This is a genomic window from Kribbella sp. VKM Ac-2566 (genome assembly GCF_004366005.1).
GTDB classification, from domain to species: Bacteria; Actinomycetota; Actinomycetes; order Propionibacteriales; family Kribbellaceae; genus Kribbella; species Kribbella pratensis.
Genome location: NZ_SODT01000009.1, coordinates 1,246,073 through 1,302,871 on the forward strand (window position 1 = coordinate 1,246,073; position 56,799 = coordinate 1,302,871).

General features: G+C 68.9%; 54 protein-coding genes (2 of these 54 only partly in view). 28 read left to right on the top strand and 26 right to left on the bottom strand.

Features of this window, described 5'->3' with window-relative positions:
- The 4 genes in view from EV647_RS17460 to EV647_RS17475 are tightly spaced (each overlapping or abutting the next) and all read right to left on the bottom strand, a layout consistent with a single transcriptional unit that may run on beyond the window.
- Positions 1–316, bottom strand: the start of a protein-coding gene (locus EV647_RS17460; RefSeq protein ID WP_134003944.1) for a 3-oxoacyl-ACP reductase. The gene continues 461 nt to the left of window position 1, outside the view; the window shows 316 of its 777 coding nt (coding positions 1–316); it begins with the start codon at positions 314–316; its stop codon lies off the left edge, out of view.
- Positions 317–1,663, bottom strand: a complete 1,347-nt coding sequence (locus tag EV647_RS17465; RefSeq protein WP_134003946.1) for an aldehyde dehydrogenase — start codon at positions 1,661–1,663, stop codon at positions 317–319.
- The gene (locus EV647_RS17470) at positions 1,660–2,367 is read right to left on the bottom strand and encodes a gamma-glutamyl-gamma-aminobutyrate hydrolase family protein (protein ID WP_134003948.1); all 708 of its coding nucleotides are present in this window, start codon (positions 2,365–2,367) and stop codon (positions 1,660–1,662) included. The genes EV647_RS17465 and EV647_RS17470 overlap by 4 nt, the downstream gene beginning before the upstream one ends.
- The gene (locus EV647_RS17475) at positions 2,348–3,733 is read right to left on the bottom strand and encodes a glutamine synthetase family protein (protein WP_202876193.1); all 1,386 of its coding nucleotides are present in this window, start codon (positions 3,731–3,733) and stop codon (positions 2,348–2,350) included. Before EV647_RS17475 ends, EV647_RS17470 begins: the two co-directional genes overlap by 20 nt.
- Positions 3,734–3,857: 124 nt before the next feature.
- Between EV647_RS17475 and EV647_RS17480 the strand changes: the two genes are divergently transcribed.
- The 3 genes from EV647_RS17480 (at position 3,858) to EV647_RS17490 (ending at position 8,645) form a co-directional block, all read left to right on the top strand.
- A complete protein-coding gene (locus EV647_RS17480; RefSeq protein ID WP_166680359.1) occupies positions 3,858–5,387 on the top strand; it encodes an amino acid permease in 1,530 nt (509 codons plus the stop codon).
- Positions 5,388–5,622: 235 nt separating this feature from the next.
- Complete coding sequence (locus tag EV647_RS17485; protein ID WP_134003949.1) at positions 5,623–8,379, top strand: LuxR family transcriptional regulator; 2,757 nt, start codon at positions 5,623–5,625, stop codon at positions 8,377–8,379.
- Between the two features lie 20 nt (positions 8,380–8,399).
- Entirely contained in the window at positions 8,400–8,645 is a 246-nt protein-coding gene (locus EV647_RS17490) for an SCO4848 family membrane protein (protein WP_134003951.1), read from the top strand.
- Here EV647_RS17490 and EV647_RS17495 read toward each other — a convergent pair.
- Positions 8,617–9,411: an AraC family transcriptional regulator gene (locus EV647_RS17495; protein ID WP_134003953.1), complete on the bottom strand. Its 795-nt coding sequence runs from the start codon at positions 9,409–9,411 to the stop codon at positions 8,617–8,619. The genes EV647_RS17490 and EV647_RS17495 overlap by 29 nt on opposite strands.
- A 23-nt stretch (positions 9,412–9,434) precedes the next feature.
- Between EV647_RS17495 and EV647_RS17500 the strand changes: the two genes are divergently transcribed.
- Both EV647_RS17500 and EV647_RS17505 read left to right on the top strand, forming a co-directional pair.
- Positions 9,435–10,262, top strand: coding sequence for a M55 family metallopeptidase (locus EV647_RS17500; protein ID WP_134003955.1), 828 nt, complete (start codon positions 9,435–9,437; stop codon positions 10,260–10,262).
- Between the two features lie 54 nt (positions 10,263–10,316).
- Entirely contained in the window at positions 10,317–10,730 is a 414-nt protein-coding gene (locus EV647_RS17505; protein WP_134003957.1) for a DUF2000 domain-containing protein, read from the top strand.
- 217 nt (positions 10,731–10,947) lie between these two features.
- On the opposite strand, the gene EV647_RS17510 is transcribed toward EV647_RS17505, so the two are convergent.
- The 5 genes from EV647_RS17510 to sdhC all read right to left on the bottom strand — a co-directional run bounded on the left by EV647_RS17510 (position 10,948) and on the right by sdhC (position 15,476).
- The gene (locus EV647_RS17510; RefSeq protein ID WP_134003959.1) at positions 10,948–12,060 is read right to left on the bottom strand and encodes a sialidase family protein; all 1,113 of its coding nucleotides are present in this window, start codon (positions 12,058–12,060) and stop codon (positions 10,948–10,950) included.
- 127 nt (positions 12,061–12,187) lie between these two features.
- Positions 12,188–12,892, bottom strand: a complete 705-nt coding sequence (locus EV647_RS17515) for a succinate dehydrogenase iron-sulfur subunit (RefSeq protein WP_131285930.1) — start codon at positions 12,890–12,892, stop codon at positions 12,188–12,190.
- Positions 12,892–14,634: a succinate dehydrogenase flavoprotein subunit gene (gene sdhA / locus EV647_RS17520; protein ID WP_134003961.1), complete on the bottom strand. Its 1,743-nt coding sequence runs from the start codon at positions 14,632–14,634 to the stop codon at positions 12,892–12,894. Before sdhA ends, EV647_RS17515 begins: the two co-directional genes overlap by 1 nt.
- 7 nt (positions 14,635–14,641) lie before the next feature.
- Positions 14,642–15,097, bottom strand: coding sequence for a succinate dehydrogenase hydrophobic membrane anchor subunit (locus tag EV647_RS17525; protein WP_134003963.1), 456 nt, complete (start codon positions 15,095–15,097; stop codon positions 14,642–14,644).
- 1 nt (position 15,098) lies between these two features.
- On the bottom strand, positions 15,099–15,476 hold the full coding sequence (gene sdhC, locus EV647_RS17530) for a succinate dehydrogenase, cytochrome b556 subunit (protein WP_133785111.1): 378 nt from the start codon (positions 15,474–15,476) through the stop codon (positions 15,099–15,101).
- Positions 15,477–15,702: 226 nt separating this feature from the next.
- On the opposite strand from sdhC, the gene EV647_RS17535 reads away from it, so the two are divergent.
- Positions 15,703–16,518 (top strand): MBL fold metallo-hydrolase, encoded by an 816-nt coding sequence (locus tag EV647_RS17535; RefSeq protein ID WP_134003965.1) that lies wholly within the window; start codon positions 15,703–15,705, stop codon positions 16,516–16,518.
- Between the two features lie 105 nt (positions 16,519–16,623).
- Here the strand turns inward: EV647_RS17535 and EV647_RS17540 are convergent, their stop codons facing one another.
- The 5 genes from EV647_RS17540 to EV647_RS43050 form a co-directional block, all read right to left on the bottom strand.
- A complete protein-coding gene (locus EV647_RS17540; RefSeq protein ID WP_134003967.1) occupies positions 16,624–19,635 on the bottom strand; it encodes a choice-of-anchor D domain-containing protein in 3,012 nt (1,003 codons plus the stop codon).
- Between the two features lie 137 nt (positions 19,636–19,772).
- Entirely contained in the window at positions 19,773–20,972 is a 1,200-nt protein-coding gene (locus EV647_RS17545; RefSeq protein WP_134003969.1) for a glycosyltransferase, read from the bottom strand.
- Positions 20,973–21,048: 76 nt separating this feature from the next.
- On the bottom strand, positions 21,049–22,173 hold the full coding sequence (locus tag EV647_RS17550; RefSeq protein WP_202876194.1) for a glycosyltransferase family 1 protein: 1,125 nt from the start codon (positions 22,171–22,173) through the stop codon (positions 21,049–21,051).
- Between the two features lie 124 nt (positions 22,174–22,297).
- The gene (locus EV647_RS17555; protein WP_370343375.1) at positions 22,298–24,379 is read right to left on the bottom strand and encodes a hypothetical protein; all 2,082 of its coding nucleotides are present in this window, start codon (positions 24,377–24,379) and stop codon (positions 22,298–22,300) included.
- Positions 24,369–25,394: a M14 family zinc carboxypeptidase gene (locus EV647_RS43050; RefSeq protein WP_238177254.1), complete on the bottom strand. Its 1,026-nt coding sequence runs from the start codon at positions 25,392–25,394 to the stop codon at positions 24,369–24,371. The genes EV647_RS17555 and EV647_RS43050 overlap by 11 nt, the downstream gene beginning before the upstream one ends.
- A gap of 154 nt (positions 25,395–25,548) precedes the next feature.
- Here EV647_RS43050 and EV647_RS17560 point away from each other — a divergent pair, with 154 nt between their 5' ends.
- Entirely contained in the window at positions 25,549–27,123 is a 1,575-nt protein-coding gene (locus EV647_RS17560) for a methylmalonyl-CoA mutase (protein ID WP_134003971.1), read from the top strand.
- Between the two features lie 132 nt (positions 27,124–27,255).
- Here EV647_RS17560 and EV647_RS17565 read toward each other — a convergent pair whose 3' ends face one another.
- From EV647_RS17565 to EV647_RS17570, 3 genes are all read right to left on the bottom strand, one after another.
- Positions 27,256–27,636, bottom strand: a complete 381-nt coding sequence (locus EV647_RS17565) for a PIN domain nuclease (protein WP_134003973.1) — start codon at positions 27,634–27,636, stop codon at positions 27,256–27,258.
- Positions 27,633–27,764, bottom strand: a complete 132-nt coding sequence (locus EV647_RS43400; protein ID WP_255517908.1) for a hypothetical protein — start codon at positions 27,762–27,764, stop codon at positions 27,633–27,635. The genes EV647_RS17565 and EV647_RS43400 overlap by 4 nt, the downstream gene beginning before the upstream one ends.
- A gap of 374 nt (positions 27,765–28,138) precedes the next feature.
- On the bottom strand, positions 28,139–29,320 hold the full coding sequence (locus EV647_RS17570; protein ID WP_238177255.1) for an amidohydrolase: 1,182 nt from the start codon (positions 29,318–29,320) through the stop codon (positions 28,139–28,141).
- A 300-nt stretch (positions 29,321–29,620) separates the two neighbouring features.
- On the opposite strand from EV647_RS17570, the gene EV647_RS17575 reads away from it, so the two are divergent.
- The 6 genes from EV647_RS17575 (at position 29,621) to EV647_RS17600 (ending at position 36,490) form a co-directional block, all read left to right on the top strand.
- On the top strand, positions 29,621–30,697 hold the full coding sequence (locus tag EV647_RS17575) for a BMP family protein (protein ID WP_134003975.1): 1,077 nt from the start codon (positions 29,621–29,623) through the stop codon (positions 30,695–30,697).
- A gap of 95 nt (positions 30,698–30,792) precedes the next feature.
- Entirely contained in the window at positions 30,793–32,343 is a 1,551-nt protein-coding gene (locus EV647_RS17580; RefSeq protein WP_134003977.1) for an ABC transporter ATP-binding protein, read from the top strand.
- Positions 32,343–33,545: an ABC transporter permease gene (locus tag EV647_RS17585; protein ID WP_134003979.1), complete on the top strand. Its 1,203-nt coding sequence runs from the start codon at positions 32,343–32,345 to the stop codon at positions 33,543–33,545. The genes EV647_RS17580 and EV647_RS17585 overlap by 1 nt, the downstream gene beginning before the upstream one ends.
- A complete protein-coding gene (locus EV647_RS17590; RefSeq protein ID WP_134003981.1) occupies positions 33,542–34,831 on the top strand; it encodes an ABC transporter permease in 1,290 nt (429 codons plus the stop codon). Before EV647_RS17585 ends, EV647_RS17590 begins: the two co-directional genes overlap by 4 nt.
- Positions 34,809–35,216, top strand: coding sequence for a cytidine deaminase (locus EV647_RS17595; RefSeq protein ID WP_134003983.1), 408 nt, complete (start codon positions 34,809–34,811; stop codon positions 35,214–35,216). The genes EV647_RS17590 and EV647_RS17595 overlap by 23 nt, the downstream gene beginning before the upstream one ends.
- Entirely contained in the window at positions 35,213–36,490 is a 1,278-nt protein-coding gene (locus tag EV647_RS17600) for a thymidine phosphorylase (protein ID WP_202876197.1), read from the top strand. The genes EV647_RS17595 and EV647_RS17600 overlap by 4 nt, the downstream gene beginning before the upstream one ends.
- Before the next feature lie 4 nt (positions 36,491–36,494).
- Here the strand turns inward: EV647_RS17600 and EV647_RS17605 are convergent, their stop codons facing one another.
- Positions 36,495–37,157 carry a hypothetical protein gene (locus tag EV647_RS17605; RefSeq protein WP_134003987.1) on the bottom strand — a complete coding sequence of 221 codons (663 nt, stop codon included), beginning with the start codon at positions 37,155–37,157 and terminating at the stop codon, positions 36,495–36,497.
- A gap of 49 nt (positions 37,158–37,206) precedes the next feature.
- Positions 37,207–37,806, bottom strand: coding sequence for an ATP-binding protein (locus EV647_RS17610; protein WP_134003989.1), 600 nt, complete (start codon positions 37,804–37,806; stop codon positions 37,207–37,209).
- A gap of 68 nt (positions 37,807–37,874) precedes the next feature.
- Here EV647_RS17610 and EV647_RS17615 point away from each other — a divergent pair, with 68 nt between their 5' ends.
- Positions 37,875–38,300 (top strand): hypothetical protein, encoded by a 426-nt coding sequence (locus EV647_RS17615; RefSeq protein ID WP_134003991.1) that lies wholly within the window; start codon positions 37,875–37,877, stop codon positions 38,298–38,300.
- Here the strand turns inward: EV647_RS17615 and EV647_RS17620 are convergent.
- Both EV647_RS17620 and EV647_RS17625 read right to left on the bottom strand, forming a co-directional pair.
- The gene (locus EV647_RS17620; protein WP_134003993.1) at positions 38,257–39,045 is read right to left on the bottom strand and encodes a phosphotransferase; all 789 of its coding nucleotides are present in this window, start codon (positions 39,043–39,045) and stop codon (positions 38,257–38,259) included. The genes EV647_RS17615 and EV647_RS17620 overlap by 44 nt on opposite strands.
- 6 nt (positions 39,046–39,051) lie before the next feature.
- On the bottom strand, positions 39,052–39,999 hold the full coding sequence (locus EV647_RS17625) for a sugar-binding transcriptional regulator (protein ID WP_202876198.1): 948 nt from the start codon (positions 39,997–39,999) through the stop codon (positions 39,052–39,054).
- A 184-nt stretch (positions 40,000–40,183) separates the two neighbouring features.
- Between EV647_RS17625 and EV647_RS17630 the strand changes: the two genes are divergently transcribed.
- From EV647_RS17630 to EV647_RS17665, 8 genes are all read left to right on the top strand, one after another.
- Positions 40,184–41,551, top strand: coding sequence for a sugar ABC transporter substrate-binding protein (locus EV647_RS17630; RefSeq protein WP_238177256.1), 1,368 nt, complete (start codon positions 40,184–40,186; stop codon positions 41,549–41,551).
- Between the two features lie 11 nt (positions 41,552–41,562).
- Positions 41,563–42,528 carry a carbohydrate ABC transporter permease gene (locus EV647_RS17635; protein WP_134003997.1) on the top strand — a complete coding sequence of 322 codons (966 nt, stop codon included), beginning with the start codon at positions 41,563–41,565 and terminating at the stop codon, positions 42,526–42,528.
- Positions 42,529–42,616: 88 nt separating this feature from the next.
- Positions 42,617–43,450: a carbohydrate ABC transporter permease gene (locus EV647_RS17640; RefSeq protein ID WP_238177257.1), complete on the top strand. Its 834-nt coding sequence runs from the start codon at positions 42,617–42,619 to the stop codon at positions 43,448–43,450.
- Positions 43,447–44,913, top strand: coding sequence for a mannitol dehydrogenase family protein (locus EV647_RS17645; protein WP_202876199.1), 1,467 nt, complete (start codon positions 43,447–43,449; stop codon positions 44,911–44,913). The genes EV647_RS17640 and EV647_RS17645 overlap by 4 nt, the downstream gene beginning before the upstream one ends.
- A gap of 10 nt (positions 44,914–44,923) precedes the next feature.
- A complete protein-coding gene (gene xylB, locus EV647_RS17650; RefSeq protein WP_202876200.1) occupies positions 44,924–46,372 on the top strand; it encodes a xylulokinase in 1,449 nt (482 codons plus the stop codon).
- Complete coding sequence (locus EV647_RS17655; protein WP_134004003.1) at positions 46,373–46,789, top strand: DUF3592 domain-containing protein; 417 nt, start codon at positions 46,373–46,375, stop codon at positions 46,787–46,789.
- Between the two features lie 133 nt (positions 46,790–46,922).
- Positions 46,923–47,558 carry an aldo/keto reductase gene (locus tag EV647_RS17660; protein ID WP_134004005.1) on the top strand — a complete coding sequence of 212 codons (636 nt, stop codon included), beginning with the start codon at positions 46,923–46,925 and terminating at the stop codon, positions 47,556–47,558.
- A 21-nt stretch (positions 47,559–47,579) separates the two neighbouring features.
- Positions 47,580–48,074: a YkvA family protein gene (locus EV647_RS17665; RefSeq protein ID WP_134004007.1), complete on the top strand. Its 495-nt coding sequence runs from the start codon at positions 47,580–47,582 to the stop codon at positions 48,072–48,074.
- Here EV647_RS17665 and EV647_RS17670 read toward each other — a convergent pair whose 3' ends face one another.
- Complete coding sequence (locus EV647_RS17670; RefSeq protein WP_134004009.1) at positions 48,075–48,332, bottom strand: hypothetical protein; 258 nt, start codon at positions 48,330–48,332, stop codon at positions 48,075–48,077.
- Positions 48,329–49,072 (bottom strand): sulfite exporter TauE/SafE family protein, encoded by a 744-nt coding sequence (locus tag EV647_RS17675; RefSeq protein WP_134004011.1) that lies wholly within the window; start codon positions 49,070–49,072, stop codon positions 48,329–48,331. The genes EV647_RS17670 and EV647_RS17675 overlap by 4 nt, the downstream gene beginning before the upstream one ends.
- An 82-nt stretch (positions 49,073–49,154) precedes the next feature.
- Between EV647_RS17675 and EV647_RS17680 the strand changes: the two genes are divergently transcribed.
- On the top strand, positions 49,155–50,030 hold the full coding sequence (locus EV647_RS17680) for a LysR family transcriptional regulator (protein WP_134004013.1): 876 nt from the start codon (positions 49,155–49,157) through the stop codon (positions 50,028–50,030).
- On the opposite strand, the gene EV647_RS17685 is transcribed toward EV647_RS17680, so the two are convergent.
- Positions 50,027–50,728 carry a TetR/AcrR family transcriptional regulator gene (locus tag EV647_RS17685; protein ID WP_166680360.1) on the bottom strand — a complete coding sequence of 234 codons (702 nt, stop codon included), beginning with the start codon at positions 50,726–50,728 and terminating at the stop codon, positions 50,027–50,029. The two genes, EV647_RS17680 and EV647_RS17685, sit on opposite strands and share 4 nt — an antisense overlap.
- Before the next feature lie 71 nt (positions 50,729–50,799).
- On the opposite strand from EV647_RS17685, the gene EV647_RS17690 reads away from it, so the two are divergent.
- From EV647_RS17690 to pepN, 3 genes are read left to right on the top strand one after another with little or no spacing between them, the layout of a single operon-like run.
- Positions 50,800–51,900 (top strand): NAD(P)/FAD-dependent oxidoreductase, encoded by a 1,101-nt coding sequence (locus tag EV647_RS17690; protein WP_134004015.1) that lies wholly within the window; start codon positions 50,800–50,802, stop codon positions 51,898–51,900.
- Positions 51,901–51,910: 10 nt separating this feature from the next.
- Positions 51,911–52,294 (top strand): hypothetical protein, encoded by a 384-nt coding sequence (locus tag EV647_RS17695; protein ID WP_134004017.1) that lies wholly within the window; start codon positions 51,911–51,913, stop codon positions 52,292–52,294.
- Positions 52,295–52,309: 15 nt separating this feature from the next.
- Complete coding sequence (gene pepN / locus EV647_RS17700; RefSeq protein WP_134004019.1) at positions 52,310–54,751, top strand: aminopeptidase N; 2,442 nt, start codon at positions 52,310–52,312, stop codon at positions 54,749–54,751.
- Between the two features lie 8 nt (positions 54,752–54,759).
- On the opposite strand, the gene EV647_RS17705 is transcribed toward pepN, so the two are convergent.
- Positions 54,760–55,299: an RNA polymerase sigma factor gene (locus tag EV647_RS17705; protein WP_133785166.1), complete on the bottom strand. Its 540-nt coding sequence runs from the start codon at positions 55,297–55,299 to the stop codon at positions 54,760–54,762.
- A gap of 49 nt (positions 55,300–55,348) precedes the next feature.
- Here EV647_RS17705 and EV647_RS17710 point away from each other — a divergent pair, with 49 nt between their 5' ends.
- Together EV647_RS17710 and EV647_RS17715 are read left to right on the top strand one after the other, a co-directional pair.
- Positions 55,349–56,359 (top strand): serine/threonine-protein kinase, encoded by a 1,011-nt coding sequence (locus tag EV647_RS17710; protein ID WP_134004021.1) that lies wholly within the window; start codon positions 55,349–55,351, stop codon positions 56,357–56,359.
- A 17-nt stretch (positions 56,360–56,376) separates the two neighbouring features.
- On the top strand, positions 56,377–56,799 hold the 5' portion of the coding sequence (locus EV647_RS17715) for a hypothetical protein (RefSeq protein ID WP_134004023.1). Its footprint extends 174 nt past the window's final position; the window shows 423 of its 597 coding nt (coding positions 1–423); its start codon is at positions 56,377–56,379; its stop codon lies off the right edge, out of view.

Below are 56,799 nucleotides of genomic sequence, written 5' to 3' on the forward strand. Positions count from 1 at the left end.
CCAGCCCCGTGTCCAGGATCGACGCGTCGTCGGGCGGTGAGATGCCGGCGTTGTTGAACGCGATGTCCACGGCGCCGTACGTGTCGAAGGCCTGCTTGAACAGGTTGTCGACCGCGGCCGGATCGGTGACGTCGGTCGGCACGTACAGCCCGCCGGCCTCGTCCGCGGCGTCCTTGCCCGCGGCCGGGTCGAGGTCGCCGATCACGACGTGCGCCCCCTCCGCAGCGAGCCGCCGTACGCTGGCCAGACCGATCCCGCTCGCACCGCCGGTCACCACTGCGACCCGGCCCTCGAGCCGATGAGCCTTGACGTCCATTCAGTCCTCCGTACTGATGAAGATGTTCTTGGTCTCGGTGAACGCGGCCAGCGCGTCCGGGCCGAGCTCCCGGCCGAGGCCGGACTGCTTGTAACCGCCGAACGGCGTCGAGTACCGCACCGACGAGTTCGAGTTCACCGAGAGGTTCCCGGCCTCGACGCCGCGACTCACCCTGAGCGCGCGGCCGACGTCGCGGGTCCAGATCGAGCCGGACAGCCCGTACTCGCTGTCGTTCGCGATCCGCAGCGCATCCGCCTCGTCCGCGAAGGGAACCACTGCGACCACCGGCCCGAAGATCTCCTCGCGCAGAGCTCGGTCATCAGCCGGTGCCAGCACCGTCGGCGGGAACCAGAATCCTGGCCCGCTCGGAGCAGTCCCCTGGAACGCGGGGTTCTCGACGTACGACGCCACCTGCTCGCGCTGCCCCGCAGAGATCAACGGCCCCATCTCCGTTGCCGGATCCGACGGGTCACCGACCTTGAAGTTCTTCACCGCCGGCTCCAGCAGCTCCAGAAACCGGTCGTACGCCGAACGCTCGACGAGGATCCTGGACCGCGCGCAGCAGTCCTGGCCGGCGTTGTCGAACACGCCGTACGGCGCCTGCGCGGCGGCCTTCTCCAGATCCGCGTCGGCGAAGACGATGTTCGCCGACTTGCCGCCCAGCTCGAGCGTCACCCGCTTCACCTGGTCCGCGCAGCCGGCCATGATCTGCTTGCCGACCGTCGTGGAGCCGGTGAAGACGATTTTCCGGACCGCGGAATGCGTGACGAAACGGTTTCCGACAACGGTTCCCTTACCGGGCACGACCTCGAAGACACCGGGCGGCAGACCGGCCTCCAGCGCCAGCTCGCCGAGGCGCAGAGCGGTCAAGGGGGTCAGCTCGGCGGGCTTCAGGACAACGGTGTTTCCGGCTGCCAGCGCAGGTGCGAAGCCCCAGCCGGCGATCGGCATCGGAAAGTTCCACGGAACGATCACGCCGACCACGCCGAGCGGTTCCTGGAACGTGACATCGATGCCGCCGGCAACGGGAATCTGTTTTCCGAAAAGGCGTTCCGGCGCGGCCGAGTAGTAGGTCAGCACGTCCCGGACGTTGCCCGCCTCCCAGCGCGCGTTGCCGATCGTGTGGCCGGCGTTCTCGACCTCCAGCGCGGCCAGGTGCTCCAGGTCGGCGTCGACCGCGTCGGCGAACCGCCGCAGCAGCCGCCCGCGATCGGCCGGCGTCACGTCCCGCCACGTCTCGAAGGCCTTCGCGGCCCGGGCGATCGCCGCGTCGGCCTCGGCCTCCGATGCGAGCTCGATGCTCCGGATCACCTTCTCGGTGGCCGGGTTCAGTACGTCGTACGTCATTGCGTGCTCCTGATCAGTGCGGTGAACAGCCGCAGGTCCTCGGGGTTCTCCTCCGGGTGCCACTGCACCCCGAGTGCGAAGTCGTGGCCTTCCACCTCCGCCGCCTCGACCGTTCCGTCGTCCGCGCGGGCGGTGACCTTCAACCCTGGTGCGACCACGTCGAGGGCCTGGTGGTGGTAGCAGCTGCCGTCAGCGCGTTCGCCGAGGATGCGCGCAGTGAGGGTGCCGGGCTCGATCTTCACCTCGACGGTGCCGAAGGTTGCCGGCTCCGGGCGGTGCGCGTCGTGGGCGACGACATCCGGCAGGTGCTGGTGCAGGGTGCCGCCGAGCGTCACGTTCAGCATCTGCAGACCGCGGCAGATCGCGAGCAACGGGACATCACTGTCCAGGGCGGCTCGGATGAGGATCGCTTCGTGGTTGTCACGTCCCGGCCGGGTGTCGACGGTCTCCGGATGCGGAATCGCCTGGTAGGAGCCGGGATCGACGTCGCACCCACCGGCGATCACGAGTCCGTCGAGGATCTCCAGGACGGACGGATCCGTACCGACCGGCGGCAGTAGCAGCGGCACCCCTCCGGCCGCCACCACCGCATCCAGGTACACCCGCGGAACCAGAGCGGCCTCCCGCTTCCAGATCCCCCAGGCCGCGGGCTCCAGGTACGTCGTGATGCCTATGCGCGGCCGCCTAGAGGCGTTCGAACCCACGGATCCGCTCCCAGTCGGTGACGGCGGCGTCGTACGCGTCCAGCTCGACGCGTGCGGCGTTGCTGTAGTGGTCGACCATCTCGTCGCCGAACGCCGTACGGGCGACCTTCGACCCGGTGAAGAGTGCGGCGGCTTCGCGGAGCGTGGACGGGACGTGCTCCTTGTCGGACTCGTACGCGTTGCCCTCCAGCAACGGCTCGAGCTCCAGCTCGTTCTCGATGCCGTGCAGGCCGGAGGCGATGATCGCCGCGACCGCGAGGTACGGGTTCACGTCGCCGCCCGGGAGCCGGTTCTCGACGCGGAGCGAGTCGCCGTGGCCGACCACGCGCAGCGAGCAGGTGCGGTTGTCGAGTCCCCAGGCGATCGCGGTCGGCGCGAAGCTGCCGCGGACGAAACGCTTGTAGGAGTTGATGTTCGGGGCCAGCAGGTACGTGAACTCGGACAGGCAGGCGAGCTGGCCGGCGATGAACTGTTCCATCAGCCGGGAGAAGCCGTGCTCACCGTCGCCCGCGAGCACCGGATCGCCGTCGTCGGCGCGGAAGCTCAGGTGGATGTGGCACGAGTTGCCCTCACGTTCGTCGTACTTCGCCATGAACGTGAGGCTCTTGCCGTGTTTGGAGGCGATCTCCTTCGCGCCGGTCTTGTAGATCGAGTGGTTGTCGCACGTCGCGAGCGCCTCGTCGAAGCGGAACGCGATCTCGTGCTGCCCGAAGTTGCACTCGCCCTTCGCGGACTCGACGTACAGGCCGGCGCCGGTCATGCCGTTGCGGATGTCGCGCAGCAGCGGCTCGATCCGCGAGGTGCCGAGGAGGGAGTAGTCGACGTTGTACTGGTTCGACGGAGTCAGGCCGAGATACCGCTTGTTCCACGCGGCCTCGTAGGTGTCGTCGAACACGATGAACTCGAGCTCGGTCCCGACGTACGCCTTGAGTCCCCGCTCCGCGAGGCGGTCCAGCTGGGCCCGCAGCACCTGCCGCGGCGACGCGACCACCGGCGTACCGTCCAGCCACTGTACGTCGCACAACACGAGCGCAGTGCCCTCGAGCCACGGCACCAGGCGGAGTGTGTCCAGGTCCGGCGCCATCACCATGTCGCCGTACCCGCGTTCCCAGGAGGACATCGTGTAGCCGTCGACGGTGTTCATGTCGACGTCGACCGCCAGCAGGTAGTTGCAGCCCTCGGTCCCGTGCTTCAGCACCTCCTCCAGGAAATACCGCGCACCGCAACGTTTTCCTTGAAGCCGTCCCTGCATATCGGTGATCGCCACCAGCACCGTGTCGACCTCGCCGGCCTCGACCAGCCTGCGCAACTCCTCAACACCCAGCACGGCCACTCCCGGAGCTCTATTGGTCTGTTTCCAGTCCATTGACTCAAGTCTGGGTCGGGATGTCAACGCGTGCAGTTTCCCTTGACAGTGCCTGACCGGGGTGCCTCAATTGTCCAAAGGTCTGGGGGGAGACCATTGAGGCGCGTGTCTAGGAGGCCCCGCAATGAGCAATGACGAGTCCGCCGCCCCGATGACCGACGACGAGAAACGCCTGCATCAGTTGGGATATGCACAGGAACTGTCCCGGACGATGTCAGGGTTCTCGAACTTCGCGGTGTCCTTCACGATCATCTCGATCCTGTCCGGCTGCCTGACGTTGTACGGGTTCGGGATGAACACCGGCGGCCCGGTGATGATCATCTGGGGCTGGCCGTTCGTCGGCCTGATGACGTTGTTCGTCGGGCTCGCGATGGCGGAGGTCTGCTCGAGCTTCCCGACCGCGGGCGGGCTGTACTACTGGTCCGCCAAACTCGCGCCGTCCAACGGCGCGGCCTGGTCCTGGTTCACCGGCTGGTTCAACTTCCTGGGCCAGGTCGCGGTCACCGCCGGGATCGACTTCGGCGCCGCGTTCTTCCTGAACGCGTTCCTCGACCTGCAGTTCGGATTCAGTACGACGCCAGGCCACACGATCCTGCTGTTCGGGATCATCCTGCTGGTGCACGGGCTGCTGAACTCCTTCGGCGTGAAGCTGGTCGCCAGGCTCAACGACATCAGCGTTTGGTGGCACATCGTCGGCGTGGTCTTCATCGTCGGCGCGCTCGTGTTCGTGCCGGACAAGCACCAGTCGGCCGGCTTCGTGTTCGGGCATTTCGTCAACAACACCGGCTGGGGCTCCACCTTCTACGTCGCCCTGCTCGGCCTGCTGCTCGCGCAGTACACGTTCACCGGGTACGACGCTTCCGCGCACATGACCGAGGAGACCCACGATGCGGCCCGGTCGGGTCCGCGCGGGATCGTGATGTCGATCCTGGTCTCGCTGGCGGCCGGGTGGGTGCTGCTGATCGGCCTGACCTTCGCGATCCAGAGCTACGACGGCGCCCTCGAGGGCGATATCGGCGTACCGCCGGCCCAGATCTTCATCGACGCGGTCGGTGGCGGGCTGGCCAAGGTCCTGCTGCTGGTCGTGATCGGCGCGCAACTGTTCTGCGGGATGTCGTCGGTGACCGCGAACTCGCGGATGATCTACGCGTTCTCCCGCGACGGGGCGTTGCCGGGGTCGAAGTTCTGGCACAAGATCAACGGAAAGACCAGGACGCCGACCAACGCGATCTGGCTGGCAGCCGGCGGGGCGTTCCTCCTCGGGCTGCCGTATCTCTGGAACGCGACGGCGTACGCCGCTGTCACGTCGATCGCGGTGATCGGCCTGTACATCGCCTACGTCCTGCCGACCCTGCTGCGGCTGCTGCAGGGCAAGGACTTCCAGCCCGGCCCGTGGCACCTCGGCCGCTGGAGCCGTCCGATCGGGATCGTCGCGATCGTGTGGGTCGCGTTCATCACGATCCTGTTCATGCTGCCGCAGGTCAGCCCCGTCACTGGTAGCACCTTCAACTACACGCCGATCGCCGTCCTCGTGGTGCTCGGCTTCGCGGCGGCGTACTGGTTCCTGTCCGCCCGCCGCTGGTTCACCGGCCCCAAGGTCCAAGGCACCGAGGAGGAGCTGGCCGCCATCGAACGCGACCTCGAGTCCATCTGATCATCTCTCTTTGAGCCCTCCTCGACCGGTTGCGCCGGCGCGAAACGGTCGAGGGGGGCTCAATGTCGTCGAAAGACCATCCGGTGCCCCGGCACGATCGTGCCGCCGCGACTGCTCGGAACTGTGCAGTAATGGGTGTCAGGATGGTGGCCAGCAAATTTCCTCATGTGACACTCGTCGTGTCGAACGGTCAATGACTGTGATGATCGGCGAGGGTAATCCTTCGAGGAGTTGGATGACTGACGACGAGCTGGTCGGACGTGCCGGACTGGTCGAGCGTGCTACCAAGCAGCTCGAGACCAGCGGCAGCGTGCTGCTCTACGGCCCGACCGGCATCGGTAAGTCGGCCCTCGGCCGGGCACTCGTCGCGGAGCGTGGCCGGAAGGGCTGCCGGATCCTCAGCGCCGCCCCGTCCAACTCCGAGGCCGGCCTGCCGTACGTGACGCTCCTCGACCTGCTCTCCCACCAGCTCGAGTTCGCCTGGCAGGTGCTGCCGGACCACCTTCGGCAGCCGCTCGAGGTCGCGCTGCTGAAGGCGAGCGCCCCGGATACGGTGCGTGACGAGCTGGCCGTGCGCCTCGCCGTACTGCACGTCCTCCGCCGGCTCGCCACGACCGGCCCGGTGCTGATCGTGGTCGACGACATCCAATGGGTGGACCCGTCCAGCCTCGAGGTGCTCACGTTCTGTGCTCGCCGACTCTCCGAGGGCGTGCACCTGCTCGCCACCGAGCAGGTGGCCGACGGCGACCTGCCGGTGATGGCCGACGCCTGCCCCGAGCCCGTCCTGCAGCTCGAGGTCCCGCCGCTCACTGAGCCCGACGTACTCGGCCTGCTCCGGCAGCGGTTGTCCAGCCCGCTCCCGGTCCGGACGGCGCGCCGCATCTTCACCGCGAGCGCCGGCAACCCGTTCATGGCCCTCGAGCTCGGTCGCGCCGTACTGCGGCATCCGAAGAGCGTCTCGCCCAACGACCCGCTCCCGGTCTCCAGCCGCCTCAAGACCCTTCTCGGTGAGCGTCTCGGCGACCTGTCCAGCGAGACCCACGAGCTGCTCCTGCACGCCGCGTCCTCTCCGCGTCCGACCACCACGCAATTGGCCCAGTCCCTGGAACGCCCGATCGAGGTCGACCTCGCCGAGGCGGAGACCCTCGGTCTGATCGACGTCTCCGCCGAGCGGCTCCGCTTCACACACCCCCTGCTCAGGGAGTTCGTGTACGCCGAAGCCACGTCGGCCGCGCGTCGTCAGGCCCACGCCAAACTCGCCGCCGTGGTCGACGAACCGGTGGAGAACGCGACCCACCGCGCCCTCGCCACCCAGGAGGCCGATCCGGAGCTGGCCGCGACGATCGAGGAGGCGGCCACTGTCGCCGCCGGTCGGGGAGCCCCCGGTGCCGCCGCGACCCTCTGGCGGCTGAGCGCCGACCGGACACCGTGCACCCAGCCGGACGAACGCGCCCGCCGCCTCACCAGGGCCGCCGACGATGCCGCGGCTGCTGGTCACCTGGCGGAATCGGCCGACATGGCGCAGCTCGCCGTACAGACAGCGACGACACCCGAGACCAGGGTGCCCGCACTGTTGCTGTGTGCCGACGCGGTCTGGCCGGAGCGGGATCGCCGGGTCGAGTTGCTCGCGGAGGCGTTCGCGGCGGCCGAGGGCAACAAGCGGCTCGAGGCACGCGTGCGCATCGAGCGCAGCCACAGCCACTACTTCGATCGCAGGCTGGACGACGCGCAGGAGGATGCGCGGATCGCCGAAGCGCTGGCGCGCGAGGCCGGTGACACCGAAGCGATCGTCGACGCCTTGAGCGCGTCGAGTTCGGTGCTGATGGCCCGCGACGCCGAGGAGACCTCTGACGCCGTGCTGGAGCAGGCGGGTGAGCTGGCCAAGGGTCTGCCGCTCACCAGGACCGTGGTGAACGCCCGCCAGATGGCCGCGATGCGCGAGCTGTTCCGCGGCCGGACCGACGAGGCGATCACCGCGATCACCGCGTTGGCCGACGAGGTCCGCGACCACGGCGCGATGCGCTGGCTGGCGTCCGTACTGATCTCCGCGACGGCGATCTACGAGCGCAGCGGCCGCGGCGCCGACGCGCTGGCCGCCGGGCACGAGTGCTACCAACTGATGCAGGACATCGGTGACGAGGCCGAGGTCGGCATGGTCATCGCCAGTCGTGCGGAGTGGGTCGGCGGTTCGGCGGCCATGGGCCGGCAGCTCGCCGAGGCGGCGCTGGACGCGTGCCGCCTGGTCGGGAACGACGAATGGACCGGTCCGGCGCTGGTCAGCCTCGGGCTGATCGGCGTACTGACCGGCGAGCCGCAGCGGGCTGTCGAGGCGTTCGACGCGGTCGCGGGGTCGGGCGAGGCCGCGATGCCGTACGACCCGGCGGTGATCCCGTGGCACGCGGACTACGCCGAGGCCCTGGTCGCGGCCGGCCGGCTGGACGACGCGGCCGCCCTGATCGCCGAGATCCGCACCCGCGCCGAGAACCTGGACCGCCGCGTGGTGAAGCTCGGCCTGGATCGCGCCGAGGCGCTGCTGGTCGCCAAGCAGGGCGACCCGGCCGCCGCCCTGGAGCTGCTGGAGAAGACGGTCAGTACGGCGGGGGACCGGGTCTACCCGCTCGACCTCGCGCGCTGCGAGCTGACCCGGGGCCGGATCGCCCGGCAGGCTCGTCGCCGTTCGGTCGCCCGGACCGCCTTCCTGGACGCGATCGAGCAGTTCGAGGCGTATGGCGCGCCCGCCTGGCGCGAGGTCGCGGAGATGGAGCTCGCGCGCCTCGACGTACCGAGCCGGAGCCGGCAGCCGTCGGAGCTGACCGACAACGAGCAGCAGATCGTCTCGATGGTCCGCGACGGCTCCACGAACCGCGAGATCGCCGCGGCCCTGTACCTGTCGGTGAAGGCTGTGGAGTCGCAGCTGACCCGCCTGTACCGCCGCTTCGGAGTGGCCAACCGCACCCAGCTGCTCCGCATGGTCGACCGGCCCAATTCTTGAGCCTGGGTCAGAATGGCTGGGTGAAGCTCGAACGGAAGCACGCACTCGTCCTGCTGGCCATCGCTGCCTGGAACGTCATCACCTACCTGCGCTTCATCAAGGCGCTCGTGGACACCGAGGACCGCCCGACCGGGTACTACGTGGCGCACACCGTCCTGATCGTCGTGAACCTGCTGATCGCGGCGCTGCTCGGCACCTGGGGAGTCCGCGCGTACAAGGCGGCTAAGTACAGGGCGGCTAAGACCGCACAAAACTCGCCGGTGTGACCCCGAGCAGTTTCCGGAAGTGCCGGTTGAGGTGCGACTGGTCGTAGAACCCTGCCAGCGTCGCCACCTCCGCGGCCGGATGCCCGTCGAGCAGGTACCGCCGGGCCAGATCGACCCGCCGTCCGGTCAGGTACCGGTGCGGCGGCATCCCGTACTCCCGGCTGAACGCCCGCACCAGATGCGCCGGATGCGCATGCACCAGCTTGGCCGCGTCCTCGAGCTTGATCCCGTCCGGCACATGCGCGTCGAGCAGATCGCGCAACTGCGCGGCCACGCCCGAGTCGGACCGGTCCGGTGGAGCGACCACCTGCCGCCGCAGGTGCTGCCCGAGGCGCTCCTCGATCAGCGTGAGCCGGTTCTGCGCCTCGAGGTCCTCAACACCGCTTTCCAGTACGCCGTGCAGCTGGTGGATCCGGTGCCGTAACAGCGGGTCGACGTACTCGGGCTGGTCGACGGCCGCGCCGATCAGGTTCGTGCCGCCGAGCCGGCCGGGATCGAGGTAAAGGACCCGTTTGCGGAAGCCCTGCGGCAGCACTGAGCGGCCGTCGTGGGGGACATGCGGCGGGAGGAGCGAGACCTGCGCCTGCGCGAGCCCGTGCTCGTGACGGTCCAGGTCGTAGCGGACCGCGCCCTCGTCGACGATCAGCACCGTCCAGGCGTCGTGCGTGTGGCTCGGGTACGCGTGCGACGGGAAATGCGCATGCAGCACCTCGACGACCCCGTCCACCCGGGGCCGCCACGCCCGGACCGTGGCGCCGATGCTCATGGTTAGAACATAACCTGCTGCGTGTGAAGGTCTACGTGAGTGCGGACATGGAAGGTATCACCGGGGTCGTCGACGCGGAGGACGTGCAGCCGCCGGGGCGGGACTACGAGCGCGGCCGGGTGCTGATGACCGAGGACGTGAACGCCGCCGTCCGCGGTGCGTACGCCGCCGGCGCGACCGAGGTCCTCGTGAACGACGCCCACGGCCCGATGCGCAACCTGCTGCCCGACCTCCTCGACCCGCGCGCCGGCCTGATCAAGGGCCGTCCGAAGCCGATGGGCATGATGGAGGGCCTGACCCCGGAGTACGACGCCGTACTCTGCATCGGGTACCACGCCCGCGCCGGCGTGCTCGGTGTCCTGAGCCACAGCTTCATGGGCCACGAGATCGAGGACATCTGGCTGGACGAGCAGCTCACCGGCGAGATCGGCCTGTTCCACGCGGCCTCGGCGGCGTACGGCGTACCGCTGGCGCTGCTGACCGGGGACGACGCCGCCTGCGACGAGATGAAGGCCTGGGATCCCGCGGTAGCGACTGTGCCGGTCAAGTTCGCCAAGGACCGCTTCGCCGCGCAACTCGTCCCGGTCGCGGAGGCCCGCGAGTCGATCGAAGCGACAACAGTTGAGGCGCTGCGCACCCTCTCCAAGCCGGACGCCCCAACCGGCCCCCGAACCCTGTCCGTCCGCTGGCAGTCCGCCTCGGTCGCGTCCCACCTCACCGCCATCCCCGGCGTAACCCGCCGCGACGACCGCACCGTCACCGTCGCCGGCGACATGCTCCACCTCTACCGCATGTTCAACCTGTTCCTCCGAGTCTGCACAGCAGTAACCTCCAACCCGCCGTACTGCTGAGCCGGTTAAGAACGTACAAGCCCGCTGGTGGTCTTGAGCCTGAGCATTGGGGTTGTGGAAAAGTTCGATACGAAGATTGCTGTGTTGTTGCGGGACGACCTGGCTGTTTGGCAGCGGTTGAATGTGACGGCGTTCCTGGTCAGTGGGATTGCCGGGACGCATCCTGAGGTGGTCGGCGAGCCGTACGAGGATGCGGATGACGTGCGCTATCTGCCGATGTTCCGGCAGCCGGTGATGGTGTTCGAGGGGTCCAAGGAGTTCATGGCCACTGCCCACGAGCGGGCTCTCGGCCGGGGGATCGAGCACTCGGTGTTCACTCAGGATCTGTTTGCCACGGGCAACGACCGGGACAACCGCGCGGCGGTCCGGGCCGTCCGCACCGCCGAACTCGACCTGGTCGGCATCGCCTTCTACGGCCCGAAGAACGCCGTCGACAAGACCTTGAAGGGCGCCACCAAGCACCACTGAGCCGGCACCGCTCGGCCGCGGACGGTCGCAGTCCGGGCGACGTCCGGGTGGGCCCGATGCGGTCGGTGTGCAGCTGGACAGGTGGTGTCAGCCGTCGGGGTAGTGCACCTGAGTGTGGTGGTGTCCGCGCGTACAGCGTCTCGTAGGTGCACTACCTGTCCAGCTGCACACGATCCGTCGTGCCCGCCCTCCGCTGAAATCCACGACTCGAGGACGGCTAGCGGGGGGCGAACTTGGTCCAGGTGGCGCCTTGGTCGGTGCTGAGGACTACCTCGGTGGTGCGGCGTTTGGGGACCTCGGAGCCGTACATGAGTTGGGCGTCGCCGGAGAGGTCGGCGAGGTCGCCGGGGTAGCCGCGGTCCAGTTTGGCGGCGCCGTCGCGGACGCGGTAGAGGCGCGGGCGGTCGCCGGGGCGGCCGCCGAGCATCAGGGCGGTGCCGTCGTCGAAGGCGAGCGGTGCGACCGCCAGGCTCTTCGGCGGGTTCTCGACCGTCGTCCAGTTCGCGCCGCGGTCGGTGGAGATCTGCATCTTCGAGATGGTCTGGCCGGTGGCGCCGACGGTGACGGCCGTCGAGAGCAGCGTGCGGCCGTCCGGGCTGATCGCGAGCCGGCCGAGCTGGTTGTGGCTGTCGAGTGAGCGCGAGCCCCACGTGCGGCCGCCGTCGTCGGTCCAGACGACGTCCGTGCGGCCGATACCGGTCAGGATCCAGCAGCGTCCGGACTCGTCGCAGACCGGGGACCGGGTGCCGCGGGTCCGGAGCATCCGGACCGTCGACTCCTCCGGGTTCACCACGACGATCGACCCCGGCACGATCCGGTCGGTGAGGATCTCGTTCTTCTCGAACGTCGAGGTGGGCAGCCGGTACCGGAGCTTGGTGAGCACGGGGCCGTCGTACGTCAGCCGGAACATCATCGTCGCGCCACCGGTCAGCGTGCCCTCGAGCGGCGGGGCGACCGCGATCGCCTCCTTGCCGGCCTGCAGCGTCGCGTACGGGACCGGCCACTCGGGGGCGGTGGCGCGGGAGCCGTCGCGGTCGATCACCGCGGCGAACTTGCAGTTCGGGCCGCTGGTGCAGTCGGACCAGCCGGCCGCCCAGCGGTTCCTGGTGACCATCGTGATCGCCAGCACCTGGGCGCGCTCGGAGTTCACCACCGCGCTGCCGGACCGCCCCGCGGCGGCCGGTTCGATGGCGATCGGCGGATCGGTCTGCGACGGGTGCGAGGCCAGGTGCACTACCGCGAGCACGATGGACGTCGCGGCCGCGAGCACCCCGAGGACCAGGAGCGGCGGCATGCTGCGGGGTAGGCCGCAGCGCTCCAACAGCTCCACCAGGCGACGGTAGTAGCGGTCGGACAACTCGCGGAGGCGCGGCTCCACAGTCACCCCCCAAGGCGCAGGTGTCCCCGCAAGGGGGGTCAGGTCGGCGGTGGAATCTTATGCGAAAGAGGGCGCAAGCTCACACCCGACGGAAGATGAGTGCGCGCTTCACTTCCTGGATCGCCTTGGTGACCTCGATGCCGCGTGGGCAGGCGTCGGTGCAGTTGAAGGTGGTCCGGCAGCGCCAGACGCCTTCCTTGTCGTTCAGGATCTCCAGCCGCTGCTCGGTGCCCTCGTCGCGGCTGTCGAAGATGAACCGGTGCGCGCCGACGATCGCCTGCGGGCCGAAGTACTGCCCGTCGGACCAGAACACCGGGCAGGACGTCGTACAGGCGGCGCACAGGATGCATTTCGTGGTGTCGTCGAACCGGTCCCGGTCGGCCTGCGACTGGATCCGCTCCCGGGTCGGCTCGTGGCCGCTGGTGACCAGGAACGGCATCACCGAGCGGTACGCGTCGAAGAACGGCTCCATGTCGACGACCAGGTCCTTGAGCACCGGCAGGCCCTTGATGGGCTCGACGGTGATCTCCTTCTCCGGGTTCAGGTCCTTGATCAGGGTCTTGCAGGCCAGCCGGTTGCGGCCGTTGATCCGCATCGCGTCCGAGCCGCAGACACCGTGCGCACAGGACCGCCGGAACGTCAGCGTGCCGTCCTGCTCCCACTTGACCTTGTGCAGCGCGTCCAGCACCCGGTCGGTCGGCTGCAGCGTGACGGAGTACGTCTTCCACTCGGCCTCGTCGACGACCTCGGGGTTGTACCGCAGGATCTTGACCTTCACGTCCATCAGTACTTGCGCTCCATCGGCTTGTAGCGGGTCTGCACGACCGGCTTGTAGTCGAGCCGGATCGTCTCGTTGCCGTCGGCATCGACCTCGCGGTACGCCATCGTGTGCCGCATGAAGTTGACGTCGTCGCGCTTGTCGTAGTCCTCGCGGAAGTGCCCGCCGCGGGACTCCTTGCGCTCCAGCGCGGACACCACCAGTACCTCGGCCAGGTCGAGCAGGAACCCGAGCTCGACGGCCTCCAGCAGGTCGGTGTTGAACCGCTTGCCCTTGTCCTGTACGGCGACGTTCTTGAACCGCTCCTTCAACGCCGCGATGTCGACGAGCGCCTGCTTCAGCGAGCCCTCGGTGCGGTACACCTGCGCGTTCAGGTCCATCGTCGCCTGCAGGTCGGCCCGGATCGCGGCGATCCGCTCCTGGCCGGTCGAGCTGCGCAGGCCCTCGACGAGCTCGACGACGTACGCCTCGGGATTCGCCGGCAGTTCCTCGAAGGACGCCGTGGCGGCGTACTCCGCGGCGGCGATCCCGGCCCGGCGGCCGAACACGTTGATGTCGAGCAGCGAGTTGGTGCCCAGCCGGTTCGCGCCGTGCACGGAGACGCAGGCGACCTCGCCGGCGGCGTACAGGCCCGGGATCACGTCCTCGTTGTTGGCCAGCGCCTCGCCCTTGATGTTGGTCGGGATGCCGCCCATCGCGTAGTGCGCGGTCGGGAACACCGGGATCTGCTCGGTGTACGGCTCCACGCCCAGGTAGGTCCGGGCGAACTCGGTGATGTCCGGAAGCTTCGCGTCGATGTGCGCCGGCTCCAGGTGGGTCAGGTCGAGCATCACGTACGCGCCGTCCGGACCGCAGCCGCGGCCCTCACGGACCTCGTTCGCCATCGCCCGGGCGACCATGTCCCGCGGCGCCAGGTCCTTCACGGTCGGCGCGTACCGCTCCATGAAACGCTCGTTGTCCTTGTTCCGCAGGATGCCGCCCTCACCGCGGGCCGCCTCCGACAGCAGTACGCCGAGACCCGCCAGGCCGGTCGGGTGGAACTGGAAGAACTCCATGTCCTCCAGCGGCAGGCCCTTGCGCCACACGATGCCCATCCCGTCGCCGGTCAGGGTGTGCGCGTTGGACGTCGTACGGAAGACCTTCCCGAAACCGCCGGACGCGAAGATCACCGACTTCGCGGAGAACACGTGCAGCTCGCCGGTGGCCAGCTCGTACGCGACCACGCCGCTCGCCTTGCCGTCGGTCATCAGCAGGTCGAGAACGTAGTACTCGTTGAAGAACTCGACGTTCTGCTTGATGCACTGCTGGTACAGCGTCTGCAGGATCATGTGACCGGTACGGTCGGCCGCGAAGCAGGACCGGCGTACGACGGCCTCACCGTGGTTGCGGGTGTGGCCGCCGAAGAACCGCTGGTCGATCTTGCCCTCGGCGGTCCGGTTGAAGGGGAGGCCCATCTTCTCCAGGTCGAGTACCGCGTCGACGGCCTCGCGGCACATCACCTCGGCCGCGTCCTGGTCGACCAGGAAGTCGCCGCCCTTGACCGTGTCGAAGGTGTGCCACTCCCAGTTGTCCTCCTCGACGTTCGCCAGCGCGGCGCACATACCGCCCTGGGCGGCGCCGGTGTGCGAACGGGTCGGGTAGAGCTTGGTGAGTACGGCGGTACGGGTCCGCTTGCTCGACTCGAGGGCCGCGCGCATCCCCGCGCCGCCCGCGCCGACGATGATGACGTCGTACTGGTGCTGTTGCATGACTTCCTTATTTACAGACCGACAACGTGGAGTTGGGGTCGAGGCAGGGGTCGAACGTGAAGATGACCAGGGTGCCGAGAACGACGATGACGATTGCCGCCGTGATCAGCAGGGCCTTGAGCCAGAACCGGGTCTGGTCCTTCTCGGCGTAGTCGTTGACGATCGTGCGCAGCCCGTTGGTGCCGTGCAGCATCGCCAGCCACAGCATCAGCAGGTCCCAGACCTGCCACAGCGGGTTGGCCCACTTGCCGGCCACGAAGCCGAAGTCCAGCGCGGTGATCCCGCCGCCGAGCATCAGGTTCACGAACAGGTGCCCGAGCACCAGGATGACGAGGGCGAGCCCGGACAGCCGCATGAACAGCCAGCTGTACAGCTCGAAGTTGGTCTGCCCGGAACGGTTCCGGCCGCCGCCCTTCAGCTTACGGGCGCTGGAGCTGGACCGCGGCGCGGCAATGTCGCTCATCTCAGCCTCCGAAGACATGTGAGAGGTGACGGATGACGAACGGCACGAACAGCACCACCCAGAGCACGCCGACGCCGATCATCAGCTGCCGCTGGTAGCGCGGGCCCTTGGCCCAGAAGTCCACCAGGATCAGCCGCACGCCGTTGAACGCGTGGAACAGGATCGCCGCCACCAGACCGACCTCGAGCAGGCCGACGATCGGGTTCTTGTAGGTGCCGATGACCTCGTTGTAGGCCTCCGGCGAGACCCGGACCAGTGCGGTGTCCAGTACGTGCACCAGCAGGAAGAAGAAGATCCCGACACCGGTGATCCGGTGCGCGACCCATGACCACATGCCCTCCCGGCCGCGGTAGAGCGTGCCGGCTGGTTTGCTGGGCAAACCGTCCTCCGATCGAACGTCTCTCGGCCCGGAGAAAACCAAGCCGGTTCGATGCTAGTCCCGCGATCAGCCCCGAAATGTCCTGACAGGTGTGAGATCGGTCGCGTAGTGGCCCAGCGGGCAGGCCCCGCACTGGCCCTCGACGGTGAGCCTCCGATGCACTTGACTTCAACTGCGCTTGAACGCTTTGGCTGACGGCACATCAGAATCGAAGGGGAGAACTACAGTGAGTTTCTGGATCTGTGCGACCTGTGCGGTGGAGCACGCGGAGCAGGTCGAGGTGTGCGCGATCTGCGCCGACGAGCGGCAGTGGGTGCCCGCCGACGGGCAGCACTGGACCACGCTCGAGGAGCTGGCCGCGGCCGGCACCGAGGTCACGGTCGACGAGGTCGAGCCGGGTCTGTACGGCGTCCGCTCGAAGCCGCCGGTGGGGATCGGGCAGCAGTCGATGCTGGTGACGACGTCCGAGGGGAACCTGCTCTGGGACCCGATCGGGTACCTGGACGACGACGCCGTACGCCGGATCCGGGAACTCGGCGACGTGGTCGCGATCGTCGCCAGCCACCCGCACATGTACGGCGTCCAGGTCGAGTGGAGCCACCGCCTGGGCGACGTACCGGTGTACGTCTCGGAGGCCGACAAAGAGTGGGTCGCGCGGCCGGACGGGGTGATCAAGACCTGGTCCGGGCAGCTCACGCCGCTACCCGGAGTGACCGTCATCCAGCCCGGCGGGCACTTCCCCGGCAGCGCGGTCGTGCACTGGGCGAACGGTGCCGAGGGCAAGGGAGTGATCCTGTCCGGCGACACCATCTTCGCCAACCCCGACCGCACCTCGGTCAGCTTCATGCGCAGCTACCCGAACCGCATCCCGCTCTCCGGCGCGGTCGTCGACCGGGTTGCCCGCTCCCTCGACCCCTTCGAGTACGACCGCCTCTACAACAACTTCGGCTCAGTCATCCCGGTTGACGCCAAGGCCGTCGTACGCCGCTCCGCCGACCGCCACGCGGCGTGGGTCCGAGGCGACTACGACCACCTGACCTGATGCGTACCGACCAACGGGTAGTACTCGGCCCGCCGGCCGGTGGTCACGCTCGGAGCGAACCACCGGACGACGCGGAGGCCAACCACTACCCGTTGGTCGGTACGGTCAGCTCCGACCGACCGCGAGCCCATCGATCTGCACGAGCTTGCCGCTGGACGCGCTGACGAGCTTGAGCGTGCCGCTGAAGAGCGTGCTCTGGACCGGAAGGCCGAGCAGCACCTGCTTGTGGGTCGTCGGGTAGGCGAGGTTCACCGTGGTCAGGTACCTGTTCCCCGCGTACACCGCGACCGACCCACACGTCGGGCATCGCGTTGCCACCAGGAAGAACCGCTTCCCCTGCACGGTCCGAGTGAGCGCCTTCCCGTACGCCGTTGTCTGCGTCGTCGTCCCGTAGTAGAACGTCGACCCGGTCGCCCGCGTCCACCCGGTCGTTGCCAGTGACATCGACCGGTCGTCGAGAGGCCGCGAGAAGCACCGCTGCGTACTCCACTGGCCGATGTTCCCGAGCTTGTCCTTGGCCCGCACCGAAACGCAGTACTCGTACCCGGCCGCGACGGCGAGATTCATCGACGTCGCGGTCGTGTTCGTCCACGGCTGCACGGGGTCGCCGTACGGACCGGCGGACGTGGCCCGGCGGTACTGCACGTCGTACGACGCGATCCCGTTGGGATCCGTAGCCGACACCGTCAAGGTCGCCGTCGCGGCCACCGAAGACTGGTACGCCGGCGTCACCATCCGCGCCACCGGTCCATCCGCGTCGACGGTGATGTTGCGCCACCCCGCAGCGCCCGATCCGTCCGGTGTGGACGCGCGGACGATGACCTGGTAGTTCCCGGACCGCAGTTCGGTCCCCGTGAACGGCGAGGTACAGGGTTCCTCCGGCTCGAACGATCCCTCCACCTTGCAATAGAACCTGGTGCCGGCCGCGAAGGCAGAACTGTCGAACGGAACCGAGATGTTCGGTCCCATCACCGCCGGTGTGGGCTTGATGGTTACCCCGGGATGCTGCCAGGTGAGGTCGGTTCGGTTCGTATTCGTCTCCCTGGCCAGCCCGTTGTACATGTACAGGTCACCGCCGTCCATGCCGAGCTCGTAGACGCGGCCGCCGGCGGTCAGCGCCAGGATCCGGGCGCCGGCCCAGGCGATCGCACGCACCTCCGAGTCGAGCGACGGGCTCCTTCGCTCCGTCATCCCGGCCAGTCGCACCGTCGAGCCGTCCCCGAAGGCAACGTACCGGCCGTCGGCCGAGGCTCGAACCGGCCGGCCGTCCGCCACCTCGGCGTCTCCCGGCAGCGTGCTGATCCGGGTGCCGCCGGCCGTTGCCGCGATTGTCGCGAGCCGGCTCGGCGTGAGGCGGTGATCCGACACCACCAAGGTGCGTGCGTCCGGCATCCAGCTCGGGCTGGACACCTGGCAGGCGACCTTCGTCGGCGTACCACCGGTGGCCGCGATCAGATACACGCACGGGGTGGTGTTCTCAGGCGCCTGGAACGCGATGCGGGTGCCGTCGGGCGACCAGGACAGGTGGGTGATCGGGGCCGTGGAACTCCAGAGCTTCACCGGTACGCCGAGAACGCCAGGCGTAACCGTCTGCGTCCACAGGGCACGCTCCGTGGTGCCGCTCACGTAGGCGAGCGACCGCCCGTCCGGAGAGCTGGTGACGGCCTCCTTCGGCCTGACCGAGTTCGGATCTGCCGGGAACGGTACGACGTTGCCGAACTCGTCCGCGGCGACCAGGTCCCGGCTGTCCGGCTCGCCCTGCGTGATCACGACCTGCTCGATCGCCCGCGGGACGGGCAGGCGCGTGCTGACCGGTCCCTCGCCGACCTCGTTCACGAGCGAGACGGCGTACTCGGTCCCGGGTTCGGTGCTGGACCGGACCACGACGAAGTCGTCCGTCGACGCCTTCACGGGGAACCACTCCACGGTCTCCACGCCGTTCAGGTACTTGTGCAGGTTGTACCCGAGAACCGCCGTACCACCTGCGGTCTGGAGCGATCGCCAGCTCACCGTGTGACCGTTGTACGTCGATCGCACAGCCACGTTCTGCGCAGCGGCCACGTCGACGCCGTAGCCGGTCAGGGTGACGATGTGACGCCCGGAAGCCGTGGTGTCCTGGATCGTCAGCGTCGTCGATTTCGGACCGGGCGTCTGGGGCATGAACCGCACGCTCACCGTGCACGAGGCCGCCGGCGCCAACGTCGATGGGCAGTCGTGCGGAGCCGCCGGGTCCTGCCGCCATTCGATCAGTTCGTTGGCAACTGTGATACCGGTGATCTGGACCGGGTCGGTTCCGGTGTTCTTCACGGTGAACGGGGCGGACGAGGCCACGTTGTACCGGACCTTGCCGTAGTCGTACTTCTCCGGCGTGACCGAGAGGGCCTGGTACCCGAACGTGCTGTGGTATCGCAGTTCGACGGTGTTGATTCCGGCCGTCCCCGCACAGCCGGTCACCCGTAGGCTCGCCGAAAGGGTGTCGAGCTCGAGGGCGGCCGTGTACGCGACGGCCCTGACGGACAGGTATCCGTTGGCGGTGCAGCTGTGGTCGCCTTGCGTGAGTTCGAGCTCCGACGGCGTCAACGAGTAGTTGCCAGGCCCGGTGATGAACGCCGGGAGCCGGACTTTCACAGTGCCCGCGGCCAGGGTGCGAGACCCGCCGGCCGGGGCGGACGCCGTGACGGCGTCGGCGGTCTCGTCGTCGAGCCAGGTGGTGCCGGGTTCAGCGTCCAGCGAGAGTACGTCGACGTCGCCGACTGCGGGCGTCTCGGTGGAGCGGGTGGCCGTGACCGCGGAACTGGTAGCGGCCTCGTCGTCCGTGGTCGCGACCACTCGGTAGGAGGCCGTCTCGCCGATCCCCAGGTAGTCGTCGACCCAGCTGACGGTCGAGGCCCCCAGAGGGCCGCTGACCTGAGCCCAGTCGGCGCCGGCCTGCTGCCGCTCGACGCGGTAACTGGATGCGCCGACGGAGTTCCAGGTGACGCCGATGCCTTGGCGAGTCGGGAAGACCTGAGCGGTCGGGGTTGTGGTCGCTTCGTCGCCGAAGGCGGTGTGGGCGATGAAGGGGAGGGTGATGGCTGCCAGGGCGGCGGCCAAGGCCGGCTTGAGGGCGCGGTGCATCGAATCTCCAGGGCGAGGGGACTCCGGCGCACCCCGAGCGGCACCGGCGAAAGGGAAAGAACTACAGCCTTACCGGACCTGACCGCAACTCCCTTGCCACTTTCTGCAATCTGGATCAGCAGGCTGTTGCGGTGCGCTCACGCAGCGAGGCGGGACTGGGTGAGGCGGGTGTGGAGGGCGAGCATGCGGTTGACGCAGGTTTGCCAGTTGTAGAGCTCGGCGCGGTGGCGGGCGGCGGGACGGCGGTTGGTGAGGTCGGCCAGGGCGAGGGTGGCGTCGGCGAGGGCCGCGGGGTTGGCGGGGGCCCAGCGGCCGCAGGTTTCGTCGACGAGTTCGCGGGCGCCGCCGGTGTTCGCGGTGACCACCGGGGTGCCGGCGGCGAGGGCTTCGAGGACGGCCAGGCCGAAGGTTTCGCCGGGGCAGACGGACAGGGCGATGTCGGCCTCGGCGAGGTGTTTGGCGAGGGTACGGCGGCCGTCGACGTACCCGTGGAACGTGACGGGCGCGTCCCCGGCGATCTCGATCAGCTCGTCAAGGTGCGGGCCGGTGCCGTAGACGTCCATCCGCACGTTGACGCCGCGGCGGTGCAGTTCGGCGGCGGTGGCGACCGCGAGATGCGGGCTCTTCTCGCGGGAGAGCCGGCCGGCGTGCACCAGTTTGAGTACGCCGTCATCGGCCGGTGCACCCAGCGACGGGTGGAACGTGTCGAGGTCGACCCCGAGCGGGATCCGGACGAGTGGCGTCGTCACCTCGTCGAACTCGGCCGCCGCGTAGCGCGACGTCACCACGACAGCGTCGTACGTGCGACTGAGCAGCTTGTACAGCGCGGACACGGTCGCGACCACGCCGAGCTGGCTGTACTTCACTCCGTCGGCGCCCCACCGCACCTGACGCTCGCCGAGCATCCGGCCGGGGCGCAGTACGTCGTTGCCGCCGAGCTGACCCGGGCGGGCCGCGCCGAGCGCCAGCATCGCGTCCAGCCGCTCGTGGCTGAACAACACGGTGCCGATGTCGTTCTTGCGGGCCCAGCGTGCCACCGGGAGCAGCGTCGACTTGTCGGAGATCTCCACGGTGGTCGGTCGGAACCTCTTCAGTACGTCGATCACGGTCCACGGCGTCGTGATGAGTCGGTAGCCGCCGCTCACCTTGGGCGCCTTCACCCGGACGATCGTGCCCAGCTCGGTCTCGACGACGGAGTCCTTCTCGCCCGGCGTGATCACGATCCGCTCGGCGCCGGCCTCGACGTACCCCCGGCCGATGTGTTCGATCGCGGTCCGCATCCCACCGGACGTCGGCCCGACGAAGTTGGCCAGCTGAGCGATGCGCAGTGAGCTCATCGGCGTCCTCGCTTCGCTCCGGGCGCCGATGAGGCGCGAACCCGACTGTGCTTTCTGATGAGCTCGCTGCGCTCGCTCATGCCACCCGCCGTACGGCCGCGGCCTCTTGGAGTACTTCGGCGTAGTGGCGGTCGACGAGGTCGTCGACGACGGCGGCCCAGGTGCGGGACTGCACGCGGTGCCGGCCGCTCACGGCCATCCGCCCGCGGGCCGTCGGGTGGTCCAGCAGGGTCTTCACCGCATCCCGCAGCGACCCGGGTCGGCCGGGCTCGAACAGCAGGCCGTTCTCGCCCGGGTGGATCAGGTCGAGCGGGCCGCCCGCGGCCGGGCCGACGGTGGCGACGCCGGAGGCCTGCGCCTCCTGGATCGTCTGGCAGAACGTCTCGTGCTCGCCGGTGTGCACGAACACGTCCAGCCCGGCGAAGATCGACGCCAGGTCGGGACCCCGGCGCATCCCGAGGAAGGTTGCCGTCGGCAACGCGTGCTCCAGGGCGGCGCGGTCCGGGCCGTCGCCGACGATCACGATCCGGCAGTCCAGGTCGGTCAGTTCCGCGAGCCGGCGTACCTTCTTCTCGGCCGCCAGCCGGCCGACGTACCCGACGATCGGCCGTCCGTCCGGGGAGATCTGCCGGCGCCAGTCCTCGTCGCGGTGCTTGGGATCGAACAGGTCCAGGTTCACGCCGCGGCCCCACAGGTGCACCCGCGGTACGCCGCCTTGCACGAGTGCGTCGACGGAAGCCGACGAGGGCGCGAGCGTCCGGTCGGCGCGCGAATGGGTACGCCGTACCCAGCGCCAGATCCCGCGGTCCGCGGCGGCGTACCAGGGGTACTGGCGGGCGAACCCGGCGATGTCGGTCTGGAAGATCGCGACCGTCGGTACGCCGAGCTTGCGGGCCGCACGCAGCCCGTACGCGCCGATGATGAACGGTGAGGCGAGATGCACGAGGTCGGGCCGGAAGTCGGCCATCGCCCGCTCGATCGACGGATCCGGCAGGCCGACCGGGTACTCCTTGTAGCCCGGCGTACGGAAGCTCCGGGCGCGGAGCACCGGGACGTCGCCGTAGCTGTCGGGGCCCGGTCCGGGGGCGATGATCATCAGTTCGTGCCCGCGGGCACGCAGCCGGTCGGCGACGTGGCGAGCCGTGTTCGCCACGCCATTGATCTGCGGCAGGAAGGTCTCGGCAACCATCACGATTCGCACATCTCGAAGGTTCCTCACCGACCATGAACCCTGGGCGACACTCCCATGACCCGCCGTCGATGCCCTGTCGAACAGGTTGGCGCCGGCCACCCCGGTCGCTGAACCGGGGTGGCCGGCGGTCGGGTTACGGGGTGCTGAACAGGTGGATCATCGACCGGCGGACCAGGTCGTTGCGCATTGCCTGTGTGGTGAGGCCTTCGGTGCCGAATCCGACGTACACGGTGTCTGCGGTCGTGACGCCGGCTCCTTCGAGGAATGCGGTGGTGGTGCGGATCCAGTCGTTCGGGTTCGCCGCCGAACCAGGTGGCGGACCGGCCACGGTCCAACCGCCGAAGTCGGTCTCGAACGACGTCTGCACGGTCGTGCCGGCCGTGACCGTGGTGTCGTCGACGAAGGCACCGAGGCCCTGGGTACCCCAGTCACTGACGTAGCTGATGGAGAGCTCGACCTGCTTCCCGGCGTACGGCGCCAGGTCGACGCTCCAGTCCTGCCAGCCAGCACTGGAACCGGTTGCCGCGTACCAGTTTCCGGTGGTGCCGCCCGGTGAGCAGCCCGTGCCCTGGTAGTGCCCGAGCTGTGGATGCAGAGTCACCCAACCAGCCGGGCAGCTCTCGCCGGTGTCCTGCGACGTGTGGCCGTTCCTGTCCGGCAGCGTCGTCCAGTCGTCCTGTCCGACGGTGTGGGCCTCGACGAAGACGTAGTCCCAGTCCGCCTCGGTGTCGTAGGAGATCTTGAACCCCAGCGACGGCCCGGAAGCGGCCGTCACGCTGGTCAGATCCACCGTGCGGGTCAGCCGTTTGTAGCTGATGTCGCCTCGCTGGCTGTACACGTACTGCGAACCCGTGACCGGCTCGAAGGGCGCAGAGCCGGGCCGATCCCACTTCAGTGGCGCCGAGCTGGCGAACTGTGGGAACTGTGCCGCCGGCAACACACTCGACGTCAGCACGAACGCCGCTGTGTGGTCCTGGTTGTTCGCCGAGTCGCCGCCGTTGAGGGTTCCGGCGTACCCGTTGAAGGCGCCGGACACTCCGCGGATGGGGAACGGGTCCCCGTTGGCGTCGCTACCGCTGTTGTCGACGTAGCTGTAGGCACCGAGCCAGTACTGCTCGAAGTCGTTCAGCAGTTGGATACACGGATACAGCGTTGGCGTGGTGCACTCGCCCTGCTGCTCCTCGAACGGGTTGTACCAGTACGAGCCGTCCTGACCGCTCGCGTAGCTGGCGTACTTTCCGGTGTGGAGGAGCTTTCCGCCCTCGTTGAGGTAGTCGCGGACGGACAGCTCGAGATCGAGTGCCAGTTCGGCCGCCGTACCCCCGACCTGGCCGACCTCGCGCGGGATGATGTCGTCGCCGGTCTCCCACACGACGGCCTTGTAGTGCGAGAGAACGCCGAGGTGGTGCGGCGCGGTCCGGCTGTTCGCGTCCACGTCGTACACGTCCGAGGTGTACCCGGCCGCGGTGAGCGCGGCGGCGTACTTGTCGGCGTACTTCGCGCTGGTGACACCCTGGACCGGGCTGAGGCCGGTGACATCCTCAGCGGCCAGGATGAGGACCTGCCCGCCGATGTCGGTGGCGACCTTGTAGGTGAAGTGCTCACTGCTGACCGCTCCGGTCCCCACCTTGCTGCCGGTGAACCACACCTCGACCGAGTCACCAGGCATGGTACGGCGGACAGTCCCGCGGAACTCGGCGTAGTAGTGATCGTCGCTGTTGCCGTACCGCTCGCCGCCCTGCCACTCCGACACCTTGTCGTCGATGGTGTCGCCGCCGTTGATCCGGTAGTTGATCCGCAGGTTCCTCAACGCCCGCTTGGCCGTGACCGCGACCGGCTGGGTGGTTCCGTACGAGACCGTGAACGGGTCGGCGACCAGGTCGGCGGCCTTCTGGCCGACCACGGAGACCGGGTCGTCGGGGTCCTGGGCGGACTTCGCGACCGACAGCGCGAACGGGATGTTCTTGGCGAACTCGGCCTGGATCAGGCCCTCGTCGTCGGGGAACGTGAAGACGCTGACGCAGTCCGTGGGCAGCCATTCGTCGTTGGGGTCGACGGCCGACGCGGTCTGGCAGGTCGACATCTCCGGCGTGACCGCGAGCGTGCCGTACCTGTTGGTCGCGTGCCCGTCGGTCTCGCCGTTGGTGGTGTAGAGCTCGGCGGAGATGTCCGGGTCGTAGCCGGGGACGGCCGGGTTCGCGTCGTCACCGGTCATCGCCGCGGAGATGATGTCGTCGGGCGACGGCGTGCTGACCTGCCAGCCGACGCCGTACAGCAGGAGCTGCGCGGCCGAGTGGTAGTTGATCAGCTCGGTGAAGCGGACCCGGGTCGAACAGTCCGTCGAGGGCCTTGGTCTCCGGCTCGGAGTTCGGGCCGGTGCCGCGGTAGGTGTCACTGATCGGATCGGGTGACGAGCCCTCGTTGTCGTAACCCCACTTGGTCGCGAGGTTGCGATTCAGGTCGACACCGTCGCCGGGGGCGGTGACCCCGTCGCCGTTGTTGTCGCGCAGGTTCTTCCGCCACAGCCGGTCCCCGGTGAACGTGTAGTCGTAGCCGTCGGGGTTGGCCACCGGCATGAACCACAGCTCGGTGGTGTTGACCAGCTTGGTGATGTCGGCGTCGGTGCCGTAGTTGTCGAGGACGTGGTGCAGCAGCCGGCGGACCATCTCGGGGGTGATCCACTCGCGCGCGTGCTGGGCGCCCATGTACAGCACCGACCGGCGCGCGCCGTCCGTCAACGAGCGGGCGTCCTTGGTCACCTTGACGGCGAGCATCGGCTTGCCCTGCACCGTCGTACCGATCCTGACCAGCTTGGTCAGCGCCGGGTTGGCGGCCGCTGTCGTGCTCAGCTCCTCGGCGAGGCCACCCGCCCCGCTGTACGGGCGGAACACCGTGCCGGCCGCGGCGAGCCGGGCGGCCTCGTCGGAGGCGTCGCGGCCCTTGACCTTCTTGACCTTCAGGTCGACGCCGTCGGAGCGGAGCTTGTCGGCCTGCCGGTCGGTGATGACGACTTCGACCTTGGCCTTGCCGTCGGCCGTCCGGCCGGTGGTCAGGCCTTCGCGATCCACGCCGATGTCCGCCAGCTTCTGCAGCTGTTGCGGATCCAGTTCGCCGACGTAGACCTCCAGGCCGTCACCCCCTGGCCCGGATGCCGCGGTCGCTGCCGGCCCGGCGGCCAAAGCCCCCGCTACGACGGCTAGTACTGCGATGAGAACAGGAGATCTACGCATGTCGCCCCTCCCCGGTCGACGGTGCATACTCTGTCGCAGCCTCCTGTGACCCAGGTCACAAGTCAACAGCCAACGGCTTGCGATCATCTGGCGTGCTCGATCTCACCCGGGCTGTGCATACCAGTGGGAGTGTGGTTCGACCTACCGTGGGGGGATGAGTCATCGGAGCGAGTCGGGGTTCGAGGTCGCGCCGGTGTACGGGCCGCTGGAAGGGTTCGACGCCGGGGCGAAGCTGGGGGAGCCGGGGCAGTTCCCGTACACCCGGGGCGTGTACCCGACGATGTACACCCAGCGGCCGTGGACGATGCGGCAGTACGCCGGGTTCGGCACGGCGGCCGAGTCGAACCAGCGGTACCACCAGCTGATCGACCACGGGACCATGGGCCTGTCGGTCGCGTTCGACCTGCCGACCCAGATGGGGTACGACTCCGACGCGCCGATCGCGCACGGCGAGGTCGGCAAGGTCGGGGTGGCGATCGACTCGATCGACGACATGCGGGTGCTGTTCGACCAGATCCCGCTGGACCAGGTGTCCACCTCGATGACGATCAACGCACCCGGATCGGTGCTGCTCCTGCTCTACCAGTTGGTGGCCGAGGAGCAGGGGGTCTCCGCCGACAAGCTCACCGGCACGATCCAGAACGACGTACTGAAGGAATACATCGCCCGCGGCACCTACATCTACCCGCCGAAGGAGTCGCTGCGGCTGATCAGCGACATCTTCGCGTACTGCCAGACCGAGTTGCCGCGGTGGAACACGATCTCGATCTCCGGCTACCACATGGCCGAGGCCGGGGCGACGCCCGCGCAGGAGATCGCGTTCACCTTGGCGAACGGCATCGAGTACGTCCGGACCGCGGTCGCGTCCGGGCTGGACGTGGACGAGTTCGCGCCGCGGCTGTCGTTCTTCTTCGTCGCCCGTACGACGCTGCTCGAGGAGGTCGCGAAGTTCCGCGCGGCACGGCGGATCTGGGCGCGGGTGATGCGGGATTCGTTCGGCGCTCGCAACCCGAAGTCGCTGATGTTGCGCTTCCATACTCAGACCGCCGGCGTGCAGCTGACCGCGCAGCAGCCCGAGGTGAACCTGGTGCGGGTCGCGATCCAGGGTCTGGCCGCCGTACTCGGTGGAACCCAGTCCCTGCACACCAACTCGTACGACGAAGCGATCGCGCTCCCGACCGAGAAAGCAGCCCGTCTCGCGCTGCGCACGCAGCAGGTTCTCGCGTACGAGACCGACGTCACCGCGACGGTCGACCCGTTCGCCGGCTCGTACGTCGTCGAGTCGCTCACCGACGAGGTCGAGGCCGCGGCGCTCGAGCTCATGGACCGGGTCGAGGAGTACGGCGGTGCCGTCGCCGCGATCGAGAAGGGGTACCAGAAACAGGAGATCGAGCGCTCGGCGTACCAGATCGCCCAGGAGATCGACTCGGCCGAGCGGGTCGTCGTCGGCATGAACAAGTTCAGGATCGCCGAAGAGGATCCGTACGAACCGCTCCGCGTCGACCCCACCATCGAGGCCCAGCAGGTGGCCCGCCTCGCTACCCTCCGCGCCACCCGCGACCAGACCGCGGTCGACGAGGCCCTGGCCGCCCTCAAAAAAGCTGCCGAAGGCAACGACAACTGCCTCTACCCGATGAAAGGCGCCCTCAAAGCCCGAGCCACCGTAGGCGAAGTCTGCAACACCCTCCGAGACGTCTGGGGCGTCTACATCCCCGCCGACACCTTCTAGGGGACACCACTCCGCGGCGGCTGTCTGTCGGCCGCCTCCGGCGGCGTGCGCGTGAGGTGCTGTCGGGCGGGTGTGCCGGCGCCGAGTGCTGTGGGGCAGGGCACGCGGAGCAGGCCGGGTGACACCTTCTGATCAGACGGCCAGCAAGTCCAGATGAGTTCCAGCCTCGGCTGCCAGCGCCGTGAGGTCGACCGGATCGGAGGTAAGGATCGTATCGCCGTCGCACGCCAGCAGGACGACGGACGCGTCGATGACGTCGCGTCCCCCTGTGAGCCTCAGCAATGCCCCGGCCCGCCGCCCGAGCTCGTCGTCCAACGGCGCGACATCGACGGCGTCGAGTAGCCGGGCGATCGGTACCTGACGACCGGCGCCTTCGCACCAAACCTGCCCGACAACTCCGCCATGAGTGACCGGTGTCCTCCCGGCCAGCCGTTCTGCCTTCATGAGCGCGATCATCCGACGGTCGCCGCGCTCGGCTGCCACGAAGGCGCCCGCATCCAAGACCAGAGTCATGCGGCGCCGTGGGAACGCTTGCCGCGGACAACAATTGCATCGGCCCGGGCAGAGCGCACGGCCTCCGCCATCTCCTCGTCGGCAATGACGCCGTGCTCGGCTTCGTAGGCCGCCAGGAATCGATCCATCGCCTGGAGCCTACCGCGCTCCGCTATCCATTGCGGCGACCTCAGCTTGGCTGGGCGGCTGCGGTGGATGCAACCGCAGGTCTCCGTCCCTGTGGATAAATCAGTCGAGGGCGGTGGTGGTGAGGAGAGTGGTGCCCACGGCGATCCTCGTTCCATACCTGGTCGTCAGCGGGCGTCGGTGGTGCGCATTCGCCAGGACATCTCTCTGCTGGGCATGATGCGCACCCGCCGAAGGCGGTAAAGGACAGCCGCCGCGAAGCGGTGCCCTCTTTCCGTGTCACCAGGTGTCATGGCGCCGGAACGGTCAGGTGGCATCACGTGCTGCGCGGACGCCGAAGGCGGCAGAAGGCTGTCGCTGCGGAGCGGTGTCCGGTTTAGTCGAGGAGGGCGGTGGTGGTTAGGAGGGTGGTGCCTACGGTGATGGCTTCTTCGGAGGGGTCGAACCCGGGGGTGTGGAGGTCGGCGGCGGTTTCTTGGGTGGGTGGGCGGACGCCTAGGCGGGCCATGGCGCCGGGGATGTCTTCGAGGTACCAGGCGAAGTCTTCGCCGCCGAGGCTCTGGTCGGTTTGGGCGACGGCGCTGGAGCCGAGGGTCTGTTGTACGGCGTTCTGCAGGATGCCGATCGCGGTCGGGTCGTTCACGACGGGTGGCACGCCGTGCGTGACCTCCGTGTCGACCGACACGCCGTACGGGCGGACGATCTGCGCGGCCAGCGACGGGATGAGCTCCTCCGCGAGGCGCCATGCGTTGGCGTCGAGGCAGCGGAGGGTGCCTTCGGCCTCGCCGCGGGACGGGATCGCGTTGGCCGCCGAGCCGGCGGTGATACGGCCCCAGACGAGGGACATGCCCGCGCGGGGGTCGACCCGGCGGGAGAGAGCGGCCGGGAGCTCGGAGACCAGCGTTGCGAGCGCGTACACGAGATCGGCGGTCAGGTGGGGCCGCGAGGTGTGACCACCCGGACCGGTCAGCCGCGCCAGGATCCGGTCGGCGGCCGCCGTCAGCGCGCCCACCCGCAGTCCGACCTGCCCGACCTGCAGTCGCGGATCGCAGTGCACACCATAAATACGCCGTACGCCGTCCAGCCCGCCCGCTGCGATCACCCCGAGCGCACCGCCGGGCATGACCTCCTCGGCCGGTTGGAAGATCACCCGCACCCGCCGGTCCAGGTGTCCGTCGCGCGCCATGCCGGCCAGTACCAGCGCCGCGCCGAGGAGCGCGGACGTGTGTACGTCGTGGCCGCAAGCGTGAGCCACCCCGTCGAGGGTCGACCGCCACGGCGCCTCCACGCCGTCCGGCACCGGCAGCGCGTCGATGTCGGCGCGCAGCGCGACGCACGTGTCGCCGGACCCGATGTCGCAGATCAGCCCGGTCCCGGTCGGCAGCACCCGCGGCGACAGCCCGGCCTCGACGAGCCGCTTCTCGAGCAGCTCGGTCGTCCGCACCTCGTGCCACCCGAGCTCCGGGTGCGCGTGCAACTCGCGCCGTACGTCGACCATGTCCTCACGGACGGCCTCGACCCGCGCCAGCACGTCCGCGACCAGTAACTGATGACTCACCCGGAGATTGTGACACCAGCGGTACGCCGGGCCACTTCGAGGTCCCGCCGCGTTCACCGGCCGTGGTCGCCACGCTCGGTGAGCGCGGCCACGGAGCGTGCACGCTGTGACGTGGGAAGCGCGGGCGGTGACCGCACCGGAGAAGTTGTCGAAATGTGACGCGGATGCCGGTCACTTTCCGGTATCGAGGCCTGCTTGACGTTCAAAGAAACACTGACCGCGCCCTATAGTCTGCGGATGCGGCACGTGGGGGAAGGCGTGCGGCGTGTCAACGTATCTGGTCGAAGAAGGAGACTTCCGGTGAAGAAGTACGTGCGGGGAACGGCGATCGTGGGCGTGCTGACGCTCGCCGTCGCCGCGTGTGGCAGCAAGCCGACCGATAGCGACGCAGGCGGCGGCGCCAACAAGGACTTCAAGGCCTGCATGGTCTCCGACTCCGGGGGCTTCGACGACAAGTCGTTCAACCAGACCTCGTACAAGGGTCTGCAGGACGCGGTGAAGGACAAGGGCCTGACCGAGGTCAAGGCGGAGTCGAAGTCGGACAACGACTACCCGACCAACATGACCGCGATGGTGAACGCCAAGTGCAACGTGATCGTTGCCGTCGGCTTCAAGCTCGAGGACGCCACCGAGAAGGCGGCCGCGGCGAACACCGGCATCAAGTTCGCGATCGTCGACTCGGCCCCGGCCAAGCCGATCGACAACCTGAAGCCGCTGCTGTTCAACACGGCGCAGTCCAGCTTCCAGGCCGGCTACCTGGCCGCGGCGATGTCGAAGTCCGGCAAGGTCGGCACCTTCGGCGGTCTGAAGATCCCGACCGTCACGATCTTCATGGACGGCTTCGCCGAGGGCGTGCGCTACTTCAACGAGAAGAAGGGCAAGAACGTCCAGGTCCTGGGCTGGGACGACGCCAAGCAGGCGGGGCTGTTCACCGGTGACTTCGAGGACAAGGCCAAGGGCCAGAACAACGCGCAGAACCTGATCACCCAGGGCGCCGACGTGATCTTCCCGGTGGCCGGCCCGTCGGGTCTGGGCGGCCTGCAGGCGGCCAAGGCCAGCAACGGCAAGGTGAACGCGATCTGGGTCGACACCGACGGCTGCGTGAGCGCGGCGGAGTACTGCTCGGTGCTGCTCAGCAGCGTCCAGAAGGGCATGGACGTGGCCGTGAAGGACGCGGTCGTGTCGGTCGTCGACAACAAGTTCGACAACAGCCAGTTCACCGGAACGCTGGAGAACGGCGGTACGTCGCTGGCTCCGTTCCACGAGTTCGACAGCAAGGTCCCGGCGGACGTGAAGTCCGAGCTGGACCAGATCAAGGCCGACATCATCAGCGGCAAGATCACCGTGCAGTCGAAGGTTCAGCCGAAGGCATCCTGAACCACTGCTCACTTGCGTAGTACGGTGCGAGCCAGGAAGGCAGACCTACAGGTCGTCGCCTTCCTGGCTCGCCGTCTGAAGGGGAGGCTGCCCGCATGCACCTCGAGCTGTCCGGCCTGACCAAGAGTTTCGGCTCGCTGGTCGCCAACGACCACATCGACCTGGTCATCGAGCCGGGGGAGATCCACTGCCTGCTCGGTGAGAACGGGGCCGGCAAGAGCACCTTGATGAACATGCTCTACGGGTTGCTGCAGCCCGACTCGGGCGAGATCGTGATCGACGGCGAGAAGGTGCAGATCACCTCGCCGAGCGACGCGATCAAGCACGGTATCGGCATGGTCCACCAGCACTTCATGCTGGTCCCGGTGTTCACGGTCGCCGAGAACATCATGCTCGGCCGGGAGAACGTCCGGGCCGGCGGCGTACTGGACCGGAAGAAGGCCGACGCCCTGGTCCTCGAGCTGTCCGACCGGTACGGGTTCGAGGTCGACCCCGAGGCGCTGGTGGAGGACATCCCGGTCGGGGTCCAGCAGCGGGTGGAGATCATCAAGGCGCTCACCAACGACGCCCGGGTGCTGATCCTGGACGAGCCGACCGCGGTGCTGACGCCGGCCGAGATCGACGAGCTGATCGGCGTCATGCGCCAGCTCAAGGAGAACGGCACCTCGATCGTCTTCATCACCCACAAGCTCAAAGAGGTCAAGGCGATCGCGGACAAGATCACCGTGATCCGCCGCGGCAAGGTGGTCGGGCAGGCCGAGCCGTCCGCGTCCGAGGAGGAGCTCGCCGAGCTGATGGTCGGCCGCGCCGTCGACCTGGTCGTGGACAAGGAGCCGGCCGAGCCGAAGGACGCCGTACTGCGGGTCGAGGGCCTGACCGTGATCGACGAGCGTGGGTTCACCGCCGTCGACGGCGTCGACCTCGAGGTCCGGGCCGGTGAGATCCTCGCGGTGGCCGGTGTCCAGGGCAACGGTCAGACGGAGCTCGCCGAGGCGCTGCTCGGGCTGACGCCGATCGCGGCCGGGACCATCTCGCTGGACGGCCGGGACCTGACCGGCAGGTCGACCCGGCAACGTCTCGACGCCGGCATCGGGTACGTCCCGGAGGACCGTGCGCACGACGGTTTCGTCGGCTCGTTCTCGGTCGCCGAGAACCTGGTCCTGGACCTGTTCCGGGAGGCGCCGTTCGGCAACGGGATGATGCTGCGCACCGACGAGATCGAGAAGAACGCGCAGGCCCGGGTGGAGGAGTTCGACATCCGCACCCAGGGCATCGACCAGACGGTGTCGTCGCTGTCCGGCGGCAACCAGCAGAAGGTCGTGCTGGCCCGCGAGCTGTCCCGCCCGCTGAAGCTGCTGGTCGCCTCGCAGCCGACCCGCGGTGTGGACGTCGGCTCGATCGAGTTCCTGCACAGCCGGATCGTGGAGGAGCGCGACAAGGGTACGGCGGTGCTGATCGTGTCCACCGAGCTGGACGAGATCGCCGCGCTGGCGGACCGGGTCGCGGTGATGTACCGCGGGAAGGTCGTCGGCGTCGTACCGGCGGACACCCCGCGCGACGAACTGGGCCTGATGATGGCCGGCGCCTCGAAGTCGGAGGCGCACGAAGTGGCGATCGAGAACCCGACGACCTTGGGAACCATCTGATGAGCACTGAGACAGAGGCCGCTCCGGTGCCGGCGCCGCCGGCCAAGGAGCCGCAGCGGGGGGCGGGCCTGCCGTCGTGGGCGGTCCAGGGCCTGGTCTCGCTGAGCGCGATCGTGCTGGCCCTGCTGGTCGGGGCGATCCTGATCATCATCGGCGACGACCAGGTGCAGAAGGCGGTCGGGTATTTCGGCGCCGCGCCGATGGACACCCTCTCCGCGGCCCTGACCGCGGTCGGCGAGGCGTACAAGTCGCTCGCCGTCGGCGCCCTGGGCGGCTGGACGCCGATCAGCGAGTCGTTGACCCAGGCAACGCCGTTGATCTGCGGCGGTCTGGCGGTCTCGCTGGCGTTCCGCACCGGGCTGTTCAACATCGGCGCGCAGGGGCAGCTGATCGCCGGCGCGATCCTGGCGTCGTACGTCGGATTCGCGTGGCACCTGCCGCCCGTCCTGCACCTGATCGTGGCGATCGTCGCCGGCCTGATCGGCGGCGCGCTCTGGGGTGGCGTGGTCGGCCTGCTGAAGGCCCGGACCGGCGCGCACGAGGTGATCGTGACGATCATGCTGAACTACGTCGCGATCTACCTGCTCGCCTGGCTGCTCACCACGTCGACGTTCCAGCGGCCAGGGCGGACCGACCCGATCTCCCCGATCGTCGACAGCAACGCGCAGTACCCGAAGTTCGGCGACACCCGGTTGCACGTCGGCTTCCTGGTGGCCCTGGTCGCCGCGGTCTTCGTCTGGTGGCTGCTGAACCGCTCGACGATCGGCTTCGAGCTCCGCGCGGTCGGCGCGAACGCGGACGCCTCCCGGACGGCCGGTATGTCGGTCGGCCGCGCGTACGTGATCGCGATGGTCGTGGCCGGTGCTCTCGCCGGTCTGGCCGGGACCCAGCAGGTACTCGGCACCGACCTGCCGCTGACCGACGGGGTCGCGGCCTCGGTCGGGTTCGACGCGATCACCGTCGCGCTGCTCGGCCGCGGTACGCCGCTCGGCACCGTGCTGGCCGGTCTGCTGTTCGGCGCTCTGAACGCGGGCGGTCTGCAGATGCAGCTGATCACGCAGACGCCGCTGACCCTGACCACTGTGCTGCAGGCCGTGATCGTGCTGTTCGTCGCGGCCCCGGCACTGGTGCGCTCGATCTTCCGCTTCCTGCCGAAGGAACGCGGAGCGGGCGCGGTTCTCGCGAAAGGCTGGAACGGATGACCGAGACAACGCCGGACGCCGTACCGGCAGCGCCCGCGAAACCGCAGGTCATCGAGGCCCCGGCCGACCGCACCCGCCGGCTGCGCGTCGGCGGCGTCATGCTGGTGTTCGCGCTGATCGGCCTCGGGCTGGCGGCCTTCACCAAGAGCGGCAAGGCGACCTTCCAGCTGGTCTCCGGCGACCTCGAGCACAACCTGCTCGGACTGCCCGCCCAGCCGGTCGCCATCGTCCTCGGGATCCTCGGCGTGGGCGCCGCCGTCGCGTACATCCTTCGCCAGGTCCCGCAGCGGTACGCCGGCTGGCTGGCCGCCGTACTGGGGGTCGCGTTCATCGGCGCGTTCCTGTGCTGGGCCTCCGCGGGCAAGACGTTCCCGCTGGCCAACCAGTTCCAGGGCACGCTGAACTTCGCGACGCCGCTGATCCTCGGCGCGCTGGCCGGTGTGCTGTGCGAGCGGGCCGGTGTCATCAACATCGCGATCGAGGGGCAGTTCCTGGTCGGCGCGTTCACCGCCGCGCTGGTGTCGAGCACGACGAACAGCGCCACCGCCGCCCTGATCGCGGCGGCTGCGAGCGGCGTGCTGATGGCCGCGCTGCTGGCGGTGTTCTCGATCAAGTACCTGGTCAACCAGGTCGTCCTCGGTGTCGTCCTGGTGGTGTTCGCGACCGGTATCACCGGCTTCCTCTTCGACCAGTTCATGCAGCCGGAAGCGGAGAAGCTGAACACGCCGAACGTGCTGTCGGCGGTGAAGATCCCGGGCCTGGCCGACATCCCGTTCATCGGGCCGATCCTGTTCAACCAGACGATCCTTGTCTACCTGACCTACCTCGCGGTCGCGGTCGTCACGTTCGTGCTCTTCGAGACCCGCTGGGGCCTGCGGATCCGCGCGGTCGGCGAGCACCCGAAGGCGGCCGACACGGTCGGCATCAAGGTGAAGCGGATCCGGTACTCCGCGGTCCTCGCGGCCGGCGTCCTCGCCGGTCTCGGCGGCGCGTTCTTCACCGTCGGGTACGCCGGTTCGTTCGCCAAGGAGATGACCGCGGGCAACGGGTTCATCGCGCTGGCCGCGCTGATCATGGGCCGCTGGCACCCGATCGGCGCGATGGTCGCGGCCCTGTTCTTCGGTTTCGCGACCCAGCTGCAGTCCCAGCTGCAGATCATCCAGACCCCCATCCCGGGCGAGCTGCTGCTGATGGCGCCGTACCTGGCCACCATCATCGCAGTCGCCGGCCTGGTCGGCCGGGTCAGAGCACCGAAGGCGGACGGTGAGCCCTACGTCACCGAGTGAGGTCGACTGGCCGGCGTTGCGCGCGGTCGCCGTCGACATGATGCACCGCGCGTACGCGCCGTACTCGCACTTCCCGGTGGGAGCGGCGGCGTACGCCGACGACGGGCGGATCGTTGCCGGGTGCAACGTGGAGAACGCGTCGTACGGACTGACGTTGTGCGCCGAGTGCGGGCTGGTGTCGGACCTGCACCGGACCGGAGGCGGACGGCTGGTCGCGTTCACCTGCGTGGATCAGCACGAGCATCTGCTGACGCCGTGCGGAAGGTGCCGGCAACTGCTGCACGAGAACGGCGGCCCGGGGCTGCTGATCGAGACCGCGACCGGGGTCCGGCCGCTGCGCGAACTGCTGCCGGACGCGTTCGGGCCCGAGTTTCTGGAGGAATGATGAGTTTCGACGCGGTGGATGTCATCCGGGCCAAGCGCGACAAGGGCGAGCTGAGCGACGGGCAGATCGACTGGGTGATCGACGCCTACACCAAGGGTGACGTCGCCGACGAGCAGATGTCCGCGCTGGCGATGGCGATCCTGCTGAACGGGATGAACCGGCGCGAGATCGCCCGCTGGACCGCGGCGATGATCGCCTCCGGCGAGCGGATGGACTTCGGCAAGCTGTCCCGGCCGACCGCGGACAAACACTCGACGGGCGGTGTCGGCGACAAGATCACGTTGCCCCTGGCCTCGTTGGTGGCCGCCTGCGGGGTCGCCGTACCGCAGCTGTCCGGCCGCGGGCTCGGACACACCGGCGGCACGCTGGACAAGCTGGAGTCGATCCCGGGCTGGCGGGCGTCGCTGTCGAACGACGAGCTGATGCAGCAGTTGGAGGACGTCGGCGCGGTGATCTGTGCGGCCGGTGACGGTCTGGCGCCGGCGGACAAGAAGCTGTACGCGCTGCGTGATGTGACCGGGACCGTCGAGGCGATCCCGTTGATCGCCAGCTCGATCATGAGCAAGAAGATCGCCGAAGGTACCGGCGCGCTGGTGCTGGACGTGAAGGTCGGATCCGGCGCGTTCATGAAGGACCTGACGGATGCCCGCGAGCTCGCCGAGACCATGGTTGCCCTGGGCACCGACGCCGGTGTGAAGACCGTCGCGCTGCTCACCGACATGTCTGTCCCGCTCGGGCTGACCGCCGGAAACGCCTTGGAGGTTCGCGAATCGGTCGAGGTACTGGCCGGTGGCGGGCCCGCTGACGTCGTCGAGCTGACCGTTGCCCTGGCCAACGAGATGCTCGCCGCGGCCGGGGTGACCGGCGTCGACCCGGCCGAGAAGCTTCGCGACGGTACGGCGATGGACGCCTGGCGGGCGATGATCTCGGCCCAGGGCGGCGACCCGTCCGCCGAGCTCCCGGTCGCTCCCGAGCAGCACGTCGTACCGGCCCCGTCGTCCGGCGTACTCGCCCAGCTCGACGCCCTCGCGGTCGGCGTCGCAGCCTGGCGCCTCGGCGCGGGCCGGGCGCGCAAGGAGGACCCGGTGTCGCCGGTCGCAGGCGTGGAGATGCACGCCAAGCCGGGCGACCGCATCCAGGAAGGGCAGCCGCTGCTGACCCTCCACACCGACGACCCGGCCCGCATCGACCGCGCCCTGGAGTCCCTCACGGACGCAATCGCCGTCGCCGACTCCTACGAGCCCGGCCCGCTGGTGATCGACCGCATCGGCTGAGGCCTCAGCTGGAGGTTGTGGTCAGGCGGGTGTGCTGCTCTTTGGCGAGGGCAGTGATGAGGGTGGTGTCGGGCATGAGGTGGGTGCCTAGGGCACTGACCTCGCGGACCGTGAGTTCTACGACGATCGGGCCCACTGCGAGGCTGGCCTCGGCGAGGGCGACCGTCTGGTCGGTGCTGCCGTCGTACTCGACCCGGGCGTCGGAGAGCGCGTTCGGGATCGTGAAGGGGTGGTCGTGGAGGTCTTGGTTCCACAGGCCCTTCTGCAGCGCCTTCGCCTTGGCGGCCGAGCCGGTCTTGAACAGTTGCACGGTGTAGCGCTTCTTCTTGTCGGGGCTGAGCCGGGTTGCCCGGTACCCCTCGACGAAGCTCGCGTTCAGCAGCAGGGCGCGGTCCAGCGCCGGGTCGGCGGACCAGGTGTTCAGGTACGACGACGCAGTGAACGGACCGGTGACGTTGCGCGGATCCGCGACGTACCCGCGGGGAAGCGCGACCAGCCCGGCGAGAGTGCTCTTCGCGGACTTGTCCGTCGTCCCGGACAGCGCGGAATGCTTCGTGGCCGGCGTCTGGGCAGCGACGGCCGACGTACCGTCCGCGGTCCCGCAGCCGGTCACGCCCAGCAGTGCCGCGGTCACCGCGACGGCAACGGCCGGCCCATTCCGCCTCATGGTCCCGATACGAACAGAGTTGGGTGAACTTCAGGCGAACGAGTCGGGACTACTGAGACGTCGCCTGCGTGAGAAGCGTCTCGATCCGGGCGCGGGCGGCCTTCGGATGCAGCGGTTCGCAGCCCGCGGCGACGCAACGGCGGACCACCTGCGGGTCGTCGCGGAGCAGCAGCAGACCGCGGCGGAGCAGCGTCAGCGGGGGTTTGCGGTGCTCGCGGAGGTCGCGCTGGAACCGCCGGACGAACGTGACGAGGCGGTGGTGGTACACGCAGATCGCGGTCGCCAGCAGGTCGCGGTCGCGGAGCGCGCCGGTGATCTGGTCGGCGAAGATGCCTTCAGCAACGATCAGCGGCGAGTCGCCGGTGGTGACGGGTCGGTGACCGACGGTGCCGTCGGCCGCGATGTCGTAGATCGGGAGGTCGGCGGTTCCCGTCGTACACAACTGCTCCAGGGCCGCGACCGCGCGGTCGCCGTCCCAGGAGCGTGGATCGTCCCAATCGACGATCCCAAGCGGCGATCGGGGCATCGCGTCGTCGTCGCCGTCGCGGTAGAAGTCGTCCAGCCGTACGACGGGCAGTCCGACCCGCTCCGCCAGGCGCGACTTCCCCGCCCCCGAAGGCCCCGCCAGCAACACCACCCGTGAACGCACCGGCACATTCTCTTCCACTTCCTGCAGTAACAGCCAATCCCCACCTGCGATAGTCAGGTATGCCGAAGATGAAGCTTGGGGCTGCGTTCTACGCGGTGATGGCGGTATTGGCGGTTGTGTCCGCGGTGCTCGTCTTTCGCGGGTACGGCGCGTACGCCGAAGCCGACCAGTGGTACCTGATCGCGCGGGGAAGCGTGTTCCTGCTGATCGGGGTCATGTTCGGCATCGGAGCAGTCACGCGGCGCGGGCTGATGTCCGCCGAAGGGCCACGAATCAGCCGGAGCGGCTGGATCGTCGTGATCGCCCTGCTCTGTGCCGAGTTCGTGGTGTACGCGCTGGGCGACGACGGGTGGGGCAACTTTCCGAGCATCGCGTCGATCTTCATCCCGCCGTTCGTCCAGCGGCTGCAGGACAAGTACTACGAGGGCAGGCAGGAGGCCGAGCGGGAGCTCAATCCAGAAGCGCCTGACGGAGTGCGGCCGCCGACTGTTTGAACCAGCGGTTGGTGCGGTCGGTGAGCTCCGCTTCGCCCGTTGTCCAGCGTTGGTGGAACCACGGGTGGCCGGCTTCGGAGCCTCGGCGGACGTAGTCCATGCACCAGATGTGGTTGTCTGCGGCGGCGTCGACCAGGCGGAGGCGGTCCGCGTCGGTCAGGCCGTACGCGTTCGCGAAGCGGCGCAGACGAGCGAGCGACTGCCCGCGCCGTACGTCGTGGATGTCCGCGTCCGGGCGCAGCGGTGCCCACAGTCGAACGGCGGTCGCGACGTCCCACAGGGCCGACCCAGGTCCGGCCAGGTCGAAGTCGATGAGTGCGACCGCGACGCCGTCGCGGAACACCACGTTGTCGAGGTTCGGATCGTTGTGGCTGATCAGCCCGGTCACGTAGCCGGCAGGCACCGGCTCGGCCCACTCGAGCCCGGCGGGCCGGAAGTCCGCAACCGCCTGGTGGTACGACCGCAGGAGCACCGCCACACTGTCGAGCGCCTTGTCCGTCATCGACCAGGACGGGTACGGCGCTGTAACGGTCTCTCCGGGCAGGTACGAGAGGACCTCCCGCCCCTGCGAGTCCACCCCGAGGAACGCCGGCGCCCCCTTGAATCCGACGCTTTCCAGGTGCTGCAGCAGCGCATGCGTCGCCGTACTACTGGCACGCAGCGGTCGCCGGACGGTATCCCCGACCCGCACCACCAACCCGCGGTTCGCCGTACCTCCGACCAACTCGACCTCAGCAGCAGGCATCGCCGGTCAGTCTGACTGCTCCAGCAGGGCCTTCGCCAGGGGTGCGTGGGTAACGATCGCGTTCACCAGCCCGCTGCGTACGGCGGCCCGCACCGCCGCGACCTTCGCGAGCCCGTACGGGATCGCGATCACCTCGTCGATCTGGTCCATCTGTTCGGCGTTGATCGCGATCACCCGATCGGTGACCCGGCTCTGCACCGACGCGCCGTCCGCGTCCACGAAAACGCCCGAGATGTCCGCCACGACCCCGCGCTTCTGGAGCTGTTCACAGGCCTTCTCGTCCATCGCGTCGTACAGCGTCGACTGTCCCGCCGCCCACGACCCGAGGCCGACGACGGCCTTCGTCACGGAGTCGAAATGGCTGATCGCCTCCGCGACCTCCGGCTGCTGCCGCAACGCACGCGCTGTCGCCGCGTCCGGCACGACGAGCGGCGCATAGAACAGGTACGCCGGTCCGCCCGACAGGCGCGCGGTGTGCCGCACGAGCTCGACGGAGTTCGCCTCGACGTCCGGACGGGTCAGCGCGCCCGTCAACTGGACGACCGGAACCGGCGCGAGTGAGGTGAGTTGCTCGGTCATCGCGGTCACCGCCCGCGCCCACGCCAGCCCGAGCACGTCCTCGGCCGTGACGATCTCCGACAGCAGATCCGCCGCGGCCTTCCCGAGTTGCGTCCGCAGGGCGGGCTCGTCGATCTCGGGGGTGTCCACCACGATCGCCCGGCGCAGCCCGAGGGCCTCCTGCAGGCGGGCGGACAGGTCGAGATCGATGGCGCCGGGATGGCTGATCTCGATCCGCACCAGCCCACTGCTGCGAGCCTGGTCGAGCAATCGCGCGACTTTGAACCGGCTGAGCCGGAACTCGTCCGCGATCTCCACCTTCGACCGGCCGTCGACGTAGTACCGCCGCGCGATCGACGCGGTGAGCACCAGCTGTGCCGGCCCGAACGTCTCCATCAACGCCTCCCCGCTCATATGAGCACACGTGTCCCCAAGTGTTGCACAGACCCTTGACAGGTCAAGTGCCTTCCCGGTCTACTCATGGTGTGAGCAGAGCCGTGCTCAAATGAGCACGCCAAAACCAAAGCCAACAGCACCGCCTCGCTTCACTCGGCGGGGGGTTGGGTCAAGGGAGTGGCTCGTGGTCAGTAGGCGCAAACGCATCGGCGCGGTCGGAGTCGCAGTCCTGGTGAGTGCGGTCAGCGGCTGCGCCGGCTGGGGTGGTGGCGGTGGCGGCGGTGGTGGCAGCGACAGCATCAACGTCTTGATGGTGAACAACCCGCAGATGGTCGATCTGCAGAAACTCACCGCCGACAACTTCACCAAGCAGACCGGCATCAAGGTGAACTTCACCGTGCTGCCGGAGAACGACGTCCGGGACAAGATCAGCCAGGAGTTCTCCAGCCAGGCCGGTCAGTACGACGTGGCGTCGGTGAGCAACTTCGAGATCCCGATCTATGCCAAGAGCAAGTGGATCGCGCCGTTGTCGGACTACATCGACAAGGATTCGTCGTTCGACCAGGACGACGTACTGAAGTCGATGACGCAGTCGATGACCGCGGACGACGGCAAGATCTACGGCGAACCGTTCTACGGCGAGTCGTCGTTCCTGATGTACCGCAAGGACATCCTGGCGGCCAAGGGCGTGACGATGCCGGACAAGCCGACCTGGCAGGAGGTCGCCGACATCGCGGCCAAGGTGGACAACGCGCAGCCGGGGATGCGCGGTATCTGCCTGCGTGGCCAACCCGGCTGGGGCCAGTTGTTCGCGCCGCTCACGACGGTGGTGAACACCTTCGGCGGCACCTGGTTCACCCAGGACTGGCAGGCAAAGGTCGACTCGCCGGAGTTCACCGAGGCGACCAAGTTCTACGTCGACCTGGTCCGCGCGCACGGTGAGGCGGGCGCGCCGCAGGCGGGCTTCACCGAGTGCCTGAACAACACCATCCAGGGCAACGTCGCGATGTGGTACGACGCCACCTCGGCAGCCGGTTCGCTCGAGGCGCCGAACTCGCCGGTCAAGGGCAAGATGGGCTACGCGCCCGCGCCGGTCGTGAAGACCGACAGTTCCGGCTGGCTGTACGCGTGGGCGTGGGGCATCCAGGAAGCCTCGAAGAAGAAGGACAACGCCTGGAAGTTCATCTCCTGGGCGTCCGGCAAGGACTACGAGAAGCTCGTCGGCGAGAAGGTTGGCTGGTCCAACGTTCCGGCCGGCAAGCGCGCGTCGACCTACGAGCTCCCGGCGTACGTCAAGGAGGCGTCGGCGTTCGCGGAGCCGACCAAGAGCGCGATCGAGAACGCGGACCCGAAGGACCCGGGCACCCAGCCGCGGCCGGCGCCGGGGATCCAGTTCATCGACATCCCGGAGTTCCCGGATCTCGGGACCCAGGTCAGTCAGGACGTGAGCTCGGCGATCGCGGGACGGATGAGCGTCGACGAGGCACTGAAACGCGGGCAGGTGCTCGCCGACGACGTCGCCGAGCGGTACCGCTCGCGGCAAGCGAAGTAAGGGGCCGGGTCATGTCTGTAGAAGCGAAACCTGACACCAAGGCGCCGCGGCGCCGGCACGCGACGCCGCCGCCGGGTTCCGAAAGCACGCTGATGCGCAGGACCGGCGACTGGGCCCGACGAGGTCCGTTGCTGCCCGCGCTGGTGTTCATGATCATCGTGACCCAGCTGCCGTTCGTGGTCACGATCGTCGTGTCCTTCATGGACTGGAACGCGTACTACCCCGACGAGCGCGGCTTCGCCGGGATCGACAACTTCCGCCGGGTGATCACCGACGCGAACACCCGGCACGCGATCTGGGTGACGATCCTGCTGACCGCGGGCGTCGTCCTCATCAGCCTGGTGTTCGGGCTGCTGATCGCCCTGCTGCTGGACCGCAAGTTCCGCGGCCGAGGTGTGGTCCGGACGATGATGATCACGCCGTTCCTCGTCGTACCGGTGGCCGCGGCCCTGTTGTGGAAGCATGCGCTTTACAACCCGACGTACGGCCTGTTCAACGGCGTGCTGAAGTGGTTGTTCGGTGACAACGCGCCGCAGCCGGACTGGATCAGCAACCAGCCGTTGTGGTCGATCATCTTCGCGCTGGTCTGGCAGTGGACGCCGTTCATGATGCTGATCCTGCTGGCCGGTCTGCAGAGCCGTCCGCTGGACGTGATCGAGGCGGCCGGCATCGACGGCGCGAACCAGTGGGAGATCTTCCGCTACATGACACTGCCGCACCTGCGCCAGTACCTGGAGCTGTCCGCGCTGCTCGGGTCGATCTACGTCGTCCAGAACTTCGACGCGGTCTTCACGATCACGTCCGGCGGCCTCGGTACGGCGAACCTCCCGTACACGATCTACCAGACCTTCTACACCGCGCACGACTACGGCCGGGCGTCCGCGGCCGGTGTGATCGTGGTGATCGGCACGATCGCCATCGCCACCTTCGCGCTGCGCTCGGTGTCCACGCTGTTCCGAGAGGAGACTGGACGGTGAATGAGCGAAGCGAATTCACAATCCAACACAGTGCGCTCGGTGCCTCGTCGGCGCCCGGAGCGAAGCGAGGACGACGATGAGCGGCCAGGTGACGATCGTTACCGGGAAGAAGAGCCGGGGTGGTGGGTTCTTCCTGGGCGGGCTGGCGTGGATCGTCGGGATCTTGTTCGTGCTGCCGGTGCTGTGGATGCTGCTGACCTCGTTCCACAGCGAGGAGGACGCGGCGAAGAACCCGCCGGACCTGGGGGCGCCGCTGACGCTGGACGGCTACAAGTCGTTCTTCGACACGGGCCCGTGGCCGTCGATCGCGAACTCGCTGACGGCGAGCATCCTGTCCACGGCGCTGGTCATCCTGCTCGCGTTCCCGGCGGCGTACGCGCTGTCGATCCGGCCGGTGAAGAAGTGGACGGACGTGCTGTTCTTCTTCCTGTCCACCAAGATGCTGCCGGTGGTGGCCGGCCTGCTGCCGATCTACCTGTTCGCGCAGTCGGTCGGGTTCCTGGACAACATCTGGCTGCTGATCATCCTGTACACCTCGATGAACCTGCCGATCGCGGTCTGGATGCTGCGCAGCTTCCTGTCCGAGGTGCCGGTGGAGATCCTCGAGGCGGCCTCGGTCGACGGGGCGAACCTGCCTCGCACGCTGCGCTCCGTGGTGGCGCCGATCGTCACACCGGGGATCGCGTCGGCCGCGCTCATCTGCTTCATCTTCAGCTGGAACGAGCTGCTGTTCGCCCGGGTGCTGACCGGCACAGTGGCGCAGACGGCTCCGGTGTTCTTGACTGGGTTCGTGACCAGTCAAGGGTTGTTCCTCGCCAAAGTATGTGCCGCGTCCATCGTGGTGTCGCTGCCGGTGCTGATCGCCGGGTTCGCGGCCCAGGACAAGCTCGTCCAGGGCCTGTCGCTGGGGGCGGTCAAGTGACGGTACTGAACACCGCGTCGTTGGGTGCGCTCGGCAACGAGGTCGCCGTCCCGTCGTACGACCGTACGGCGGTGACGCCGGGGATCGTGCACTTCGGGGTCGGTGGCTTCCACCGGGCGCACCAGGCGATGTACCTGGACCGGCTGATGAACGACGGCAAGGCGCTGGACTGGGGGATCGTCGGCGTCGGCGTGCTGCCGCACGACCGGCGGATGGCCGACGTACTGGCCGCCCAGGACTGTCTCTATACGTTGGTGATCAAGCATCCGGACGGGACGCTCGAGCCGCGCGTGATCGGGTCGATCGTCGACTATCTGTTCGCGCCGGACGACCCGTCCGCGGTCCTCGACCGTCTCGTCGACCCGGCGACCCGGATCGTCTCGCTGACGATCACCGAGGGCGGGTACCACGTGAACCAGGTGACGGGGGAGCTCGACGCTTCCGATCCGGCGCTGGCCGCGGACCTCGAGCCGGGCGCGACACCGGGGAGCGCGTTCGGGTTCATCGTCGAGGCACTGCGCCGGCGACGTGAGACCGGCGTACCGCCGTTCACCGTGATGTCGTGCGACAACATCCCGGGCAACGGGCACGTGGCGCGCAAGATGCTCGCGTCCTTCGCCCGGTTGAAGGATCCGTCGGTGGCGGAGTTCCTCGAGAACGAGGTGCGGTTCCCGAACTGCATGGTCGACCGGATCACGCCGGTCACCGCGGACGCCGACCGGGAGGCGCTGGCCGAGCGGTTCGGGGTCGAGGACGGCTGGCCCGTGGTGTGCGAGCCGTTCACGCAATGGGTGCTCGAGGACGACTTCGGCGGCGAGCGCCCGCCGTACGAGGAGGTCGGGGTCCAGATCGTCGAGGACGTCGAGCCGTACGAGTTCATGAAGTTGCGGCTGCTGAACGCCTCGCATCAGGCGCTGTGCTACCTCGGGTACCTGGACGGGTACCGGTACGCCCACGAGGTCTGCCAGGACAAGCTGTACGTCGACTTTCTGCTCGGCTACATGGACCACGAAGGTACGCCGACGTTGCCGCCGGTGCCCGGGGTCGATCTGGACCGCTACAAGCACCAACTGATCGAGCGGTTCGCGAATCCCGAAGCACGGGACACGCTGGCGCGGCTGTGCGCGGAGAGCTCTGACCGGATCCCGAAGTGGTTGCTGCCGGTGGTGCGTGAGCAACTCGCGGCCGGGCGGGAGATCAAGCGCTCGGTGCTCGTGGTCGCGTCCTGGGCGCGGTACGCCGAGGGTGTCGACGAGCAGGGTGAGCCGATCGAGGTCGTCGACCGGTTGCGCGACAAGCTGGTCGAGCGGGCGCAGCACAACCGGGACGATCCGCTGGTGTTCATCTCGGACCCCGACCTGTTCGGTGACCTCGCGCAGAACGAGCAGTTCGTCACGCAGTACAGGGCGGCCCTGAAGTCACTCCACGAGATCGGCGCGCGGGCAACGTTGGAAGCCCTCTAGTCTGGACGCCATGACTGAGCTGAGACTGGTTGCCGGGGTGGACTGCTCCACCCAGGCGACCAAGGTGGTCGTGTGCGACGCGGAGACCGGAGCGGTACTGCGGGAAGGCCGGGCACCGCACCCGGACGGGACGCAGGTCGACCCGGAAGCGTGGTGGCAGGCGTGGCAGATCGCTTCCGACGGTCTGCTCGACGGCGTCGAGGCGGTCGCGATCGGCGGTCAGCAGCACGGGATGGTCCTGCTGGACGACTCCGGTGAGGTCGTCCACCCGGCCGTCCTCTGGAACGACACCAGCTCCGCCGACGCCACCACCGAGCTGATCGCCGAGCTCGGCGGCCCGGAGGCGTGGGCCGAGGCGATCGGCTCAGTTCCGGTCCCGAGCTTCACCGTCACGAAGCTGCGCTGGCTGCGGGACGAGGCCGCGCGAGGTGCAGCCGAGGTACGTCGCGACGCCGCGCGCCGGGCGGCCGCCGTCGTCCTGCCCCACGACTGGATGACGCATCGGCTCGCCGCCGACCGGCACGGCATCGAGGGGATCACCACCGATCGCGGCGACGCGTCCGGGACCGGGTGGTGGTCACCGACCACGAACGACTACCGGACTGATCTGGTCGAGCTCGCGTTCGGTCGTCAGCTCGCGTTGCCGCGTGTCGCCGGACCGGCGGAGATCGTCGGCCAGACTTCCTTCGGCGCGGCGATCGCGGCCGGCACCGGTGACAACGCGGCCGCCGCGCTCGGTCTCGACCTGCAGCCCGGCGACGTCGCCGTCTCCCTCGGCACCAGCGGTACGGCGTTCGCGCGGTCGACGCACCCGACCGCTGACCCGACCGGCCTGGTGGCCGGCTTCGCGGACGCCACCGGCGAGTACCTGCCGCTCGTCTGCACGCTGAACGCGGCCCGCGTGATGTCCGCGACCGCGCAGATGCTCGGCCTGGAGCTCTCCGCCTTCGACGAGGCCGCGCTGACCTCACCTGGGAGTGACGGCCTGGTCCTGCTCCCGTTCCTGGACGGCGAACGTACGCCGGACCTCCCGCACTCGACCGGCCTGATCTACGGCCTGACCCGCGCGACGATGCAGCCCGCGACGATGGCCCGCGCCGCGGTCGAGGGTCTGCTCTGCGGCCTCGCCGACGCCGTCGACGCGCTCCGCGACCAGGGCCTGCCGGTCCAGCGCGTCCTGCTTCTCGGCGGTGGCGCCCGCTCCCGCGCCGTACAGGCTCTCGCGCCGGCCCTCCTCGGTGCCGAGGTCGTCCTCCCCGAGCCGGCCGAGTACGTCGCCCTGGGCGCAGCCCGCCAAGCCGCCTGGGCCCTGTCCGGCGCCGCGACCCCGCCCACCTGGCAGATCCCGGTCGGCAAACCCGAGCCCGCCATCACCGTCGACGCCACCACCATCCGAGCCAACTACGAACAGGTCCTCACCAACACCCGCCCCCTCCTCGCCCAGCCCTACAACCAGTAGGTGAGCGGGCCTCGGTCACACCGCGGCAAGCACCGCGGCGACGATCGACTCGAGGCCGCTGTGAGCCTCGTGGCAGCGGCGGTGTTCATCGGGATCGGGTACTTCGAGATCCACGACCTGTACCTGCTGAAGCACCGCGGTGAGGTGGTCAGCGCGACAGTCCTGGACGAGTCCAACGGCAAGTCGTCGTCCATCACGGTCAGGTACCGGACGCTCGCCGGGGAGACGGTCACCGACGACACCTCGAACTACGAGGACGCCGACCCCGGGGACACGATCCAGGTCGTGTACGACCCGAAGAAGCCGAGCCGCATGCAGGCTGCCGACTACGGGTTCGACTACTGGATCCCGGGCGTCATCCTCGGACTCATAGCCGCCGGGTTCCTCGCCTACGGCATCGTCGGGCTCTGGCCGTAACGCCTGCCCGGTGTAGGTTTCCGGAAAGAATTGTGCGTCCGGTGACGAATTTCTTCCGGAAAGATCAGGCGCCGGCGACAAGGAGCGCCTCGGCCGCCGCGGAGCGGGCGTAAAGGACCGTGCGGCCCGACCGGTGCCGCGTGACCAGACCGGCGACGTGCTGATCGCCACCAAGGTGGGTCACACCCGCCCGTCACCCGCCGCGTGGACGCCGTGCGGGCGGCCGGAGTACCTGCGGCAGGCTGCGGAGCTGTGTCTGCGGCGGCTACAGGTCGAGCGGATCGATCTCCTGCAGCTGCACCGGATCGATCCCGCCGTACCGTTCGCCGACCAGCTCGGTGCGCTGGCACGACTGGTTGCCGAGGGCAAGGTCAGGCATGTAGGGCTGTCGGAGGTGTCCGTGGAGCAGTTGCGCGAGGCCAGGCAGTACGTCGACGTGGTCAGCGTGCAGAACCGGTACAACTTGACCGACCGCCGGCACGAGGACGTCCTGGACTACTGCACCGCGGAGGGGATCGCGTTCGTCCCCTGGGTCCCGATCGCGCACGGTGAGCACGCCGGTTCGCAGCTTCTCGGGATGGTCGCCGCCGAGCTCGGAGCGACCGCCGCGCAGCTGTCGCTGGCCTGGCTGCTGCATCGGTCGCCCGTGGTGGTGCCGATCCCGGGGACCAGCTCGATCGGGCATCTCGAGGAGAATGTCGCGGCCGCCGGGCTCGAACTGACTCCGGACCACCTCGCCCGCCTCGCTGCATTGGGTCCGGTCGGCTGAACCGCGCTCTACAGTGGGTAGATGGTGTACTTCGGCGGGTTGCTCGGGCTGATCGGGCTGCTGACGTTGCTGATGCGCGACGATGACGTTGTCGGGCTGCCTGCCGTCGCGGTCGGGATCGGGCTGCTCGTGATCGGCGCCGGGGTCGGGGCGCTGGGTGTGGTGCGCCGACGGGCGATCCGGCGGCGGAAGATCGCCAACGGCGAACCGGTGCCGGTCGGCAACGTGATCGACCGCGCCAAGGCGCTGCCGCGGCTGCTCCGGGACGTCCGTCGAGGCACGTACGCCGACCTTCCGAAAAGCCGGACGTTCCTCTGGCTGCTGGCGCTCGTCTACCTGATCTCGCCGATCGACATCCTCCCGGACCTGCTGCCGGTCATTGGCGTCACCGACGACGCGGGAGTCGCGGTCTGGCTGCTCACCAGCGTGTCGACCGCGGCCGGCCTGTACCTGCGCCGCGAGCGCGAGCAGCTCCCACACCAGGACCCGCCCCGCGGCCGCCGCGCCAACCCGTAGCTACGCGCGCCGTCGGATCCAGTCCGCGAGGTCCTCGGCGGCCTCCTCGGGATGCTCGTAGACAAACAGTTGGAGAGCGTCCGTCGGCATTGCAGGACTGGTGAGCCGGGCCGCGGCCGCCACCAGTTGCTGAGCTGCCGCGAGCACGCGAGTCGCCTGGGCCGCGGCGTCGATCGGATCGTCCAAGTCGAGCATCGCGGCGGCCAGGTCCGCGACCTCGCAGGCCTGGTAGGCCATCGCCAGCTGAGCGGGCCTCATCCGAACGCCCGCACGAAGAACAGTCCGGTCATCAGGACAGCCGTGGTGAGGACCAGCCCGCGGAGGATTGTCGGCGGCAGTCGCCGGACGAGATGCGCCCCGGCGTACCCGCCGATCACGGCACCGGCCAGCAGCGCGACCAGGTGCAACGGCTGCGAGAGTACGTCGGCCGCGAACACGAAGATCACCGCCGCTGTCAGGTAGACCGCCGCGACCTGCACGACCCGCAGCGGGTTCCCGCGCGCCGGATCGAGGGTGGTCGTCGCGGTCCAGAACGCGAGCATCATCAGCCCGACCGCGCCGCCGAAGTACCCGCCGTAGATCGCCAGCACGAACTGCCCGGCCAGGATCACTGCCGGCCCCGGCCGTCCGAGCCGCAGCGCCGCCGTGAGCCGCTTGCCGAACGCCAGTACGACGGTCGCGAACGCCAGCAACCACGGCACCGCCGCGTCGAATGATGCTGACGGCAACACCAGCAGGAGTCCGGCGCCGAGCGCACCGCCGAGCACACTCGCAAGCGTGAGGCGGGCGGGCGACGGGCGATGGAAGCCCTCGAGTTCGCGGCGGTAGACCCACGCGCTGGTCGCGTTCCCGGGCAGCAGAGCGACGGTCGTGGTCGCGTTCGCGGTGACCGGCGGCATCCCGGCGGCGACCAGTGCTGCGAGTGCCACAAAGCTCCCACCACCGCCGACGGCATTCAGCGCGCCGGCCGCGACACCGGCCAGGAGAATCAGGAGCACCCTTCGAGGATCCGGGTTCGGCGTGCACTCCACAATGCGCGATCCCCGTAGCCAGCCTTAGTCTGAGCCGTAGGCTGGTCCCATGCGGTACGACCTCGACGATCTCCGGCTGTTCACCCATATCGCTGCAGAGGGCTCGATCACCGGCGGCGCGCGCCTGATGCACCTCAGCCTGCCTTCGGCGAGCGCGCGGGTCAGAGCGCTCGAAGCGCAGGCGGGCGTACCTCTGCTCGTGCGTGAGCGCCGTGGTGTCCGCCTGACTCCGGCCGGCGCCACGCTGGCCCGGCACGCCCGCGAGGTCCTAGCCGAGACCACCCGCCTGGACAGCGCGGTCGCGTCGTATGCCGTGTCGCGGTCAGCGCCGATCCGCCTCGTCGCGGGCGGGTCCGCGATGCACCAGCTCGTCCCCGCCGCCCTCGCCACGTTCCTCCGCGACCATCCGGAGTACGACGTGAACGTGAGCGAGCGCCGTACGATCCGCAGCGTCCGCCTGCTCGCGGCCGGTGAGGCGGATCTCGGCGTGATCCTCGACGACGAGCCGACCCCGTTGCGGACCGAACCGCTGGCCGACGACTCGCTGGTCGTGATCGGCCAGGCCGGCGGCACCCTCTCCGGCCGCGCCTCGATCGCGTACGCCGAGGTTGCCGAGCATCCCCTCGTCGGTCTCGTCCCGAACTCGCCGCTCAGCCAGTGGATGGACGATCGCCTCGGACCGCACGCGCCGGCGCCGCGCTACCGCACCGTCGTACCCACCCTGCATGCCCTGATCACCTTGGCCACCGCGGGCGCAGGGCTCGCGATCGTGCCCCGTCGAGCGGTCGACGCCAGCACCGCCGTCGAGATCTGCCCGCTCCAGGACTCCTGGTCCACCCGCCGGCACTTGCTCTGTTACGCCGCGAATGCCCCCGAGCCTGCCCACCTTCTCGCGACCCACCTGCACGCAGCCGCCACCCGCTAGGACAGGCTCTGCTCGATGCCGTCCAGCAGGTAGCCCAGGCCCAGCTCGAACCGCTCCGTGGGATCGCGGTGCTCGGCGTCGTGCATCGCCTCGGACATCATCGGATAGTCGCCGGTGGCGAACATCGCGAGCAGGTGCGGCGCCATCGCGTGCTGCCATTCACGCTCGTCGAGACCGGAGGCACGTTCGGCCCGCCGCTCGCCGACCTCGGTCCGAAGCGCCCCGCGCAGATAGGTGGAGACGACCTCGACCGTGCTCATGATCGAGTCGATCTCCCGCAGGCCGGCCGCCCGTAGCGCGGTCAGGGTGGCCTCGGCGTGGATAACGGCCGCCGGGCCGAAGCGCGGCCGTCCGTCGAGCAGATCGGCCAGCCACTCGTGCCGCAAGCCGGCCTCGCGGATCCCGTGCGCGTACGACCGCGCCACTTCGCGCCAGCCGGATCCGGACGGTGGCGGAATCTCGGCGTACACCGCGTCGACCATCAGGTCGAGCAGTTCGTCCTTGGTGCCGATGTAGCGGTACAGCCGCATCGGACCGGCGTCGAGTTCCGCCGCGACCTTGCGCAGCGAGACCGCGTCGAGGCCCTCGGAGTCGGCCAGCGTCACGGCGGCGCGGACGATCCGCTCCCGGCTCAGCGGGCTGGGGGCCCGCCGCTCGGGCGGCTCGGGCCGCTCCCAGATCGACGGAGTGTCTGCCACCTGTCGCACGATACATTGCCTCGTTCGATACAGTGTATATTGCCAATACAGCGTATCGAAGGGAGTTGACCATGATCGCGATCATCGGCGGCGGCCCCGGCGGGCTGACGCTCGCTCGGGTCCTGCACGTCCACGGCATCGACGCCGTCGTCTTCGAGCGGGATGCCTCCTGCCGGGCCCGGACCCAGGGCGGCATGCTCGACCTGCACGCCGACACCGGTCAGCTCGCCCTGCGTACGGCCGGGCTCGAGAGCGAGTTCCTCGCCGCGGCCCGGCGTGAGGGGCAGGACCATCGGATGCTGGATCACACCGGCAAGCTGCTTTTCCAGCAGGACACCCCGGACGATGCGCCGATGGCGCGTCCGGAGATCGACCGCGCCGACCTGCGCGACCTGCTCGTCGACTCGCTCCCGGCCGGCGCGATCAGCTGGGGCCGCGCCTTCAGCCACGCGGAGCCACGGTCGGCCGGCGGGTACGTCGTACATTTCACCGACGGCAGCCTGGTGGAGGCCGACCTGCTGGTCGGCGCCGACGGCGCGAACTCCCGGGTACGGCGGTTGCTGACCGACGCCCAACCCGAGTACGCCGGGACCATCGCGCTGCAGAGCTCCATCCACGACGCGGATCGCACCCACCCCGAACTCGCCGAGATGGTTGGCCGCGGCAACTTCTGGGTCTTCGGTCCGGACCTGCGGCTGTCCGCCCAGCGGCACGGCGACGGCAGTATCGGAGTGAGCCTGTCGCAGCAGGGCCCGGAGGACCTGGTCGACGAACGCACTGATCCTGCCCGATTGGTCGACGGCTGGGATCCCCGCTTCGGGAGGCTGGTGCAGGCCTGCGACGAACCGTTCGTGGTGCGCAAGATCGCCGTACTGCCGATCGGCCTGACCTGGCCGCGCCGGTCCGGGATCACGCTGCTCGGCGATGCCGCGCATCTGATGCCGCCGGTAGGAGAGGGAGCGAACGCGGCCATGCTGGACGGAGCCGAGCTCGCCCTCGCCATCGCCGCGCATCCGACTGACCTGGACGCCGCAGTGGCGGCCTACGAGCCGGTCATGCTGGCTCGCAGCACCGAGGCCGCGAAGCTGTCCGCGAGGGCGCTGGAGATGATTTCCGGACCGGACGCGGCCCAGAAGGTACTGCGGTTCTTCCAGCCGGACCCCGTCGACTAGCGTTTCGGGTATGAATCCGGACGAGGCGATTCCCCTGCAGGCGTTCGGTGCGTTGCTGCACAGCCAGAACCCCGGCATGGTGTGCCGGGCGTTGAACATGTACCAGGTGGCCGCGGCGTACACGCAGGTCAGTGGCGGAAACCCGCTCGAACCGATGGCCGATGAGGTGCGGCAGGTCGCCCGGGGGATCGTGGCCCGGCCGCCTGCCGATGCGGGCGCGGACGTCCCGGCCGGATTCGATCATCTGAGTGCGCTGAACGTGCTGACGACGCTGGCCGAACCGGAAGACGCCGAGCTGCTCGCGGAGGTGCTGGAGAGCACGTCGAACGACCAGATCCGCGCCGTCGCTTCGCTGGCAGCAGATACCGCGCGCCGGAAGACGACCGGCTCGTAGAGATAGCGTGCACTCATGCGCGCTTTGACAGTTGAAGAGGCCCGGCAGCGGGCGACGGGCCTGGCCCTGCGGTCGTACGAGGTCGCGTTCGACCTGACCGGTGACGGGGACACGTTCGTCACGACGAGCCGGATCCGGTTCGGCGCCACCCGCAGCACGAGCTGGGTGGACGTGAAGCCCGAGCGGCTGATCAGCGTCGAGCTCAACGGGCAGGCGCTCGATCCCGCCGCGCTCGACGGCGGCCGGTTTCCGCTCACCGGGCTGCAGGCGGAGAACGAGGTCGTCGTCACCGCCGAGCTGAAGTACTCCGCGGACGGTGAGGGCCTGGTGCGCTCGGTCGACGCGGCCGACGGTCGTGTCTACACGTACGGCATGTCCTCACTCGAGTCCGCGCCGCGGTACTTCCCGTGCTTCGACCAGCCCGACCTCAAAGCGCCGTACACCGTGACCGTGAAGTGCCCCGAGGACTGGGTGGTCCTGGGGAACGGCGCCGCCACCCGGACCGCGCCGGGGGAGTGGACGCTCGCCGAGACCAAGCCGCTGTCGACGTACTTCGTCACGCTGGTCGCCGGCCCGTACCACCAGCTCCGCGGCGAGTACGACGGAATTCCGCTCGGACTCGCCTGCCGGCAGTCGTTGAAGGAGTACCTCGACCGGGACGCCGAGGATCTGTTCCGGACCACCCGCGAGGCGTTCGACGAGTACCACCGGCTGTTCCGGCAGCGGTACCCGTTCGGCGAGTACTGGCAGGTGTTCGTCCCGGACTTCAACATGGGCGCGATGGAGAACCCGGGCTGCGTGACGTTCACCGACAGCCTCGTGTTCCGCGGGCAGGCCACCGAAGCGGAACGCAGTACCCGGGCGCGGATCGTCGTGCACGAGATGGCGCACATGTGGTTCGGCGACCTGGTCACGATGAAGTGGTGGAACGACATGTGGCTGAACGAGTCGTTCGCCGAGTACATGGCGCACCGCGTGGCCGAGGACGCGACCAGCTACCAAGGCAACTGGGTCGATTTCGCGTTCGTCCGCAAGTGGTGGGGGCTGCACACGGATCAGAGCAGCTCGACCCATCCGGTCGCGCCGGACAGCCTGAAGGACGCGCGGCAATCGCTGGACGACTTCGACGGGATCTCGTACGCGAAGGGCGCGGCGGTCCTCAAGCAGCTGGCGAAGTACCTCGGTGACGACGTGTTTCTCAAGGGCGTGAACGCGCACTTGGAGGCGCACGAGTACGGGAACGCGGATCTGCACGAGTTCATCGCGAAGCTCACCGAGGCGGGGGCGCGGGACCTCGACACTTGGTCCGGCCAATGGTTGCGGACTGCCGGGCTGGACACGATCACCGTCGAGCGGACCGGCGCCGCGGTCGTGCTGCACCGGAGCAGCCCGGACGCGTCCCGCCGCCTGCACAAGCTGAGCGTCGGCGCGTACGACGCCGACGGATCAGCCGCATCGGTCGACGCGGTGATCGCTGACGACTCGGTAGAGGTTGTGCTGGGCAACGATGCCGGCGTGCTGGTGCCGGATGCGGGGGATGACACCTGGGCGAAGATCCGGCTGGATGCGACCAGCCTCGCCAACCTTCCCGCGGTGCTGCCCGCGATCGCGGACGGCACGACGCGGGCGGTGATCTGGAACTCGATCCGGGACGCGGTCGCGGACGCCGAGCTCGATCCCCGGCAGGCGCTGGAACTGTTCACGGTCGCCTTGCCGAACGAGGACAGCGACGTCGCTGTCGGCTCCCTCGTTCAGTGGCTCGACGTTCGTGTCCTCGGTCGTTATCTGGACTACGACCGGTACCACGGTCTCGCGGCCGAGGCGCTGCGCGACAAGCTGGCGAGGACAGCTCCGGGCAGCAGCCTGCAACTGGCGACCGCGCGAGGACTGATCGCGACCACGGACGACGCCGACCTGCTGGCCTCCTGGCTCCAGGATGCCGGCGGTCCGGACGGGCTGGAGATCGACGCAGACCTCCGCTGGGCCTTGGTCCTGCGGCTGGTGCGACTCGGGCCCTACGGCTCAGCGGAGATCGACGCCGAACTCACGCGCGACGGGTCCAGCGAAGGTGTCAACCAGGCCGCTCGCTGCCGCGCCGCCCTGTCCGACGGCAAGGAGGCAGCCTGGACGCGGATCATGACGGACCCGACCGTCGGCGTGAAGGAGCTGCTGGCCGCGGCCGAGGGGTTCTGGCACCCGGCGCAGGCCGCCGTCACCGCGCCGTACGCCCGCCGGTTCTTCACCGACATCCCGCACACCGGCGAGATCCGCTCCGGAATGGTCCTCGGACTCACCGCGCACCGGATGGCACCACGCTTCGTCGTGGATCCGGATCTCATCGCCCCGGCCGAGGCCCTGATCGCGGACGAGACCGTGGTGTCCGGCATCCGGCGCCAGACCGCCGACTTCCTCGACGACCTGCGCCGGGCGCTGGCGGTACGCCGTACGTTCGGCTGAGGGTGACGTCAGCGCACGGTGAGGTGTTCCGCGACGGCCTTGCGGGCCTGATGGATGCGGGCCTTGACGGTGCCGAGCGGGACGTCGAGCTCGTCGGCGATCTCGGCGTACGACAGCGCGCCGAGATCGCGCAGGACCAGCGGCTGGACCAGCTGCGGGTGGTGGGACTCCAGGGCCTCCAGGGCCTCGAGCAGGTCGAGGCGGGAGCCGGCGATGACCGAGGTGGTGCGCGGGTCGACCGACTCCGGCATGACCTCGGCGGACTGCTCGACCGCGCGGCGCTTCAGCGACCGGTAGGTCTGCCGGGCCTGGTTGGTGGCCACGATCGTCACCCAGCCCGCGAAGCTGCCGGTGCCCTTGAAGGTGTGCACCTTGTTCACCACCTGCAGCAGGGTGTCCTGGACCGCCTCCTCGGCGTCCTCCCGGTACGGCAGGAACTTGGCCACCCGCCGCTGCACCTGCGGCCGGATCATCTGCAGGAGTTGTGGCAGGACGGTCTGGTCTCCTGCCGCCGCCCGAGCCGCCAGTTCTTCCAGCTCGTCGTTCATCGTCCCCCAGTGTCACCGTTGAGCTTGGTTGTGACCGACAATAGCCGGGATGGATGTCATCGGGCGTTACCGGTTACGGGACAAGATCGGCGCGGGCGCGTTCGCGACCGTCTGGCGGGGGTACGACGACGACCTGGACGTCGACGTGGCCGTCAAGGTTCTCGCGGACAACTGGGCGTCTCGCGCGGACGTACGCGAACGCTTCCTGTCGGAGGCGCGGTTGATGCGGCGGATCTCCAGCGACCGCGTGGTCCGGGTGTTCGACCTGGGCAAGCTCCCGGACGGGCGTCCGTACTTCGTGATGGACTACGTCGGCGGCGGCACGCTGGGCGACGTACTGCGGCAGGGGCCGCTCGACGCGGTGGACGCGCTCTGGTGGGGCGCGGACCTGGCGCGTGCGGTGGCTGCCCTGCACAGCGAGGGCGTGGTGCACCGCGACGTCACCCCGGCGAACCTGCTGCTGCGACCGGGTGACGAGGTCGGCGGCGGAACCCACCGCATCGTGCTCGCCGACCTCGGTCTGGCCAAACGTGCCGCGGAGGCGTCCGGGCTCACACAGGCCGTCGGTACGCCGTCGTACATGGCACCCGAGCAGGGCCGCGGCGACGGAGGATTCGACGAGCGGGCGGACATCTACGCGGTCGGCGCGGTCACGTACGCACTCGTCACCGGGCATCCGCCGTACTCCGCCGGCTCGATCGGCGACGTACTGAACCGGGACCCGGACCTCGCGCCGCCGAGCCTGCGTTCGGTGCTGCACGACTCGGTCGGGCAGCTCGACGACATCTTCGCGCGGGCGCTGGCGTACCGCGTCACCGATCGCTGGGAGCGCGCGGACACGTTGGCCGAACGCCTGGAGGCAGAGGCGTACCGGCTGGAGCAGGAGGCCCCGTTCCGTGCGGCCGAGCGCACCGCGATCACTGACGAGGACCTGGACACGACCGTCGCGACCGATCCACCGGTACGGCGACGCCGTCGGAGGCGCGCGTGGTTCCTGCTCGCCCTGCCCGTGGTGTTCGTGGCCGCGGGTGCCGGCGGATGGTTCCTCTTCGGACGATGACTGCATAGAGTAGTCATATGGCTACTTACTGCAGTCTTGCGGTGGTTCTTGCCTTGCTCGCTCCGACCAGTCCGCCGGTTGCCACCTATGCCTGCCGCGCCGACACCAAGTTCGGCCGGCACACCATCTCGGTGCGGCAGGCCGTGGACGCCCAGGCGCCGGCCGCCGTCCCCGCCAACACCCGCTTCACCATCGCCGTCCACCTGCAACCTGGAACGCTCCCGGGCGAGGTCAAGGGCTTCAAGCTCAAGGAGGTCCGCGACCTCACGCTCCGGGTCCCGATCCCGCCGAACTCGTCCTACGTCAGCGCCCACCTCGACGGCGGCTCCGGCCTGAACTCCACCCCGACCGTGCAGCTCGAGGGAAACGCCGCCGTCATCAAGGTCGCCGGCCCGATCCCCGGCGGCGCGAACTTCCAGCTGCCGACCCTCAGCGTCCGC

Coding starts and splice junctions, on each gene's coding strand:
- EV647_RS17465 (WP_134003946.1), bottom strand. CDS start 1,663: ATGACGTACGACGTACTGAACCCGGCCACCGAGAAGGTGATCCGGAGC.
- EV647_RS17475 (WP_202876193.1), bottom strand. CDS start 3,733: ATGGACTGGAAACAGACCAATAGAGCTCCGGGAGTGGCCGTGCTGGGT.
- EV647_RS17480 (WP_166680359.1), top strand. CDS start 3,858: ATGAGCAATGACGAGTCCGCCGCCCCGATGACCGACGACGAGAAACGC.
- EV647_RS17485 (WP_134003949.1), top strand. CDS start 5,623: ATGACTGACGACGAGCTGGTCGGACGTGCCGGACTGGTCGAGCGTGCT.
- EV647_RS17495 (WP_134003953.1), bottom strand. CDS start 9,411: ATGAGCATCGGCGCCACGGTCCGGGCGTGGCGGCCCCGGGTGGACGGG.
- EV647_RS17515 (WP_131285930.1), bottom strand. CDS start 12,892: ATGGACGTGAAGGTCAAGATCCTGCGGTACAACCCCGAGGTCGTCGAC.
- sdhA (WP_134003961.1), bottom strand. CDS start 14,634: ATGCAACAGCACCAGTACGACGTCATCATCGTCGGCGCGGGCGGCGCG.
- EV647_RS17525 (WP_134003963.1), bottom strand. CDS start 15,097: ATGAGCGACATTGCCGCGCCGCGGTCCAGCTCCAGCGCCCGTAAGCTG.
- EV647_RS17540 (WP_134003967.1), bottom strand. CDS start 19,635: ATGCACCGCGCCCTCAAGCCGGCCTTGGCCGCCGCCCTGGCAGCCATC.
- EV647_RS17545 (WP_134003969.1), bottom strand. CDS start 20,972: ATGAGCTCACTGCGCATCGCTCAGCTGGCCAACTTCGTCGGGCCGACG.
- EV647_RS17555 (WP_370343375.1), bottom strand. CDS start 24,379: ATGACCGGTGACGACGCGAACCCGGCCGTCCCCGGCTACGACCCGGAC.
- EV647_RS43050 (WP_238177254.1), bottom strand. CDS start 25,394: ATGCGTAGATCTCCTGTTCTCATCGCAGTACTAGCCGTCGTAGCGGGG.
- EV647_RS17560 (WP_134003971.1), top strand. CDS start 25,549: ATGAGTCATCGGAGCGAGTCGGGGTTCGAGGTCGCGCCGGTGTACGGG.
- EV647_RS17565 (WP_134003973.1), bottom strand. CDS start 27,636: ATGACTCTGGTCTTGGATGCGGGCGCCTTCGTGGCAGCCGAGCGCGGC.
- EV647_RS43400 (WP_255517908.1), bottom strand. CDS start 27,764: ATGGATCGATTCCTGGCGGCCTACGAAGCCGAGCACGGCGTCATTGCC.
- EV647_RS17580 (WP_134003977.1), top strand. CDS start 30,793: ATGCACCTCGAGCTGTCCGGCCTGACCAAGAGTTTCGGCTCGCTGGTC.
- EV647_RS17585 (WP_134003979.1), top strand. CDS start 32,343: ATGAGCACTGAGACAGAGGCCGCTCCGGTGCCGGCGCCGCCGGCCAAG.
- EV647_RS17590 (WP_134003981.1), top strand. CDS start 33,542: ATGACCGAGACAACGCCGGACGCCGTACCGGCAGCGCCCGCGAAACCG.
- EV647_RS17600 (WP_202876197.1), top strand. CDS start 35,213: ATGATGAGTTTCGACGCGGTGGATGTCATCCGGGCCAAGCGCGACAAG.
- EV647_RS17605 (WP_134003987.1), bottom strand. CDS start 37,157: ATGAGGCGGAATGGGCCGGCCGTTGCCGTCGCGGTGACCGCGGCACTG.
- EV647_RS17615 (WP_134003991.1), top strand. CDS start 37,875: ATGAAGCTTGGGGCTGCGTTCTACGCGGTGATGGCGGTATTGGCGGTT.
- EV647_RS17620 (WP_134003993.1), bottom strand. CDS start 39,045: ATGCCTGCTGCTGAGGTCGAGTTGGTCGGAGGTACGGCGAACCGCGGG.
- EV647_RS17625 (WP_202876198.1), bottom strand. CDS start 39,999: ATGGAGACGTTCGGGCCGGCACAGCTGGTGCTCACCGCGTCGATCGCG.
- EV647_RS17635 (WP_134003997.1), top strand. CDS start 41,563: ATGTCTGTAGAAGCGAAACCTGACACCAAGGCGCCGCGGCGCCGGCAC.
- xylB (WP_202876200.1), top strand. CDS start 44,924: ATGACTGAGCTGAGACTGGTTGCCGGGGTGGACTGCTCCACCCAGGCG.
- EV647_RS17665 (WP_134004007.1), top strand. CDS start 47,580: ATGGTGTACTTCGGCGGGTTGCTCGGGCTGATCGGGCTGCTGACGTTG.
- EV647_RS17670 (WP_134004009.1), bottom strand. CDS start 48,332: ATGAGGCCCGCTCAGCTGGCGATGGCCTACCAGGCCTGCGAGGTCGCG.
- EV647_RS17680 (WP_134004013.1), top strand. CDS start 49,155: ATGCGGTACGACCTCGACGATCTCCGGCTGTTCACCCATATCGCTGCA.
- EV647_RS17690 (WP_134004015.1), top strand. CDS start 50,800: ATGATCGCGATCATCGGCGGCGGCCCCGGCGGGCTGACGCTCGCTCGG.
- EV647_RS17695 (WP_134004017.1), top strand. CDS start 51,911: ATGAATCCGGACGAGGCGATTCCCCTGCAGGCGTTCGGTGCGTTGCTG.
- pepN (WP_134004019.1), top strand. CDS start 52,310: ATGCGCGCTTTGACAGTTGAAGAGGCCCGGCAGCGGGCGACGGGCCTG.
- EV647_RS17705 (WP_133785166.1), bottom strand. CDS start 55,299: ATGAACGACGAGCTGGAAGAACTGGCGGCTCGGGCGGCGGCAGGAGAC.
- EV647_RS17710 (WP_134004021.1), top strand. CDS start 55,349: ATGGATGTCATCGGGCGTTACCGGTTACGGGACAAGATCGGCGCGGGC.